The sequence below is a fragment of the Halorubrum rarum genome (genome assembly GCF_048380895.1).
Classification (GTDB): domain Archaea; phylum Halobacteriota; class Halobacteria; order Halobacteriales; family Haloferacaceae; genus Halorubrum.
This window is the reverse complement of the sequence record NZ_JBLWMN010000010.1, coordinates 1-56936: the sequence shown is the minus strand read 5'-3', so window position 1 is coordinate 56936 and position 56936 is coordinate 1. Positions and strand designations below refer to the sequence as shown.

The 56936-nt window shown below is 62.4% G+C and carries 52 protein-coding genes, 2 tRNA genes and 1 pseudogene (1 of these 55 running past the window's edge); 23 read left to right on the top strand and 32 right to left on the bottom strand.

The features are described from left to right. The 3 genes from ACNSN7_RS09585 to ACNSN7_RS09575 all read right to left on the bottom strand — a co-directional run. Window positions 1-1193, bottom strand: the 5' portion of a protein-coding gene (locus tag ACNSN7_RS09585) for a UvrD-helicase domain-containing protein (protein WP_418282055.1). The gene continues 2389 nt to the left of window position 1, outside the view; the window shows 1193 of its 3582 coding nt (coding positions 1-1193); it begins with the start codon at window positions 1191-1193; its stop codon lies off the left edge, out of view. Then, on the bottom strand, window positions 1186-1962 hold the full coding sequence (locus ACNSN7_RS09580; protein WP_418282054.1) for a hypothetical protein: 777 nt from the start codon (window positions 1960-1962) through the stop codon (window positions 1186-1188). The genes ACNSN7_RS09585 and ACNSN7_RS09580 overlap by 8 nt, the downstream gene beginning before the upstream one ends. Window positions 1963-2423: 461 nt before the next feature. Beyond that, window positions 2424-3242 carry a hypothetical protein gene (locus ACNSN7_RS09575; protein ID WP_418282053.1) on the bottom strand — a complete coding sequence of 273 codons (819 nt, stop codon included), beginning with the start codon at window positions 3240-3242 and terminating at the stop codon, window positions 2424-2426. A gap of 822 nt (window positions 3243-4064) precedes the next feature. Between ACNSN7_RS09575 and ACNSN7_RS09570 the strand changes: the two genes are divergently transcribed. The 6 genes from ACNSN7_RS09570 to ACNSN7_RS09545 all read left to right on the top strand — a co-directional run bounded on the left by ACNSN7_RS09570 (window position 4065) and on the right by ACNSN7_RS09545 (window position 12281). Continuing rightward, window positions 4065-4865, top strand: coding sequence for an enoyl-CoA hydratase/isomerase family protein (locus ACNSN7_RS09570; RefSeq protein ID WP_418282052.1), 801 nt, complete (start codon window positions 4065-4067; stop codon window positions 4863-4865). A gap of 2 nt (window positions 4866-4867) precedes the next feature. After that, window positions 4868-7048, top strand: coding sequence for an acetate--CoA ligase family protein (locus ACNSN7_RS09565; RefSeq protein ID WP_418282051.1), 2181 nt, complete (start codon window positions 4868-4870; stop codon window positions 7046-7048). 557 nt (window positions 7049-7605) lie between these two features. Then, on the top strand, window positions 7606-8103 hold the full coding sequence (locus tag ACNSN7_RS09560; protein WP_418282050.1) for an Lrp/AsnC family transcriptional regulator: 498 nt from the start codon (window positions 7606-7608) through the stop codon (window positions 8101-8103). 606 nt (window positions 8104-8709) lie between these two features. Further along, window positions 8710-10125 (top strand): aspartate aminotransferase family protein, encoded by a 1416-nt coding sequence (locus ACNSN7_RS09555; RefSeq protein WP_418282049.1) that lies wholly within the window; start codon window positions 8710-8712, stop codon window positions 10123-10125. Window positions 10126-10185: 60 nt separating this feature from the next. Beyond that, window positions 10186-10710: a winged helix-turn-helix domain-containing protein gene (locus ACNSN7_RS09550; RefSeq protein WP_418282048.1), complete on the top strand. Its 525-nt coding sequence runs from the start codon at window positions 10186-10188 to the stop codon at window positions 10708-10710. 197 nt (window positions 10711-10907) lie between these two features. Next, complete coding sequence (locus ACNSN7_RS09545) at window positions 10908-12281, top strand: M28 family peptidase (protein ID WP_418282047.1); 1374 nt, start codon at window positions 10908-10910, stop codon at window positions 12279-12281. A gap of 144 nt (window positions 12282-12425) precedes the next feature. Here the strand turns inward: ACNSN7_RS09545 and ACNSN7_RS09540 are convergent, their stop codons facing one another. The 5 genes from ACNSN7_RS09540 to ACNSN7_RS09520 form a co-directional block, all read right to left on the bottom strand. Continuing rightward, window positions 12426-13226, bottom strand: a complete 801-nt coding sequence (locus tag ACNSN7_RS09540; protein WP_418282046.1) for an ABC transporter permease — start codon at window positions 13224-13226, stop codon at window positions 12426-12428. After that, window positions 13223-14152 carry an ABC transporter permease gene (locus ACNSN7_RS09535; RefSeq protein ID WP_418282045.1) on the bottom strand — a complete coding sequence of 310 codons (930 nt, stop codon included), beginning with the start codon at window positions 14150-14152 and terminating at the stop codon, window positions 13223-13225. The genes ACNSN7_RS09540 and ACNSN7_RS09535 overlap by 4 nt, the downstream gene beginning before the upstream one ends. A gap of 54 nt (window positions 14153-14206) precedes the next feature. After that, entirely contained in the window at window positions 14207-15337 is a 1131-nt protein-coding gene (locus tag ACNSN7_RS09530; protein ID WP_418282044.1) for a M24 family metallopeptidase, read from the bottom strand. Between the two features lie 101 nt (window positions 15338-15438). After that, window positions 15439-16563, bottom strand: coding sequence for an ABC transporter ATP-binding protein (locus tag ACNSN7_RS09525; protein WP_418282043.1), 1125 nt, complete (start codon window positions 16561-16563; stop codon window positions 15439-15441). Window positions 16564-16614: 51 nt separating this feature from the next. Further along, complete coding sequence (locus ACNSN7_RS09520) at window positions 16615-17586, bottom strand: ABC transporter substrate-binding protein (protein WP_418282042.1); 972 nt, start codon at window positions 17584-17586, stop codon at window positions 16615-16617. Between the two features lie 453 nt (window positions 17587-18039). Here ACNSN7_RS09520 and ACNSN7_RS09515 point away from each other — a divergent pair, with 453 nt between their 5' ends. From ACNSN7_RS09515 to ACNSN7_RS09495, 5 genes are read left to right on the top strand one after another with little or no spacing between them, the layout of a single operon-like run. Next, entirely contained in the window at window positions 18040-19350 is a 1311-nt protein-coding gene (locus ACNSN7_RS09515; RefSeq protein ID WP_418282041.1) for an ArgE/DapE family deacylase, read from the top strand. After that, the gene (locus ACNSN7_RS09510) at window positions 19340-20248 is read left to right on the top strand and encodes a creatininase family protein (protein ID WP_418282040.1); all 909 of its coding nucleotides are present in this window, start codon (window positions 19340-19342) and stop codon (window positions 20246-20248) included. Before ACNSN7_RS09515 ends, ACNSN7_RS09510 begins: the two co-directional genes overlap by 11 nt. 16 nt (window positions 20249-20264) lie before the next feature. Beyond that, window positions 20265-21224, top strand: coding sequence for a CoA transferase subunit A (locus ACNSN7_RS09505; RefSeq protein WP_418282039.1), 960 nt, complete (start codon window positions 20265-20267; stop codon window positions 21222-21224). Further along, window positions 21221-22174 carry a CoA-transferase subunit beta gene (locus ACNSN7_RS09500; protein ID WP_418282038.1) on the top strand — a complete coding sequence of 318 codons (954 nt, stop codon included), beginning with the start codon at window positions 21221-21223 and terminating at the stop codon, window positions 22172-22174. The genes ACNSN7_RS09505 and ACNSN7_RS09500 overlap by 4 nt, the downstream gene beginning before the upstream one ends. A 45-nt stretch (window positions 22175-22219) precedes the next feature. After that, window positions 22220-23608: an aminotransferase family protein gene (locus ACNSN7_RS09495; RefSeq protein WP_418282037.1), complete on the top strand. Its 1389-nt coding sequence runs from the start codon at window positions 22220-22222 to the stop codon at window positions 23606-23608. Here ACNSN7_RS09495 and ACNSN7_RS09490 read toward each other — a convergent pair. From ACNSN7_RS09490 to ACNSN7_RS09475, 4 genes are all read right to left on the bottom strand, one after another. After that, window positions 23514-23861, bottom strand: a complete 348-nt coding sequence (locus ACNSN7_RS09490; RefSeq protein WP_418282036.1) for a sterol carrier protein domain-containing protein — start codon at window positions 23859-23861, stop codon at window positions 23514-23516. The genes ACNSN7_RS09495 and ACNSN7_RS09490 overlap by 95 nt on opposite strands. Window positions 23862-24184: 323 nt before the next feature. Further along, entirely contained in the window at window positions 24185-25756 is a 1572-nt protein-coding gene (locus ACNSN7_RS09485; RefSeq protein ID WP_418282035.1) for an AMP-binding protein, read from the bottom strand. Between the two features lie 334 nt (window positions 25757-26090). Further along, window positions 26091-26297, bottom strand: coding sequence for a site-specific integrase (locus tag ACNSN7_RS09480; protein WP_418282106.1), 207 nt, complete (start codon window positions 26295-26297; stop codon window positions 26091-26093). 376 nt (window positions 26298-26673) lie between these two features. Beyond that, window positions 26674-26748 (bottom strand) — tRNA-Glu (locus ACNSN7_RS09475). A 301-nt stretch (window positions 26749-27049) separates the two neighbouring features. On the opposite strand from ACNSN7_RS09475, the gene ACNSN7_RS09470 reads away from it, so the two are divergent. Beyond that, window positions 27050-27337 carry a hypothetical protein gene (locus tag ACNSN7_RS09470; RefSeq protein WP_418282034.1) on the top strand — a complete coding sequence of 96 codons (288 nt, stop codon included), beginning with the start codon at window positions 27050-27052 and terminating at the stop codon, window positions 27335-27337. A 78-nt stretch (window positions 27338-27415) separates the two neighbouring features. Beyond that, window positions 27416-28375 (top strand): zinc-dependent metalloprotease, encoded by a 960-nt coding sequence (locus ACNSN7_RS09465; RefSeq protein WP_418282033.1) that lies wholly within the window; start codon window positions 27416-27418, stop codon window positions 28373-28375. 24 nt (window positions 28376-28399) lie between these two features. Here the strand turns inward: ACNSN7_RS09465 and ACNSN7_RS09460 are convergent, their stop codons facing one another. The 8 genes from ACNSN7_RS09460 to ACNSN7_RS09425 form a co-directional block, all read right to left on the bottom strand. Beyond that, the gene (locus ACNSN7_RS09460) at window positions 28400-28894 is read right to left on the bottom strand and encodes a CBS domain-containing protein (protein ID WP_418282032.1); all 495 of its coding nucleotides are present in this window, start codon (window positions 28892-28894) and stop codon (window positions 28400-28402) included. A gap of 94 nt (window positions 28895-28988) precedes the next feature. Next, on the bottom strand, window positions 28989-30347 hold the full coding sequence (locus ACNSN7_RS09455) for an ABC transporter ATP-binding protein (RefSeq protein WP_418282031.1): 1359 nt from the start codon (window positions 30345-30347) through the stop codon (window positions 28989-28991). Then, window positions 30344-31594, bottom strand: coding sequence for an ABC transporter ATP-binding protein (locus ACNSN7_RS09450; protein ID WP_418282030.1), 1251 nt, complete (start codon window positions 31592-31594; stop codon window positions 30344-30346). The genes ACNSN7_RS09455 and ACNSN7_RS09450 overlap by 4 nt, the downstream gene beginning before the upstream one ends. Continuing rightward, the gene (locus ACNSN7_RS09445; protein WP_418282029.1) at window positions 31594-32607 is read right to left on the bottom strand and encodes an ABC transporter permease; all 1014 of its coding nucleotides are present in this window, start codon (window positions 32605-32607) and stop codon (window positions 31594-31596) included. Before ACNSN7_RS09445 ends, ACNSN7_RS09450 begins: the two co-directional genes overlap by 1 nt. Beyond that, window positions 32604-33593: an ABC transporter permease gene (locus ACNSN7_RS09440; protein ID WP_418282028.1), complete on the bottom strand. Its 990-nt coding sequence runs from the start codon at window positions 33591-33593 to the stop codon at window positions 32604-32606. The genes ACNSN7_RS09445 and ACNSN7_RS09440 overlap by 4 nt, the downstream gene beginning before the upstream one ends. Window positions 33594-33642: 49 nt before the next feature. After that, window positions 33643-35262 carry an ABC transporter substrate-binding protein gene (locus ACNSN7_RS09435; RefSeq protein ID WP_418282027.1) on the bottom strand — a complete coding sequence of 540 codons (1620 nt, stop codon included), beginning with the start codon at window positions 35260-35262 and terminating at the stop codon, window positions 33643-33645. A 156-nt stretch (window positions 35263-35418) separates the two neighbouring features. Further along, complete coding sequence (locus ACNSN7_RS09430; RefSeq protein ID WP_418282026.1) at window positions 35419-37671, bottom strand: NADP-dependent malic enzyme; 2253 nt, start codon at window positions 37669-37671, stop codon at window positions 35419-35421. Window positions 37672-37751: 80 nt separating this feature from the next. After that, entirely contained in the window at window positions 37752-38870 is a 1119-nt protein-coding gene (locus ACNSN7_RS09425; protein ID WP_418282025.1) for a DUF7544 domain-containing protein, read from the bottom strand. A gap of 135 nt (window positions 38871-39005) precedes the next feature. Between ACNSN7_RS09425 and ACNSN7_RS09420 the strand changes: the two genes are divergently transcribed. Then, a complete protein-coding gene (locus tag ACNSN7_RS09420) occupies window positions 39006-39803 on the top strand; it encodes a DUF7117 family protein (protein ID WP_418282024.1) in 798 nt (265 codons plus the stop codon). A 24-nt stretch (window positions 39804-39827) separates the two neighbouring features. After that, on the top strand, window positions 39828-40055 hold the full coding sequence (locus tag ACNSN7_RS09415; RefSeq protein ID WP_418282023.1) for a DUF7385 family protein: 228 nt from the start codon (window positions 39828-39830) through the stop codon (window positions 40053-40055). A 27-nt stretch (window positions 40056-40082) separates the two neighbouring features. Here ACNSN7_RS09415 and ACNSN7_RS09410 read toward each other — a convergent pair whose 3' ends face one another. The 5 genes from ACNSN7_RS09410 to ACNSN7_RS09390 are packed head-to-tail and all read right to left on the bottom strand — an operon-like array spanning window position 40083 to window position 43682. Beyond that, window positions 40083-40934, bottom strand: a complete 852-nt coding sequence (locus ACNSN7_RS09410; RefSeq protein ID WP_418282022.1) for an NAD(P)/FAD-dependent oxidoreductase — start codon at window positions 40932-40934, stop codon at window positions 40083-40085. A 43-nt stretch (window positions 40935-40977) separates the two neighbouring features. Further along, window positions 40978-41775, bottom strand: coding sequence for an archaeal proteasome endopeptidase complex subunit alpha (psmA, locus tag ACNSN7_RS09405; RefSeq protein ID WP_418282021.1), 798 nt, complete (start codon window positions 41773-41775; stop codon window positions 40978-40980). Window positions 41776-41779: 4 nt separating this feature from the next. Further along, window positions 41780-42259 (bottom strand): Rpp14/Pop5 family protein, encoded by a 480-nt coding sequence (locus ACNSN7_RS09400; RefSeq protein ID WP_418282020.1) that lies wholly within the window; start codon window positions 42257-42259, stop codon window positions 41780-41782. Between the two features lie 36 nt (window positions 42260-42295). Beyond that, on the bottom strand, window positions 42296-42934 hold the full coding sequence (locus ACNSN7_RS09395; protein WP_418282019.1) for a class I SAM-dependent methyltransferase: 639 nt from the start codon (window positions 42932-42934) through the stop codon (window positions 42296-42298). Continuing rightward, the gene (locus ACNSN7_RS09390; protein WP_418282018.1) at window positions 42915-43682 is read right to left on the bottom strand and encodes an RNase P subunit p30 family protein; all 768 of its coding nucleotides are present in this window, start codon (window positions 43680-43682) and stop codon (window positions 42915-42917) included. Before ACNSN7_RS09390 ends, ACNSN7_RS09395 begins: the two co-directional genes overlap by 20 nt. Window positions 43683-43833: 151 nt before the next feature. Between ACNSN7_RS09390 and hemC the strand changes: the two genes are divergently transcribed. The 3 genes and pseudogenes from hemC (at window position 43834) to ACNSN7_RS09375 (ending at window position 46619) form a co-directional block, all read left to right on the top strand. Continuing rightward, window positions 43834-45030, top strand: coding sequence for a hydroxymethylbilane synthase (gene hemC / locus ACNSN7_RS09385; protein ID WP_418282017.1), 1197 nt, complete (start codon window positions 43834-43836; stop codon window positions 45028-45030). Beyond that, window positions 45027-45845, top strand: a pseudogene (gene cobA / locus ACNSN7_RS09380) (uroporphyrinogen-III C-methyltransferase); the annotation flags it as partial. The gene hemC and the pseudogene cobA, both read left to right, overlap by 4 nt. Beyond that, window positions 45819-46619: a uroporphyrinogen-III synthase gene (locus tag ACNSN7_RS09375; protein WP_418282105.1), complete on the top strand. Its 801-nt coding sequence runs from the start codon at window positions 45819-45821 to the stop codon at window positions 46617-46619. The pseudogene cobA and the gene ACNSN7_RS09375, both read left to right, overlap by 27 nt. Before the next feature lie 21 nt (window positions 46620-46640). Here ACNSN7_RS09375 and ACNSN7_RS09370 read toward each other — a convergent pair whose 3' ends face one another. From ACNSN7_RS09370 to ACNSN7_RS09360, 3 genes are all read right to left on the bottom strand, one after another. Continuing rightward, a complete protein-coding gene (locus ACNSN7_RS09370) occupies window positions 46641-47321 on the bottom strand; it encodes a molybdenum cofactor guanylyltransferase (protein WP_418282016.1) in 681 nt (226 codons plus the stop codon). Window positions 47322-47530: 209 nt separating this feature from the next. Beyond that, window positions 47531-47615, bottom strand: a tRNA-Leu gene (locus tag ACNSN7_RS09365). 53 nt (window positions 47616-47668) lie between these two features. After that, window positions 47669-48010 carry a ferredoxin gene (locus ACNSN7_RS09360; protein WP_418282015.1) on the bottom strand — a complete coding sequence of 114 codons (342 nt, stop codon included), beginning with the start codon at window positions 48008-48010 and terminating at the stop codon, window positions 47669-47671. Between the two features lie 197 nt (window positions 48011-48207). On the opposite strand from ACNSN7_RS09360, the gene ACNSN7_RS09355 reads away from it, so the two are divergent. Beyond that, the gene (locus ACNSN7_RS09355; protein ID WP_418282014.1) at window positions 48208-49350 is read left to right on the top strand and encodes a thiolase family protein; all 1143 of its coding nucleotides are present in this window, start codon (window positions 48208-48210) and stop codon (window positions 49348-49350) included. A 102-nt stretch (window positions 49351-49452) separates the two neighbouring features. Continuing rightward, the gene (gene ddh, locus ACNSN7_RS09350; RefSeq protein ID WP_418282013.1) at window positions 49453-50400 is read left to right on the top strand and encodes a D-2-hydroxyacid dehydrogenase; all 948 of its coding nucleotides are present in this window, start codon (window positions 49453-49455) and stop codon (window positions 50398-50400) included. 36 nt (window positions 50401-50436) lie between these two features. On the opposite strand, the gene ACNSN7_RS09345 is transcribed toward ddh, so the two are convergent. The 4 genes from ACNSN7_RS09345 to ACNSN7_RS09330 form a co-directional block, all read right to left on the bottom strand. Then, window positions 50437-51405 carry a carbohydrate kinase family protein gene (locus ACNSN7_RS09345; RefSeq protein WP_418282012.1) on the bottom strand — a complete coding sequence of 323 codons (969 nt, stop codon included), beginning with the start codon at window positions 51403-51405 and terminating at the stop codon, window positions 50437-50439. A gap of 274 nt (window positions 51406-51679) precedes the next feature. After that, complete coding sequence (locus ACNSN7_RS09340; protein WP_418282011.1) at window positions 51680-52402, bottom strand: CPBP family glutamic-type intramembrane protease; 723 nt, start codon at window positions 52400-52402, stop codon at window positions 51680-51682. Window positions 52403-52767: 365 nt separating this feature from the next. Further along, the gene (locus tag ACNSN7_RS09335; protein WP_418282010.1) at window positions 52768-53697 is read right to left on the bottom strand and encodes a CPBP family intramembrane glutamic endopeptidase; all 930 of its coding nucleotides are present in this window, start codon (window positions 53695-53697) and stop codon (window positions 52768-52770) included. Between the two features lie 5 nt (window positions 53698-53702). Then, on the bottom strand, window positions 53703-54080 hold the full coding sequence (locus tag ACNSN7_RS09330; RefSeq protein ID WP_418282009.1) for a hypothetical protein: 378 nt from the start codon (window positions 54078-54080) through the stop codon (window positions 53703-53705). Between the two features lie 102 nt (window positions 54081-54182). Between ACNSN7_RS09330 and ACNSN7_RS09325 the strand changes: the two genes are divergently transcribed. The 3 genes from ACNSN7_RS09325 (at window position 54183) to ACNSN7_RS09315 (ending at window position 56599) form a co-directional block, all read left to right on the top strand. Beyond that, entirely contained in the window at window positions 54183-54527 is a 345-nt protein-coding gene (locus ACNSN7_RS09325) for a helix-turn-helix domain-containing protein (RefSeq protein ID WP_418282008.1), read from the top strand. Window position 54528: 1 nt separating this feature from the next. Further along, window positions 54529-54852: a DUF7521 family protein gene (locus tag ACNSN7_RS09320; RefSeq protein ID WP_418282007.1), complete on the top strand. Its 324-nt coding sequence runs from the start codon at window positions 54529-54531 to the stop codon at window positions 54850-54852. A gap of 487 nt (window positions 54853-55339) precedes the next feature. Next, the gene (locus ACNSN7_RS09315) at window positions 55340-56599 is read left to right on the top strand and encodes a magnesium transporter (protein WP_418282006.1); all 1260 of its coding nucleotides are present in this window, start codon (window positions 55340-55342) and stop codon (window positions 56597-56599) included. Window positions 56600-56936: the final 337 nt, after the last annotated feature.

Sequence of the window (56936 nt, the reverse complement as noted above, 5' to 3'; positions counted from 1 at the left end):
TGTCGCCACAGATAGATCCCCTGCCGAACGTCACCGCAGGCGAACACTCGTGAATCGCCCGTTACGACGTGTGCAAGCGCGGCGTGCTGAACGGCGGAGACGTCCTGTGCCTCGTCGATGATCAAACTACGAATCCGTGATTGATACGTCCGTAAGACGCGGTCCCGCTCCGTGTCATCGACCTCACAAAGCGGCTCTGGGACCCGAGATCGATCACCCGACTCATCGAAGTACGCATCGATGAGATACGCGACATCCGTGTGGGAGACGACGCCATATTCCCGGACCACGTCTTGGTAGACCGTTCGATAGGCCGATAAAACCGTACAGAAGTCGTCGATCCGATCGGACCACGCGTCGTACAGCTCGCGGTCGGCATCAAGTAGCCGCTCCCGATCGGAGTCGGTCACTCCATCTCTGATGCGGTCTCCGACACCGACGTCGCCGTCGTCCCGACTACCGTTGACGAATCGCTCGACGGACTGCGCGATATCCTCGAACGATGCGGGTTTGCCGTCGGGATACGTCGCCTCACGGGTCCGTTCCAGCTCCGAGCGAAACTCCGCAGTCGAGAGGCGCTGATCGCGGCAGAACGCGACCGCGGCTTCGAGCATCTCGGCGACACTATCCGCATACGTTCCACCCGGATACGCGGCTTCGAGATCGCGGAGTCGTCGTTCGTGGTCTGAATCACCTTGAAGAGCCTCGTAACAGTCTCGATGAACTCGGTACAACAGCGCGTCATTCCCAACCGAGGGCATCTCCGCAAAGCCCGTGTCGTGAGCGATCTCCCGTAGGATACCACGAAGGAGACTGTCGACGGTTCCAACGTAGGGAGCCTGACGTGTACGCTGCAAGAGATACTGCAGTTCTTCGTCGGTGATCTCGGACGCGACGGGGACGAGGTCGTGTTCGACGATGGTTCGCAGTCGATCACATACCTCCGGGACGATATCGGCGGCCTCGTCCCGGTTGAACGAGATCACCGCGACGTGTTGTTCCGGCGTCGGATCGCCGGCGACGTATCTGCGGAGGATGTCCTCGGCGGCGATATGATGCGCGACGACCGATTTCCCGGCACCCGGAACGCAGTTCAGCGTGAAGAGCCCGGTCTCGTAGTCGAAATATGCAGCCCTAATCGCCTGCTGTGCGCCCTTCAGAACGAGGGGGCCGTCGTCACCAACGTCACTCATCGTGGTCCTCCGAATCTTCGGTGAGGTACTCCCGGATTTCGGGGGGAAGTTCTCGGTCGGTTCCGACGAGCCGGTTTCTCCCCGGTTCGGAGACCTGCTCGGTGTCGAGGTAGTCAAGCAGCGGGGATTGCGGGATCTCTCCACCGTCAGTGGTCCGCGTGTGCCGCATCACGACCGCACACCGGCTTGCAGCACGGAGCGTGCCCACGAACTGGTCGCGGTCGCGACCGCCCGCCCACGCAGGCTGTGGCGCGAGAAGCCGTGACTGGCCGTCACCCCGGAGGATCGCTTCTCGAAACTCCGGTGGGAGGACGGACTCCGGTGGTCGCGGCCACCCATCGGCGGTCAGCCCCAGTGCGATTACGTACGGAACGTCGAGCGCCCAGACGTCGTTTGCTTCCAACACGTCCACCGCACGCGCGTTCGAGTGTTCTCTGCGACCCGGTCGCTGTGTGGCGATTACGCGGGCCAGATCGGCGACGTCATCCCACGACCGTTCGACCGTTCCCTCTTCGAGCCGATCCGCGTATTTATTTGGCAGCTGTTCAACGAGCGTCCGAACGCGCACGACTGCCCGAGCGTCAGTCTCCGTGTCGAGCAGTGCCGGCGAGTCTGCAGCCTTTGTCTCCGGAACTCCGTGCTCAGCATATCCCTCAATGACATCGCTGAGCAGTTCCCTCACGAGCTCTGGACCCGGGTCGGGAGCAGTATCTACCCAGTCCACATACTGGCAAATTCGGTCGTCCACGCCACCGGAAGCGTCGATCACGTCTCTCCACTCGGTGGTCGTCCGTGATTCTCGTGGAAGCCGCCTCACCGTTCGAGACACAGTCACAGGCTCAATCGGCCACGTCTCGGACACGTCCTCGTTCGGCGACCATCCCAGTTCGAGCGGGCGAAGCAGCGTATCGAGTGCGACGGGCGACTCAGAGAGCGTTTCACAGACGGCTTCAACGAGTGCGTATGGTCGCGTCCGAGTCACTCGGAGTTGCGTCCAAAAGACTGGCGTGAGTCCGTATTGGATGGCCGCTCGGAACAACGGTTCTTCGTAGGAGTCGAGGTCACGGACCACAACGACCACGTCACGGATCGTGACGTCGTGGTCACGCAACGCGGCCACGACTGCCATCGCGCTCCTCGCTTCCTCTCGCTTCGTCGATGACACGATCTCGACCGTCGGAACGTCAGGGGGGTCGATCGGTCGTGTGAGTGTGAACCGGTCCGAAGCAGTCATTCGAACACCTCCGTCCCGGGGTCGGTGACTGCAAGCAGATCACCTGCCCGATCTTCGAGGTACACCCCGCTTTCGGAGCGGAAATGGATGTGGACCTCGACCGTCGTCGTCGCAAGTATCCCATGGACGAGGTCGGTATGCGGTGCCGAAAGAGTGCTGAGTCCGAGCAGCGTGAGCCGTTCGATACGTGGATATGCACGTTCCCACACGGAACCGTCCGTCGCCATGAGCGATCGTGTTGCTCGCCGTACCAGTTCCGTCTCCGAGACCGCCTTCGAGGTCCGTTCTCGGAGGCCCCGTTCCAGGCCGAGCGCGGTGTCGAGAAGTTCCGTAGCAGTTGCGTCGATCGGACTGTCCAACTCATCAGCCGTATCCCGCCACGCCGCAACTCGCTCGGGGTGGAAATTTGTGACCGTCTCTACCTCCGTACGGATCTGTTCGACCTGTTGGGGTTCGCGCGACGTAAACCGGGGTGGAAACGGGATCTCTGATGACTCCTGAGACGTCGTCTCCGCAAGGATCGACCGGAGCAGAGTTAAGCGATCTATTCGGTCGATAGTCGTAGTCGGACGTTCGGTCGATTCTAAGAGCCGTATGCTCAGCTGAACGGGGTCCTCGAAGGAGAAGGCGTCTTTCGAGAGATTCTTCTCCCGAAGCCGCCGCTGAATGTTCCGTTGATGGAGTTCAACCGGAGACACGACGAGTTCCGTCGGCCGTGTAGATCGGCGCGCCCTCTCGAACAGCTCGTCCTCGTCGCCGACGTAGAGCGTCAGCCGTTCTTCGGCTCCGTCGGCCAGTGTCTGGTCGCCTTCCATTGGTTCCCGACGATAACTCGTCGTCTTCGCCTCTACAACGCCCTCCCGGGAAGGATTGTCGATTATTCGCATTCATCAGCGCGTCAGGATGTTCGCCATCACCGAAGGGGATCCGGAGCACACCAACTCGGTTGGTGATGTAGACCGTCGCTCGACTCGATCGAAGAGCAACGCAACGGTTGACCGAGCCACCCGGCGTCGAGAAGTCGTCGAAGGGGCCATCCCGGAGACCGCCCACTAGTTCTTTCTCGCTTGTGGACAACCGGGCACGTCTGTGCGTCCGACGTCGTCAGAATATTCCCATTCCGCAGTATCGAGGTCGTTTATCCTCTCTTCTTCTTTCGAACTGTTTCTCTGCTTGGTCACTGAACGAATTTGGAGAGGCGACTTCGTTATCGAAGAAATACCGCTCGAACGATCAAGAGCCCATGTCATCGTGAATGCCACACCCGCAGAAACGTCAGCACCCGCGACTGGGACAAACTGGAACAGAGTTCGCGCGATCAACCTAGCAACAAGACCAGTAACAGCAGTCCCGCCATTGTGCACATATATTCTGTTGCTGTGCCTGCATCAATATCTTGACATGAGGTCCTCCAAACTCAACCAAGAGAAACTGAAGTTCTAGCACTGATAACTGTCAGCATGTCATGTTAAATCCAGGTATATATTTTCGATACACTCATCTGTGCTATACACTCTCTATAGGAATCTATCTCAAAATAGAGATTTTAATTCGTAGAATTCCTAAAATTGGATATAGATATTTCCATCAGATAAGATTTATGTGGGTAAGTCACGAGGTGAAACCCAGCAACACATATGACCACAACTGATCAAGTGACGGATCCGCCGACTGTCTACGAGTTGCACGGTGATACGGCACGGATCCAACTGAACCGTCCAGACCGACTCAATGCAGTGACGGCTGATCTTTACGATGGGATTCAGCGCGACCTCACACGGGCCGCGGACGACGATGCGCGGGTCGTCGTTCTCGAGGGGAGAGGGCGTGCATTCTGTGTTGGTGCCGATATGCAAAACCACGTCGAACGGGATCGGTCCGCCAAAGAACGCCGCGACTACGTTTGGAACGCCCAAGAGACCTGCCAAGATATTCAGACACATTCGGCACCGATCGTCGCAAAAGTCCACGGCTACGCGATCGGTGCAGGAGCCGAACTTGCCATGAGTGCGGATTTCGTTTTAATGGCAAACGACGCCGAGCTTCGCTTCCCGGAAGTGAGTATCGGTACGTACGTCGGAGGGGGTGTGACGTACACGCTTGCACAGCGCGTCGGAGCCACGCGAGCGAAGGAGCTCGTTCTATCTGCGGCCACCCTCAGCGGCGAAAATGCGGCCGAGGAGGGTATCGTAACGCGGGCGACCGAGGAGTCCGAGTTGGACGACGCTGTCGCCAAACTGGCTGACGACTTGGCTGGGAACGCGCCGATACCGATGCAGTTCGCAAAAGAACAGTTCGGACGCGTCGGGGCCGCAACCCGTAACGACATGCTAACCGCCGAGGCAGAGGCCCTGCTGGCCTGTATGGCCACCGATGACTGGGAGGAAGGTGTTGATGCGTTCGCAGAGGATCGAGAGCCGACGTTCGTGGGTGAGTGATCGTGTCCGAGCCAACCATCATCGAACGGATCATGGACCCGAACTCGGTCGCAATCGTCGGTGCGTCGAAAGACGAAACGAAACGGGGATACCAAGCGATCGAGACGCTTCAGGGGAGTGGGTACGACGGCGATATCTACCCGGTCAACCCGAATTCGGACGAGATTCGTGGTCTCAAAGTGTATCCGGCGGTGTCTGAGATTCCAGAGCGGGTTGATATCGCTCTCATCGTCACACCCGCCCGTATCGTTCCAAGCGTGCTTAAGGACTGTGCGGGAACGGACCTTGCTGGGGCCGTCGTCATCGGGGTCGGGTTTGGCGAAGCCGGTGAGGGCGGCGAAGCGCTGGAACGCGAGATCGTCTCGTTGGCGAACGAACACGACATACGGCTCGTTGGCCCGAACACGTCGGGTATGATCAACGTCCACGCGGGGTTGAATCTCGTCGGCGCGGAAACAGTCCCTGAGGGCGGACTCGGTTTGCTGTGTCAAAGCGGGAATATGGCCATTTCCCTGTTCACTGAGGCGGCTACCAGAGACGGGGTTGGTTACAGCTACTACATCGGCGTCGGGAATGAGGCCGATCTACGATTCGACGAGTACCTGCCATATCTGAACCAGGATCCCGAGACGGTCGCCATCGTCCTCTACGTCGAAGGAATGAGAGAAGGGCGAGCGTTCCTACAGGCCGCACGAGATATCACCCCGGAGATGCCAATAGTCGCTCTCAAGAGCGGTCGATCGCCTGTCGGGAAGCAGTCCGCATCGTCACACACAGGCGCGCTTGCGGGGGACAGCGAAGTGGCTAAGGACGTTTTCAAGCAGGCTGGCGTCATTACTGTTGATCGGTCTGACGAGCTACTCGCCGTTGCGAACTCGCTGTCATCGCTTCCGGATGCGGACGGCTCGAACGTCGGCATCCTCGCTGACGGCGGCGGACACGCGACGCTGGCCGCGGACGCGCTATCGGAACACGACCTCTCTGTTCCGGAGTTGACCGTTGGAACTCAAGAGTGTCTCGACGAGGTACTTCCCGACGCGGCGAGTGTCGTTAATCCCGTCGACGTCGCTGGCGGGACTGATGATAACCAGCGTATCTTCTATGACTGTGCCGAAGCAATGATCGCGGATCCCAACGTCGATGCCCTGATGCTCGTCGGGCTTTTTGGCGGATATGGTATCAGGTTCTCCGAGGAGTACACCGCGGTCGAGTGTGAGGTCGCGGCCGATCTGGCGTCGCTGGTTGATGACAGCGATATCCCGATTGTCGTCCAAAGCGCCTACGCGGGGTTCGGAACCGAACCCCACGGGATTCTCCGGGAATCGGGAATACCGGTCGTCGAATCGATCGATGTTGCGACGGCCAGTCTCGAGGCACTAGTGACATACGGCCGTCACCTCGCTATCGGCGATCGAAAGGGCGATTTCCGACTTGGCAATAGTACCGACAATACCACACTCGTCCAAGATGCGCTCCGGGCAGGCGACACACAACTCTCTGAGTATCGGGCCAAATGGGCCCTCCACAATAGCGGATTACCTGTCGTTCCGTTCGAGTTGGCCGAGTCACGGGAAGAAGCGATCACAGCGGCTGATCGTATCAACGGTACGGTAGTGATGAAGGTCATCTCTCCGGATATCGTCCACAAATCCGAGGCCGGTGCGGTAGCCCTCGAAATCGAACACGATGATGTCGGGGATACGTACGAGGCACTGCTTGCAGCTGCCCGAGAGTACATGCCACGTGCGACGATCGAGGGGATCCTTGTATCGCCGATGCGGACCGATACCACGGAGTTGATAATCGGCGTTGTCAACGACGAGCAGTTCGGTAAAGTATTGATGCTCGGCATCGGCGGCATATTCGTCGAGGTTCTCGAGGATGTCACCTTCCGAGCTCTTCCAGTCTCGGACACCGACGCCCGGGAGATGCTCGAAGGAATCGATGCTCAGGAGATACTCGACGGGACACGCGGTGGGCCAACTGTCGACCGGCAAGCGATTATCGATCTACTGTTGGATGTCTCGGCGTTCGTACGATCCAACCCGGCGATCGATGAGTTAGATCTGAACCCGGTGTTTGCCACCGATGATGGTGTGGAAATTGCCGATGCCGCCGTTACGCTTCACAATGAAACACAGATGCCTGAAACCACGACAATACCGGAGGTAGACGGTGATTAAAACCGACACGCCGCTTGAGATCGAACGTCCTCGGGAAGGCGTTCGCCGCCGCGATCTGCGCCCAGCGGATCTGCGCGCAGACGCGCGACCACGAGGAAGCCGTTTCCGCCTTTAGGGAGGATCGAGATCCGAAGTTCGAAGGCCGATGAGACCGTTCGAGTGTTCCGTCATCCAGTTCGAGGCTCCGCTGCGGAATCGATCGAAGAGACCGTCACTAGGATGTTAACGGTAATCGAGGAGGCGAACTCGCTGAGCCTGTTCCAGGGCCAATGACGGGACAATCAGCTCCGCCGCTGAAGCCTCTGAGACAGCAGTACTTTTCGGAATGCCGGTCGTCGAATCGGGGACGTTCCACAACGCCGCTGTCTGGACCGACCCCGATGGTACCGTTTGTAGACGCTACGACGAACGCCACCTGTGGGGCAATGAGCGCGATGTCTTCGATCCGAGATAGCTATCTTATCTAAACTCCCCATGAACGGATTGATTACCGGCCACCCCGGTACAACGGTCGGCTACGACAAATTATTACCAAGCACGGAGATACATGTAACACAATGTCTGAGGTGACGCTCGATCAGGTTGATTTCGAAATACTTCAACGCCTCGATGAGGACGGTGAGGTGAGTGTCGAAGAGCTCAGTGACGAACTTGACGTTAGTACGTCGACCATCTACTACCGGATCAACGGCTATCGGGAGAAAGGGATCCTCAAAGGCAAGATATCGAAACTTGACCCGAAAAAGATCGGGGTCGGATTAATAGCAATCACTGAGATACACGCCAACTACGACGGTCCGGGATACGAGGAGATCGCCTCTGAACTCTCTTCGCTGTCTGGCGTTCAACGCGTCTTCTTTATGCTCGGGGAGATGTCGTTCTACATCATCTCTCGTGTCCGTGATCAAGAGCATCTCCAACGTCTCATGGAAGCGATTATCCAGATAGACGGGATCGAAAACTCCAACACGAATATCGTGCTTCGTACGTTCAAAGACGAGGACCGGTTGCTAGTGAACTACGACGACCGTGACCTCGAACGTCTGTGGGGGTAGCGTCACGGAGTATCGGTTGTTTCGGCTAGAAGAGGGACTTATTGACGATTTTTATCCCATACACACAGATGTGATCTCGTTTCGAACTGGTCGTCTTACGTTAAGCATGATTCCGCGGTAGACGTAGTCTAGCAACGCGGATTCCCACGGCACCGTACCGTTGAGTTGGGATGGGTACAGTTTTGTAGCCACATTGTTGGACGGCTCTTGGCTGTGCCAACCAGCTGTTACTCCGCTCCCAGCATTCGGAGATACTTTTGCTAACTGCACCCCGATTCCGACACAGAAGAAGGTCTCTTCTACTTGGTAGCGGGGATTCGACATTGTCCGATTACCAAGTCGGGAGACCGCCTCGGTCAATAGATATTACGAGAACGAGTGTTTGAAACCATCCATTCTCCTTGATTCTCCGTAAAAACTGTATTCGGAAGTGATAGTTTTACGAGTTGGTGACGAGTCACTGCGGTTGGATATCGTTCGCTTGTCACCCGTCTGAGCGTGAATCGAGTTACCGAACTCCCAGTCGGCTCGGGACGGGTTTGAATTTCATGTCCTTACATAGTTCCGTAATAAATATTTATATATTACCAATGTATCTCTATGGGCATGGTTGCCGGACCACCGATTCACAAACTACACCTCACAGAAGCGCCCGATGTCGGTCGCGTTCCCGGACCGAACTCCGAACGACTGTTGGAGCGTCAACGGTCGATCGAGAGCAACGCCGTCGCCTACCCTCGGACGATCCCAATCGCCCTCGAAGAGGCGAAAGGAGCGACAGTACGAGATGTCGACGGGAATATGTATCTAGATTTCTTCGCGGGTATCGGCGTGTTGAACGTTGGCCACGCGAACCCCTTCGTCATGGAAGCGGTCCACGACCAGCTCGATCGGTTCACCCACACAGTAGATTTTCCAACCGAGGTACGGATGGATTTCATCGATGCCCTCGACAAAATCGCCCCCAAGGGGCTGCGTGGAGCCAACAAAATCGTCTTCGGCGGCCCTACCGGAAGCGACGCGATCGAGGGATCGATCAAACTCGCAAAGCACAACACGGGCCGACACGGGCTATTAGCGTTCGAGGGAGCGTATCACGGCACGACGGCGGGTGCGCTCAGCCTCACGGCGGGAAAGAAGTACAAGAAGGGGTACGGCCCGCTGTTGGCCGATGCGGTCCACGTTCCGTTCCCGAACCCGATGGAACCACATCTGGAAGGCGATGTCGAAACGTTCTGTCCGGCTAAAGAGTGCTGTGGGTCGGGGTGTTGTGCCCGCTCGCTTGACGCGGTACAGCGGAAGTTCGAAGCGCCCTACGGAGGTCACGAGTCACCGGCGGCTATCTGGGTCGAGCCAATCCAGGGGGAAGGTGGTGTCGTCGTCCCACCAGAGGGTTTCCTGTCGGGATTGCGAGATATAGCCGACGACAATGACGCGTTGTTGATCTTCGACGAGATCCAGACCGGGTTTGGGCGGACCGGCGAGTGGTTCGCCTCTGAACACTGGGACGTCACGCCCGACGCGATGACGATGGCGAAGGCGATCGGCGGGTCAGGGTTGCCTCTCGGCGCGATGATGTATCACGAAGAGTTCGACACGTGGGAGCCAGGCGGGCACGTAGGAACGTTCCGTGGCAACGTGCCGGCCATGGTCGGTGGGATCCGGGCGATCGAATACATACAGGAGCACGATCTGTTGGCACACGCCAGCACGGTCGGCAACTACATTCGATCGCGATTCAACGAGCTACATGAGGAGATTAACGAACTCGTTGACGTTCGGGGGAAAGGGCTGTTCACGGGTGTACAGTTCCGTTCGTCCGATGGGACCGGCGACGCGCTCGTTTCAAAGATCCAGACTAATTGCTACGAGAACGGTGTGCTCGTCTGGTCGGCCGGGAGGAACGGAGACGTGCTTAGGTTGCTCCCGCCGTTGGTCCTTACCGACGAACAGGCTGCGGTCGGCATGGACGTGATTTGTGAGGCTGTTCGGGATGCGGTTTCGGAGGGCAGTTCACAGTGAGATCAAAGATGTACAGTGTACCCGGAACGTTCATACCGATTTCACCGGGAATATGATGGCATGAATAAGCGAACGGAGGCGGCACACGTCGACTGGGAGTTCAAACAGCGGGATTTCAAGATCCTCCGCGAACTGGCGAGCGATCCACAGATCTCGAGCCGGGAACTCGCGACGATACTCGAAGAGAAGTACGACATCGATGTCTCGCACGTGACGGTCAGCGAGACGATCAGACAGATGCGACAGGAGAACGTCTTTCGGGAGGCGATCCTCCCGAACGAGAACTACTACAACTTCGCGTTGTTCGAGTTCAAGTTCTGCCCTAAGAACTTCGACGATCACTGGGAAGAGGCGATGGAGTATATCATGGACGACAAACACACTCTGATGTACTTCATCTCGAACGGGGAGTACCAATGGAAGACAATCATGATGTTCAGGACGCGGCAGGCCGAATCAAAGTGGATCCACGAGTTCTACAAAAAACACGGACAGGTCGTCTCAAACGTTCGAAATTCGGTTGTGCATAACCTGCTGAAGTTCAGAACCGATCCGGAGATCTTCGAACTGCTCGACGAGACATAACTAATTTGATAACGGGAATCTGTCGGTTTTAAACGCCACAGCGATCGATTACCGGGATTGGATGGACGATTCCTACCACAATCGGATTACCGAATACGAGGTTGAATCCGTATTGATTAACATTTCATTAGATTATACTGCTATCTGTTACCATATCTTTATACTTGCCCCATACAACTCTAATATTGGTATAAATGATGGACATAGAATACGCCCAGTTGGCCGGAGAAGCGTACACAGGAACGCTCTCGTGGGATATCTTAGAGGAGCTCGTCGAGGTCGAAGGAGGGAACCGAATGGCCGGACAGCGTGGTGAGAAGGCGGCCACGGAGTTGATGCGATCGACGTTTGAGGAACTTGGATTGCAGGACATCGAGGTTGAGCCGTTCGAAATCGGCGGCTGGTGGCGCGAATCGTCGTCACTCACTCTTTCTGCACCCCGCGATCGGACGTTTATCGGTCGACACGAGATCATCGCATTACCCGCGACGCCGTCGGGGATAGTCGAGGCGGAGTTGGTGGATCTGGGTGTCGGGACACCGGGAGACTTCGAGGACGCAGACATCGATGGAAAGATCGTCGTCGTCGGCGCGTCCGATGATGTCCCAAAGGGGTACGAACGGCGGTTCCACCGGACAGAGAAGTATTACCGTGCAATTGCAGGCGGCGCGGCTGGCTTCCTATACTGGGCCCCCTTGGAAGGTTGTCTTCCGTCAACTGGATGGATCTCCTTCGAGTTCACCGGCGTTGGAGAGATCCCCGCGTGCGGAATCAGCAAGGAAGTCGCGAGTCGGCTGCGGCGATACTGCAGCAAGAGAACGGTTAAGGGTGAACTGCAGATTCAGTGTGAGAATGCGCCGACGACCTCCCAGAACGTCGAAGCCGTGGTCGGGCCCGATACCAACTCGGAGGTGCTCGTCACCGCCCACGTCGATGCCCACGACATGGGCGAGGGGGCGATCGACAATGGCGTTGGCTGTGCGCTGGTCGCAGAGATCGGACGGTTGCTGGTGAAGTTCGAATCCGACCTGGAGACTCGGGTTCGCCTTATCGCCTTCGGGGCCGAGGAGGCCGGCTCGCTCGGGGCGAAACACTGGGTCGCCGATCGCGGCGGCGATCACGTCAAGAGCGTCGTCAACCTCGACGGGCTCGGTCACGAACGAACGCTTGACGTTGCGACCTGCGGATTCGAACCGTTCGCAGACGTGTTCGAGTCGATCGGTGAGGAGCTTTCGATCCCGATCGAGATCGACCCGGACCTTGCGCTGTTCGCCGATCAGTGGCCGTTCGTCGAACAGGGAATTCCCGGTCTGGAGGCGAAATCAATCCGTGACGACGACGATCGACGATGGGGGTTGGGTCGGCTGTGGTCACACACCGACGGGGACACGCTAGACAAACTCGACGTCCGCGACCTGCGCGAATTGGTTGTGCCGATTACGGCCGCGGTCCTGAAACTTGCAGAAACCGATCGAGACGTCCCACACAAGACGCAAGCAGAGGTTATCGCGGGGATCGACCCTGGAACCGAGGAGGCGCTTCGAACGACCGATCGGTGGAAGTGGGACTGAAGCGCTCGAAGCGCTCGATCGAATTAACGGAGAGTTCTCGTATCGATCAACGGTGCGGTTTTGCCGGAAGACTGACTAACTATCGAGAAACAGTCGAGTCGATCAGAGCCGGACAACAATGGATCGAATCGACCGTTCGACGGCTTACGCGTCCGTATTCTGGACGCTGAGCCGCCGTTGAACGACCAACGCGACCAGCGGGATGACGATCGTCACCACGAGCACGAGCGTCGCGAGGACGTTTACCTCCGGGGTAATGAGCGTTCGAGCCATTGAGTAGATGACGATAGGCACCGTCGTCGTCTCCCGTGCGACCCAAAACTGTGTAGCGGTGAACTCCCCGAAAGAGATCACGAACGCGAGTACCATTGCGGTGAGGATCGCCGGCGCGATGATGGGAAAAGTCACCTCGCGGAACGTCGTGATCCGATCGGCGCCCAACGTCATTGCAGCGTCCTCAAGCGTCGTGTTGAACAGGAACAGGCGACTCCGAACGATCAAGAACGCGTACGGGAGTGCAATCAGGGTGTGCATCACGATGATCCACCAGATGCTTCGCGACCAGCCGATCTCGACGAAGAACACCGTCGCGGCGACGCCGATAATGACTGGCGGGACGAGCATCGGAGTCAGTAACACGATGACGAGTCCTTTTTTCAATGGAAATTGTTTTCGAACGAAACCCATTGCCGTCACCGTCGCGATCGCCCCGCACAGCAGTGCCGAGACGATTCCGACCTTGACGCTCACGACGACCGCGCTGATGAACATGTCGTTATCGAAAAATCTCGCGTACCACACGAGGCTCAGCCCCTCCGGGGGGAACCCAGCGATGCGCTGTGGGTTAAAGGAGTTGATAACGATGACCGCAAGCGGGATCAGCATGCTCAGGTAGATCAGGAGCGAGACGCCCTTGATCGCCTGCCAGTTCCACTCGCGTTTCATAGCGACGCTCCCTCCAAGGCCTCCTCGAGATCGGCCTTCTTAGTGAACAGGTACAGCACGACACCGAGAAGCAGCACGTAGACTATCGACAGCGCGGCGGCGAACGGCCAGTTGAAGTCCTGCATGAACACAGTCGCGATCACCGGTGCGATGAGCCGATCGGAGCTACCGCCCAACAGCTCGGGTGCGATAAACGCTCCAGCCGAGAGAATGAACGTAAAGAGGATCCCCGAGACAACTCCCGGCCACGTAAGCGGCAACGTAACCTCTACGAAGGCGCGGAGGTCGCTCGCGCCCATCGTCTTGGCCGCCTGTATGATCTCCTCGTCGATCGTCGACACCGACGCGTACACCGGCAACACCATGAACGGCAGAATGCTTACGATGAGTCCCAGCAACATTCCGTGGGTGGTGTACAACAGCTGGACGGGCTCGGAGACGACGCCGATCCAGATGAGGAATTTATTCACGACGCCCTGACGACCGAGGATCGTGATCCACGCGTACGTCCGGATAACGAGTGGAACCCAAAACTGGACGACGACGAGACCGAGCAGGATCGGCGTCCAGCTGCTTTTCGATCGGCCGATGAAGTACCCGAGCGTGTATCCGAGCGGAAGCACGACTATCGTGGTGACCAGTCCGACGAGGACCGAGCGACCGATGATCCGTTGATACACCGTCCCATCGACGAACCGTTGGTAATTCTCGAACGTCACCTCGTAGATGATCGTGCTCCCCTCGCCGGATCGGAAAAAGCTGAACGCGACGATTATTAAAAGGGGGAGAACCAGGAACACGAACGTCCATAGCAGGCCCGATCCCGGCGACAAGAGGAACCGTACCCGGCGGTTCTCCATCAACTGCGTCTTCACCGCGTCCACCGGCTTTCGAACCCGATCGAGAGTCGGGATTGCCAAATTCATCGAACACCCCGCCGGAACCCGTCAACGACTGAATACGTGCAGTTCGTGTGCATCTTAGATGAATTTCTCTTGCTCGGGATGTGGGGTCCGAGAGAGGACCTCGCTGCCGTGCTTCGTCACCAGTACCATATCCTCGAACCGGATTCCGGCCACGTTGTGACGGAAGAGTCCCGGTTCGATCATCACGATCATGTTCTCCTCGAGCGTGACTTGTTCGGTCGGGCCGATGTATGGCGGCTCGTGGGCGACGACGCCGATCCCGTGGCCGATGTTGCCGGCGGTCAGCCACTCGCCGTAGCCGAACTCCTCGAACACCTCACGCGAGGCGTCGTACACCTCACGGCCCGTCGCCCCGGGTTCGATTGAGTCGATCGCCGCTTGGTGCGCCTGAAACGTCGCCTGGTACATCGATCGCTGCTCCTCCGTGGGCGTGCCGACGACCATCATCCGCGCAAGCTCGCTGTAGTACCCCTTCCACATCGGTCCCTCATCCAACTGGACGAACTCGCCGCGGCGGATGCGCTTTCGCGACGGGTACTCCTGGCATCGCGACCACCGGACGCCCGAGCTGACGATCGCGGGCAACGCGTAGGCCCCTTCGGCCCCCGCAGACAGCATCGCATCCATGATTGCCCCCGAGACCTCACATTCGCGGACGCCGACGTCGACCGCTTCGATGCCGGCTTCGATACCGAGTTCGGCGATCGATAACCCTTCCTCGATGATGGCTATTTCGGCCGCCGATTTCACCGCACGCGCTCGAAAGAGGATGTCCCCTGCGTCGCGGAGTTTCGCGCTCGAAAGTGCGGCCTCGAGCTTTCTGACGAAGCGATACTCGAGGTGCGGATCGATTGCAATCACGCCGTCCAGAAGTCCCATCCCCTCCAGCACCTGGACAAACGACTCGGCGGCCTCGCCATCGGTTGCCGAAAACGACACTACATCGTCGAGCCAATGACGCTGCTGGAGATCCGCTGCGAGTCGTGGGGCAGCCACGATAGTGGGATTTCCCTCTTGAGGGACGATCGCCCCGTGTTCGGCAGACAGCGAGAAGCTGTCGTAGGGGCCATAACCGGCTAGATACCGGAGGTTGTCCGATCTGTTGACAAGGAGGGCATCAACATCTTCCTCCTTCATAAAACGCTGTACCTTCCGGAGGTTTTCGGCGACGACTGGTTCGAGCACTCGGAACATCTCCTGGCGCTCGTAATCCCATTGGTTCGTTTCCCCGAAATGTTGATCGAAGGTCTGTCGTTCGTCGCTCGCGTCGTCGTTGCTGGCATTCATTAAATTTCGACCTCCAGGTGTTGCTGGGCCGCACCTCGGTCAGTGTCGCCGTTCGATCTGTCCGGTGCGGTATAAATCGCGTCTTCCGGCCGCACACTCAACCATACGGTTTCGCCGGTATCGAAGACCGTCCCGCGCCCGTCACCGCTGATCTGGACAATGGTGTCGAGCTCGTGGACTGTAACGTAGTAGATGACGTCACGCCCCTGATAGTCAACCTCGTTGATCGTCCCAGAAAACGTATTTTCGACATCCGGCTGGGTCGCCGACACGGAGACGAGTTCGTTGCGAAGGAAGACGGCGACCGGATCGCCGTCGTCGAACCCCTCGCGCCGTTTGATGGAGAGTTGTGCGTCGTTATCGAACCTGACGAAGGGCTCGTCCCCCAAGTGGAGCGTCCCGTCCAGCCGCGAGGACTGCCCAAGGAAGTTCGCGACGAACGCAGAGGCCGGCTGTTCGTAGACGGTTTGGGGGTCGCCGAACTGTTCGAGGTTACCCCCGTTCATAACGGCGATCTTATCACCCATCGAGAGTGCCTCCGTCTGGTTGTGGGTAACGTACACCGTCGTCACTCCGGTTTCCCGCTGGATCCGTTTGAGTTCGGTTCGCAACGACTGTCTGAGCTTCTTGTCGAGGTTCGACAGCGGTTCGTCCATCAACACGAGGTCGGGATCGAACGCCAGCGCTCTGGCGACGGCGACCCGCTGTTGCTCGCCGCCGCTGCACTGGTGGGGATACATGTCATTGTAGCCTTCGAGGTCGATCATCGAGAGCATCTCCGCGACGGTTTCCTCGCGTGTTTCCTGACTCTCCCCACGCATCTTCAGCCCGAAGGCAATGTTCTCTCCGACGGTCTTGTGTGGGAAGAGGGCGTAATCCTGAAAGACGACACCGATGTCTCGTTTGTATGCGGGGAGGTCAGTCAAATCGCGGTCCTTCAGTACGATCGACCCGCTGGTTGGTGTCTGCAGCCCCGCGATATTCAGCAGTGTTGTCGTCTTCCCACAGCCGCTGGGGCCGACGACAGTAATGAAGTCGCCCTTCTCGACGGTCAAAGACACGTCGTTTACGGCGACGGTGGATCCGAAAACCTTTCTAAGCGATTGTATCTCAAGAAATGACATTTTGTAGGTTCACAATGTGGTGGTGAGAATCGAGGGTATCCGTGATCGTGGTTAGTTGGACTGGACTTCTTCCCAGGACTGAGACCACTCGTCAGTGTGTTCGTCGTGGTACTCCGGATCGAGGAATATTAGTCGTTCGCCTCCGGAGGGATCGTAGTCATAGAGGTTCTCGATCGCCGAGGACGTCGCGGAGGTCGCGGGGGGGTACCCGAGCGTCTCAGTCAACGGAACGATAATGTCGTCGCGCAACAGGAAGTCCATATACGTGAGCACTGTACGACGCCGTTCGTCGCTAAGACCCTTCACCATCACCCAGTTGTCCGACCAGCCGTAGGCACCCTCCCGTGGGACGACGTAGTCGAGGTGATCGTGGCCGTCGTTGACGGCACCGAAGATCCGCCCACCCCACGCCTCGCCAACGCCGGCTTCCCCCTGTGCGTACATTCGGACGTGTTCGTCGCCGCTCGACCAGTAGCGGTTGATAAGTTCGGACTGCTCACGTACCGAATCCCAGATGCGCTCGATACCGTCCTCGTAGGAGCCATCGACCTGAATGTCGTTCGGGTCCATATCGAGGTATAGCGCCGTCGTGAACACGCGCAGGAAGTCAGTCCCCTGCATGGTGATTCGACCATCGTTCGCCTCGTCCCAACAGGCCTCCCACGAATCGAGTTCGCCGAACTCGTCCCGGTTGTACGCCATGCCGACGGTTCCGTAGACGGTCGGGATACCATGGATCTCCTCGCCTGGGTCGTAGATCGGATTCTTGAACGTCTCAAGCAGGTTATCGTAGTTCTCGAGATCGCCAGTGTCGATCGTGTCCCAGACACCCTCAGAAGCGCCCATGTGTAACGTGTTCGCCGAGGGGAGCGTCGTGTCGGCGTCCGACTGGCCCGATTGGATCCGTGAGTAGCCGTCGAACTGGTCGGAAACCAACGCGATGTCGATGTCGATACCGTACTCCTCCTCAAACGGCTCGAAGACGTGCTCCTCGTAGGATTCGAGGTAGTGTCCGCCCGTCATCTGGATCGTCAGCGTGTCCGCAAGATCCCCGTCCGAGGTATCGCCATTGCCGTTTCCGTCTCCGTTCCCGCTTCCGTCTCCGTTCCCGCTTCCGTCTCCGTTCCCGCTTCCGTCTCCGTCGCCACTGAGGCATCCGGCGAGTCCGATCGTACCAATAACCCCGGTACTTCCCACAGTACGCAACATCCCTCGGCGGCTCCTCATACTCGTCTGTCGGTTCTGCGTACTCGTCCTCTGCTGCCCGTTCGTGCCGCCGTCCGTGTCGGTTTCGGTCTCGCGTTTTCTCATTGGTCATAGATAGCAAGGAACTCCCTCATAATAAAACTTGCTAGATATTAATGCAAAAACTAAACCGAAAAAAACTAATTCTTGCATAATACTTAACACTGTTAAACGACAACTGGGGAATGATGGTACGATATTACACACCACGTCGATCGACGGAGGGAGCGGATGTCGAACACTAACGGGTCGATGGACGCAGAGATGTTGGAACGCGTCGACGCTGCAGTCTCAGCTCTCTCCACGGACCTCGCCTGTTTTGCGAGCGATCTCGTTGCGGTACCCAGCGTGCCGGGCAACGAGGGACCTGCACAGGATATCGTTCGGAGAAAACTCGAGTCGCTCGGTCTGTCTGTCGAAACGATTGACGCCGAGTCGGTTGCGGGGCTCAGAGACCATCCCGAGTACGTCGAACCCGACTCGTCTTACGACGATCGGCCGAACCTCGTAGCGACACGCGAGGGGAACGGCAACGGGCGATCATTGCTGTTCAATGGGCACGTAGATGTCGTTCCCGAGGGCGATCGTGACGCGTGGTCATTCGATCCGTTCTGTGGGACCATCGAGGACGGGAACCTCCTGGGTCGAGGCGCTTCCGACATGAAAGGCGGAGTCGCGGCGATGATCTTCGCTCTGGAAGCGCTAGAGAATGCCGGAATACACCTTTTGGGGGATCTCTCTATTAATACCGTCATCGAGGAAGAGTACGGCGGTTCGGGGGGCACGCTCGCCAGTGTCCTCGCGGGGGTGGACGCCGACGCTGTCGTTATCCCGGAACCGACCGACTTCGACCAGTGGATCGCCAACGACGGGGTATCATACTTCCGCGTCACCACCGAGGGAAAAAGCGCCCACGCTGCCGAAACCGATTCCGGGGTGAACGCGGTGTCGAAGTTATTACCGATCTATCACGCTCTCGAGGAGTTACACGACAAGCGCAAGACGACTGTCCACGACGACCTCTTCGAGGAGTGGCACGAACACACCGTCTCGCTCAACCTCGGGACGATCCGCGGCGGCGAGTGGATTTCCAGCGTCCCGGACGAGGCGACCTTGCAGGCGCGCATTTCACACGCGCCCGCCGAAACCCGCGAGGAGATCCACGACGCGGTCGAGGCGGCCGTGGAGTCAGCCACCGTTGGGGACCCGTGGTACGACGACCACCCACCCGAAGTCGAATGGTTCGGCTGGCGGGGCAGTTCCGCGAATATCGATCCCGGAGAGCCGATCGTCCAGACCGTCCGATCGGTCACCTCAAGCGTGCTCTGCCGCGATAGCCACCCACAGGGGTTCCCCGGCGGGATCGACTCGCGATTTTTCATCAATGAGAACGGAACGCCGGCGACCTGCTTCGGTCCCGGCGCATACAACATCCACGGCACCGACGAGTACCTCCCGGTCGACGAACTCGAGGAGATCACGCTCGCGCTCGCGGTCATCGCCATGGAGTGGTGTGGGTACGAGGTGAGAGATGCCGAGTGAGGCTTCGACGATAGCCACTCCGTCCGACGCCACCGATCGCCCCTCCCGGTACGACGAACTACGATGGCCGGAGATCGATGCCGCGGCGGAGGCGGGGACAACCGTCCTCGTCCCGGTGGGTGCGACCGAGGATCACGGACCGCACCTCCCCGTGGACGTCGATCGTCGGATCGTCGAGGCGATCTGCGAGCCGACCGCAGCCGGGCGGGACGACACGCTGTTGTTCCCCACGATCGACCACGGCTACCTGCCACACCACATGGACTTCCCGGGCGGGATCACTATCGGCTGGCGGATATTCGTCGAGTACGTGATCGACGTCTGCGCGTCGCTGGCCCATCACGGCTTCGAGAAGATTCTCCTCGTGAACGGACACGGATCGAACCATCACCTGCTTGAGTTGGCGACGCGGCAGGTGATCTTGCAGTATCCGGACGTCCACTGCGCGATGCTCTCGTGGTGGCAACTCGCGGAGGTCCGTGACGTCGCCGCGGCGGTAAGAACGGCGGGTGCACAGGGGTCCGCACACGCAGGAGAGATGGAGACGTCGATCTACCTGCATCTTTTCCCAGACCGCGTCGACATGGATGCGGCCGTCCGCGACGTCAGCTATCCCGAAAGCAGTCATTTTAACAACCTCGATCTCGCGGGCGAGACGAGACCGGACGACTCCACGCCCGTTACGATGATGGAGTGGTGGTCGACGATATCCGAGACCGGCGTCATGGGCGATGCGACCGCCGCATCGGCCGAACATGGCGAACTGTTCCTAGAGGGGGCTATCGAAGGGCTCGATTCGGTTCTCGAGGAATTCGCCGACCATCCGATCCGATCGATCGACGACCATCATTCGCGCACCGTCGCAGACCGCGAATACGACGTTTTCAGGCCGAGATAAATCGATGGACGCACGCATGAAAGACCGAACGGAGAACACGGGGGAACAGCAAGGAACCAGGACAGCACAGCGGGACAAAACGACTGATCTGACCGACGCGATCGACGAGTACGTCCACGACGGGGCGAGCGTCGCCTTCGGCGGCATGGGCGGACGCGATCCGGAAGCGGCCGCCCGGGAAATCGTCCGGCAGGGAAAACGTGAGTTGACAGTCCTCGATGACGCTCGAACGACACTTCTAGACATCATGGTCGGGGCTGGCGTAGTCGACGAATACGTGGGTTCGTGGGTTGGTACGAGCCTCATCTCGCAGGGACACAACATTCGGAACGCGGTCGAAAACGGCGTTCCACACCACCTGCAAATGCGGGACCTGTCGAACTTCGGCTCCTCGCTCATGTTCCTTGCTGGCGCGATGGACGTTCCGTTCGTCCCAACACGATCGATGGTCAACTCGGACATTCCGACTTACAACGATGACCTCGAAATCATCGACGATCCCATGGGATCCGGCGATCGGCTCACGCTGGTCCCGCCGGCGAACCCGGACGTGGCGATCATCCACGTCCAGCGGTGCGATCGGATGGGTAACGCCCAGATCTACGGAAACGTGGTCAACGATCACTTGAAAGCACGCGCCGCATCGCACACGATACTCACCTGCGAGGAACTCGTTTCGACTGCGGAGATACGCGATCGCCCGGAACTCACTCGAATTCCGTTCTACACGGTCGACGCGGTCGTCGAGGTCCCGTTCGGCTCGCACCCGTGGCACTGCTACGGCTACTACTACGCCGACCTCCCGTTTTATCGCGAGTACGGACTCCGATCAATGGAGCGGGCTGACTTCCTCGAGTGGATCGACGAGTGGATCGTCCCGCACGAGGAGTACCTCGAGCGGATCGGTACAAAGCGGCTCGCGACGCTCGAACGGATGGAAGCCGAAATCAACGATCTGACGGAGGTCGACCGATGACCGAGGAGGGACACCTGACTGATTCGGATCAGTCCCAATCCGGCATTGATTCGACGACAACCAATCCGCTCGGTGTGGACCGACCGCACGAGACGGCCGCGGAGTACACTCGCACCGAACTGCTTGCCGTCACGGCGGCACGACAGATCCACGACGGCGAGACCGCCTTCATCGGGGTCGGCATGTCGTTAATGTCCGGGGTGCTCGCAAAGTACACCCATGCGCCGAATTGCCACCTCGTCACGGAGTCTGGGTACGTCGGCTCAGTCCCTCCCGGAGTCGTCCAGTCGATCTCCGACACGGTGTTGGGTGTCGACGCGCTGGTCGCGACCGACCAGTTTGAGATCTTCGTCGACAACCAGCGCGGCGCGTTCGACGTGGGGATCATCGGCGCAGGCCAGATCGACAGCCGTGGGAACACGAACTCAACGGCGGTGATCGGTGATCGGACCTACGATCGTCCGAAAGTCCGTCTCCCCGGCTCAGGCGGCAGTAACGACATTATGACCTCTTGCGGCCGAACGGTTGTCATGATGCGCCAGAAGCGCCGAGCCTTCGCCGAGGAGATCGACTATCGGACGGCGCCGGGACACCTCGACGCCTCCGGCGAGCGGTCGGCCTCGGGGTTCAAGGGCGAGGGTCCCTGTGCTGTGATCACAGATATGGCCGTCTTCGGCTTCGACGACGGTGAAATGATACTGAAATCGACCCATCCGGATGTCTCCGTCGATAACGTCCGGTCAGAGGTTCAGTGGGACCTCCGGGTCGCAGACGACGTGTTTACGACCCGGGAACCGACGAACGCGGAGGTTGCGATGTTGCGGACGATCGATCCTGCCGACGTCGTTCTCCGTGGCACCGACTACGTCTACGAGGTCGGCTTCGAGGAGTGGAGCGACACCGTCCTCGATCACTGGCGGCAACTGCGATCGATCCACGACGAGGAATAGAGAAATAAACGATTCAACAATCAATATGGACGACACATACGCACGATGACCGACACCAACGATTCGGACAGCGCCAGAACCACGACGAGCGGTACCGACCTCGGCGGGATGTTTCCGCGGGTCTTCGACAAGGAGTACGTTACGATCACTCAAGGGGAGGGGCCTTGGGTATGGGATGCCGACGGCAACAAGTACTTCGACGCAATCTCGGGCAACCAGAACGCGAACGTCGGCCACGGACTCGCTGAAATCGCCGAAGCAGCCAGGGAACAGATCGAACGACTCGAGTACACCTCGAGTATGCTGTTCGCAAACGAACCCGCACAAGAGTACACCGAGAAGATTGCGGCGTTCACCCCCGACGGGTTCGAACACACGTGGCTGGTCTCCAGCGGGTCGGAGGCCAACGAGAGTGCAGTCAAAATGGCCCGTCAGTACCACTACGAGCGGGGAAACGAGGGCAAATACAAGATCATATCGAGGCGGCGCAGCTACCACGGCAACACGGGAATTGCCATGGCACTGTCGGGGTTTCCCTCGCGTAAGGACAAGATGGAGCCGCTCTTTTCGAACTTCCCAAAGGCACCCACTGGGGCTCCCTACCGGTGTGAACGGTGCGACGGGGACGGTGGCCACCGATGCGGCGTCGCCTGTGCGGACGATGTCGAACGACTCATCCAGGACGAGGGTGCTGACAGCGTTGCCGCGTTCATTGCAGAACCGGTCACCGGTGCGGCTAACGCGGGAGCGTATCCACACGAGGGGTACTTCCAGCGAATTCGAGAGATCTGTGACGAGCACGACGTGTTGTTCATTGTCGACGAGGTCATGTCTGGATTCGGTCGGACGGGCGAGAACTTCGCGATCGAACACTTCGACGTCACGCCTGACATCATCACTGGCGCGAAGGGGATGAGCGGCGGCTACTCCCCGATCGGCGGCACGATGCCCCACGAGCGCGTGGTCGACACCTTCGTCGGCCTGGAGGACGGGTTCCAGCACGGCCATACGTACTGTTTTAACCCAACGTCGGCAGCGATCGGACTGGCGGTACTCGAGTACGTCAAGGAACATGACCTAGTCGCGAACGCCCGCGACGTCGGCGCGTACCTCCGAAAGCGTTGTCAGGAGTTCTACGAGTACGAGTTCGTCGGCGACGTTCGGGGGAAAGGCCTCATGATCGGCGTGGAGTTCGTCGGCGATCGCGAAACGAAAGCGCCGTTGGAATCGACGGGGAAGACGTTCCAGTCGCTGTTGTTCGAGACGGGTCTCGACAACGGGATCCTCACTTACCCCAGCGGCGGGCACGTCGACGGCCGGTTCGGGGATCACACGCTCATCACGCCGCCGTTGACGATCGACGAGGCGGACGCCGACCTCGTCGTCGATCGGATGCATGCGACGCTGTCGACGGTCGAGTCCGAACTCGACTAGTCGTTTCGTCTACCGGTGACGATCGGAGCACTGTTTCGCCGTTTCTCTCGACATTGCAAAACGGAAGAACGGGTGCCGACTCACTCGACCCGACGTACAGTTGCGAAAGAGTCGACATGTCGAGACGAACATCCGGATCAGCGTCGGTTCGTTCGCACCGCGCCGTCCCGGTTCGCCACTCGATCGCGAACCTCGCGTCGTTCCAGGGAGCGATCGGATCGTCGACGAGATCCAGGAGTTCGACGCCGAACAACCCACGGTGATCCCCCCGAGGGCGTGGCGATCCCCCCGGATCCGCGTCGAAAGCGTGTACTGCCGACAGACACAGCGGAGTGCGTCCTCGTCGAAGACGGCCCGTCGATCGCCTAGGTCGGGATACAGGTGAGCGTCGAGGTCGTCAGCCGTCCCTAGCGGCCCCTCACCGAGCCAAAACGCGTAGTTGACGACGTCTCGGTACTCCGCCGCCCGATCGGATGGCACCGGGCCGTATTCGACCATAGGTAGTAACTCCGGAGAACTCCCAAAAGAGGTTCTTCCCTCACGATCCGCCGATCGCCGTCCCACTACCGATCGCGATTACCCGATCCGACGATCGCCGTCCCAGTGCAGATCACGAAGCGCTTCCTTGTCGGGTTTCCCAAGCGGCGTCATCGGGAGTCGATCGACGAACTCGTAGGATTTCGGCAATTTGTATCCCGCGAGCCGATCGTCAACGTGTCGCCGAAGCGAGTCCTCTCCGATGTCTTCGGCAGAGACGACGACAGCGTGGACTGCCTCGCCCCAGTCGTCGTGTGGGACGCCGATCACGGCGATAGACTCGACAGCTGGATGCTCGCCCAGCACTCTTTCGACTTCTCGGGTGTAGACGTTCATCCCGCCACTGACGACGACGTCACCCTCCCGATCGACCAGAAAGAGATAACCCTTATCGTCGATCCGACCGATGTCGCCGGTGTGGACCCATCCGTCCCGGAGAGTCTGATCGGTCACTTTGGGTCGTTCGAAGTACTTGGCGAAGGTGTACGGTGACGACACAACGATCTCGCCGTGGTCGCCCGGGAGGACGTCTCGTCCGGTATCCGGATCGACGATTCGGAGATCAACGAGTCGACACGGTTTGCCCGCCGCACGCAAGAGGTCGTTGTGGCCGTCCCGAATTGCGAGTGCATGATCGCGACGATCCAGCGTGGAAATGAGGTTCGGGACCTCTGTCTGGCCGTAAAACTGCACGAATATCGGTCCGAACCGATCGATCGCCTCTCGCAGGCGATCGGGCTGGATCGGCGCAGCTCCGTAGATGATGCGGTCGATGGACTCAAGGTCCGTCCGAGACGTGCCCTCATCCAGTAGACGATACAACATCGTAGGGACGAGAAACGTCCACGTCACATCGTGCGCATCGATCGCCTCGATAGTCCGACCGATGTCGAACGACCGCTGGATGACAACTGTCCCCCCGGCGAGTAACCCCGAAAGCAAGAACGTCCCGCCCGAGTGCGAAAGCGGGGTCGAGACGAGCCCGATGTCGCTTTCTTCGAACCCGAGTTCGAGCAGGTGTGCGAGGAAATTTGCCGTCAAACACGCATGGGTGTAACAGACTCCTTTCGGGTCGCCGGTCGTACCACCGGTGTAGAAGTGTCCAGCGATCGACTCGGGCGTCACCGACACCGACGGCGGGCAGTCGTTGTCGTGATAGGATTCGAACTGCTCGATCGATCGCCACCCCGATGGTGGCTCCGACTCCGTCGTGATACACACCTCAGGGGGGACGGTAGATCGGATCGCGTCGACGATCGGTCGAGTGTCGTCGTCACAGACCACTGCGGTCGCGTGCGAGTCCGAAAGGACGTATTCGATCTCCGATCTCGATAGCGCCGGATTGATCGGGAGGCGCGCTCCGCCGGCTTTGAACGTGGCGATGTCGACAATGGGGGTCTCGATCCGATTCGAGAGTAAGACTGCGATCCGATCTTCGGGCTGGATGCCCGACGCGACGAACCCGTTCGCGATCGCGTTCGATTGTCGGTTGAGTTCCCGATATGTCAGCTCCGCACTGCGGAACCGAATCGCGGGTAACTCGGGGTGTCGATTGAGAGCAGAAGTGAATATCCTCGGTAACGTCCGGGGGAACGCGTGCGTCGAGTCCATTAATAACGTTTTGTCGGTCTTACAGATATAAATCTATGACGTCGGTCCCGGGTAGTGTTCAGAGACGCTGATTCCATGCGAAAGCGAACGATCGCAGCCACTCATCAAACAGTAATTAACCAGCCAGCTGTACACATTGCATATGAATGATAACGACCCGAAACCGGATACACCTCCTTCGCCGTATTATTCGTCAAAAGTGCCTGATATTCCGGGTAATGGTCGTACGTGGTTTGCTGTTCTTCTAACCCTTATAAAATGGGCTCTGGTGAATCGCCAGACGGCGTTTGATTTCACTGGTTCACGGTTTGCTTGATGTTGTAGACCGCACACATCAGAACGATCTCACGGAATTTGCGGTACCACGCTCGTGACGGAGCCACTTGTAGAGCATCTTCACCGACTTCTGGCAGTTGACTTTGTGTACCGCGCTCACGTCTCGGTGGGCGAGGTGGTCCATCCACGCGTCGGCATGGTCGTGCGTGAGGTTTGCGGTGTATCCCTCCTCTTGCTCCCAGACGAAGCGGTAGAACTGATCCATGCGACACGCTCGGGGTTCGATCGTCCCTTTCGCGTATCCTTTTGCTTTGTCCGGGTCTTTTCCGTACGCGAGAAGCCAGCGCAAGCACTCTTCACGCTCGGCACGGTAATCAAGGAGCTAACGTTGGTTCAGGTACGATTCCGATACCTCGGTGACGATGGGGGTACTCGTCAAGGTTTATCGTCACATCGTCTCCGAGGCTTCGTTCGCTGTGATGTCCCCGTCTGAATCCTTCGAGTCTAATTGGTCCGGTAAACCCGGAAATCGAAAGAAGGCGTCGGGGTGTGTGAATACTTCGAATTTGTTTGGTCTGCGGATTGAGTCATTCGACCTCGTTCACACAAGCCAAAATCGCAAGACGGCGGAAGGAAAGAAGTGCTCCGGCTGGGATTCGAACCCAGGTCATTGCCGTGAGAGGGCAATATGATTGGCCGGACTACACCACCAGAGCGTGTGTCCGCGTTCGTCTGAACGCACTCGAGGATATGAAAGACCGAAGTAAAACAGTTCCGCTTTCACCCCGCCGTGGGGCGCTTTGTCGTGGGATCAGTGGTCGGGGTCGTCGCTCGACCCGTCCGTCGATCGGACGTCGACGGCGAACTCGTCGACGTACTCGAGCCAGACGCGGTGCCCCTCGGTCGCGAACCCCGAGGGACTCGTCGGTTGATTAATAAGAGATCCGTCGGTTCGATCAACGGGGACTACCGCCGGTCGCCAGCACGGTTAAGCGGGTGGCGAGAGAACGACTGATCATGTCGGACCGATCGCTGACGCTACTCGAGATCCACCTCGGCGACGCGCGGATACAGTTAGGATCGAAGACGCTCGACGTATCGTCTGACGACGAGGCGGCGGAACCGCCCGACTCGGACGTCGACGAGGACGAAAGCGAGCACGCCGGCTCGAGCCGTTCGGGACGTACCATCGGCGCGGGGTTACTCGTCGTGCTCGTCGTCGTGGCGCTCGCAGCTATCGCGTGGAAGGTACTCGGAGAGACGGATCTCGACGCGGCCGATGAGCTGGACGCGCTCGACGACTGAGTCCGCTCCAGGAACGGTAACGACGTGTCGTCCGCTGAGGGACACAACTGATTTGAATCCGGCACTCCTCGATAGGGTATGAACGTGCTTCGAGGGCTCCGTGCGGTCTCCGAGGCGTCCGGAGCGGGCGTCGTGGATTGGGAGAACGCGGCGGAGGCCGCGAAAGCGAGCACGGACCCCGGCTCGCTCGCGCTCTCTCCCGCCGAGCGGGAGGGATACGCTGCGGACGTACGGGACGCCCGGTCACGCCTTCGATCGGTCGCCGGGATCGAGTTCGAAGTTCCCGAAACCGTCGAGATACAGAACCGACATCACTGGATAGACGCCAGTCTGTCGACGTTCGAGAACGTGATGCGACCGATCGAGGCGGTCGCCACTCCGGTGCTACCCGACCTCTCCCGCGTCGTCAACACCGGATCGATGGCGGTGACGCTCGGGTTCCTCGCCCGAAACGTGCTCGGCCAGTACGATCCCCTCCTGTTGGCGAACGAGCCCGACGCCGATCACGGGCTCTACTTCGTCCACCCGAACATCGTCGCGGTCGCCGCGGAGCTGGACGCCGACTATCCCCGATTCCGGCGCTGGATCGCGTTCCACGAGGTGGCTCACGCCGCGGAGTTCGGGGTCGCCCCGTGGCTGCCGACGTACCTCGAGTCGCGCGTCGAGGAGGGCGTCGAGACGCTCACGGCAGGCAGATTCGACCGGGAGGCGTTCGTCGAGCTGCAGCTCGCGATGACAGCGGTCGAGGGCTACGCGGAGCTGTTGATGGATCGAGCGTTCGACGACGAATACGCGGACCTCCGTCGAAAGGTCGATGCCCGTCGCGACGGCGGTGGTCCGTTCCAGCGGGTCATGCGTCGGTTCCTCGGTCTCGATCTCAAACGACGGCAGTACGAGCGCGGTGCGGCGTTCTTCGAGGCCGTCGCCGACGCGCGAGGGCTCGACGGGGCGAGCGTCGTCTGGGAACGTCCCGAGTACCTCCCGACCAGCACGGAGCTCGACCGACCCGAGACGTGGCTGGCACGGGTGGACCCGTGAGCGCGAACGACGTCTGGGAGCTCGCTACTCGATCCGTCGATCCCGGAACGCCTTGATCACGTCCTGCCGAGCGATGATCCCGACGAGACGACCGTCCTCGTCGACGACGGGGACACGGTTGATGTTCGGGTCGTCGGACCCGAGCAGCGCGAGGACATCGTCGACGTCGGCGTCGGGAGTCACGGTCGCGACGTCGGTGCTCATCACCTCCGAGATCGGTTTGTCGGCGTTGCGAACGAGGTCGACGCCGAGATCCAGATCCGCCCACGGCGGCTTCACTTGGTAGGTGAGCGTGTCGACGAACGGGGGGAGCCCGATCGGTATCCAGAGGGTCTCGTCGTCGGGCTCGAACAGGTCGACGAGATCGGACTCCGTGACGACCCCGACCACCGACCCGTCGTCGTCAACGACCGGAAATCCGCTGAACGGGTATCGCGCGAATCGCTTGAACACCGCGGACACGTCGTCGTCCGGGGCGACCGTCTTCACGTCCGTCTCCATCAGATCACGAGCCTGCATGCGGTCGACGTCGTCGGCCGATGCCGTAGGCGTTTCGGCCGGTGTGGACGACCGATCCGACAGTCGGTCCGGTGGTCAGCCGTCGTTCTCCGCATCACTCCGCATCGACGATGCCGTTCTCGCTCCGCTCGGCCACCGGATCGACGCGCCCGTCGCGTCCCCACTCGTCTACCGCGTCGCGGACCGGTTTCGGTTGGTCGTCCCGGAGGCACGCGGACGGGTGCGGATCGTCGGTCAGCTTCGGATCGACGACCTCACACACCGACTCATACCGGTCGCGGAGCACCGCTTCGGCGGTCTCGACGTCCACGTCGGCGAGCGCCTCGAACGACTCCCGAACGACCGTTTCGTCCCGTCCGTCGAGCTCGTGCGAGAACAGCTCCTCGAACAGCCCGTCCACGAACGCCTCGGTGTCCGTTCGGTCCGGGTCACCGAGCTGTTCCCACCGCTTCTCCGGATCGAGTCGACCGTTCTCGAGTAACGTCCGGTACTCGACGATCTCGCGGTACGTTTCGCGGCTCACGTCGACGTCTGACGGCCGTATCACGACCGGGCAGCGCGTCCGGAACGAACAGCCCGACGGCGGGTTTCGCGGCGAGGGGACGTCCCCGGAGATGGTCTCTCGGTCGCGGTCCTGCTCGTCGGTGGTCGCCCGCGGGACCGACGACAGGAGCGCCTCCGTGTACGGATGTTTCGGGTCGTCGAAGATATCCTCGGCCGGACCGATCTCGACCAGTTCCCCGAGATACATCACCGCCACCCGGTCACAGACGTGATTGATCACGGAGAGGTCGTGGCTGATGAGCAGGTACGTGAGATCGAACTCCGCTTGGAGATCGTCCAACAGGTTCAGTACCTGCGCCTGCACGGAGACGTCGAGCGCGCTCGTCGGCTCGTCCAACAGGATGAACTCCGGTTCGAGCGCGAGCGCGCGAGCGATACCGATCCGCTGGCGCTGCCCGCCGGAGAACTCGTGTGGGTATCGGTCGAGCTGGTCTGCGGAGAGTCCGACGTGTTCGAGCAGTTCGGCCACTCGGTCCGTGCGGTCCGCTGCGGTCCCGATATCGTGGATATCCAGCGGTTGGCGCACGATCTCGCCGACCGTCATCCGTGGGTCCAAACTGGAGAAGGGGTCCTGAAAGACGACCTGCGCATCGCGACGGAACGCCTGGAGGTCGGCCCCGTCGAGGTCGTACACGTTCTCTCCCTCGAACTCGACGGAACCGCCCGTCGGCTCCTGAAGCCGGAGTACCGTCTCTCCCGTCGTCGACTTCCCGCAGCCGGACTCGCCGACGAGGCCGAGCGTCTCTCCGCGCCGGATGTCGAAGTTGACCCCGTCGACCGCCTTGATCGCGGTCGTGCCGTCGCCGAACAGCCTGTCGAGAAGCGAGTCGTTCTCCCAGAAGTACTTCTCCAGTCCGCGAACGCGGACCAGCGGCTCGTCGGCGCTCATCGACGCTCACCCCCGTCACCGACGATCTCGGGACCGCCCATCGATTCCGATCCGTCGCTTCGATCGGCGGAACCGTCCTCGAAGTAGCCGCTCGGAAGCGCGGTCGACTCGTCGTACGGCTCCCTCGCGAGGTAACACTTCGCGGCGTGGTCGGCCGTCCCGTCGTCGACCGCGAACTCCGGAGGTTTCTCCAGACACGCCTCCATCGCCTTCGGGCAGCGATCCGCGAAGTAACACCGGTCGGGCATCTCGTGGGCGAGGAGGCTCGGGACGTTGCCCGCGATCGGCTGGAGCCGGCCGCCGGCATCGTCGAGGTTCGGGACGCTTCCCAACAACCCCTTCGTGTACGGGTGAGTCGGCGCGTCGAACACGTCTGCGAGCGTGCCGCGCTCGACTATCTCTCCGGCGTACATCACGCCGACGCGATCACACATCCGAGCGACGACTCCGAGATCGTGTGTGATGAGCGCGATCGTCATCCCCGTCTCAGCCTGGATGTCGTCGAGCAGATCGAGCACCTGCGCCTGGATGGTGACGTCGAGCGCGGTCGTCGGCTCGTCGGCGATCAGCACGTTCGGCTCGCCAGCCAGCGCCTGCGCGACCATCGCACGCTGTAACATCCCGCCGGAGTACTCGTGTGGATACTCGTCGGCACGCAACACCGGGTCGGGGATGCCGACCAGCTCGAGCAGTTCGACCGCGCGATCGCGGCTCTCCTCGGTCACGTACTCCCGCGAGGAGGAGACGAAGCTCATGAGGTACTGCCCGAGCCCGTATCCCTGCGTCCGGGAGGCGACCGAGCGCGGGTTCGACCGGGCCCGCTGTTGGGCCTCGACCGCCTCCGCGATCTGCTCGCCGACCGTCAGACTCGGGTTGAAGCTGCTCATCGGGTCCTGAAAGACCATACTGAAGTGCGTTCCCCGAAGCGTTCGCCGGATCCGGTCGGGAAGCGCGAGCAGGTTCACCTCGTCGCCGTCGACCGCCTCGGGCGTCTCGTCCGCGACCGACTCGGCGAGCTCGGCGCTTCGGTACCAGATCGCTCCCCCCGTCACGCGTCCGGGCGACTCGATCATGCCCATGAGCGAGAGGGCCGTCACGCTCTTTCCGGAGCCCGACTCGCCGACGACGCCGAACACCTCGCCGTCGGCCACCTCCAAGTCGACGCCCTCGACCGCGTTCACTTGTCCCTCCTCGGTGAAGAATCGGGTCTCGAGACCGTCCACGCGGAGGATCGGTGCCTCGGACATCACATCCCACCTCCGTGTTCGCCCTCGAGTCCGGGATCGAGCGCGTCCCGGAGCCAGTCACCGAGCAGGTTGATCCCGACGACCGCGAGGACGATCGCGAGACCCGGCATGCTGGAGATCCACCACGACGTACCGAGATAGTCACGCCCCTGCGCGATGTCGAAGCCCCACGACAGCGTCGTTCCGGAGAAGCCCAGGAAGGACAGCGAGCTCTCGAGTAAGATGATCGCGGCCACCTGGATCGTCGCGAGCACGATGATCGGCGTGAGGCTGTTCGGCAACACGTGTCGCGTGAGGATGGTCCAGTCGCCCGCGCCGAGACTCCGTGCGGCCTTGACGTACTCCTGTTGGCGTATCGATAGCGCCTCCCCGCGTGCGACACGCGCGAACCACACCCAGTTGACGATGCCGACGACGAGCGTCAGCGTGACCGGAAACACGAACGACTCCGGCATCCCGTCGACCAACCCGAGCTGCACGAACGGGTCGGGTATGCGTATCGTTAGCGGGCCTAACAGCCCGACTAGTGCGATCGCCAGCACGAGCGCCGGGAACGCGAGCATGACGTCCGCGAACCGCATCAACACGTCGTCGGTCCGTCCGCCGTAGTACCCCGCGGTGAGGCCGACGCTCACGCCGGTTCCGACGGCAAAGAGGGTCCCGAACAGCCCGACCATCAGGGAGGTTCGTGCCCCGAACAACACCCGTGAGAACAGATCACGTCCCAGCGAGTCGGTCCCCAGCGGGTGTTCGAGCGTTCCCCGCTCCTCGACGGTGACTATCTGTCGCTCGCCGTCCACCATCTGGAACTGCTCGCTCGTCTGGGTGACGCCTGCCGGGGGCAGGTTCGAGTCGTCCAACCCTTGCTGTGTGGGATCGTGCGGTGCCAGAAACGGTGCGAACGTCGCCATCGCCACCATGAGAAACACGAGGAACAGCCCGACTTTCGCCATCAGGCTTCGGGAGAACTCCGATCTGAGGCTTCGGCGGACGCGGTCCGAGATGAGGCTCATTCGAGCGTCACCCGCGGGTTGAGCCGCGCGTACAGCGCGTCGACCGCGATGTTTATCACGACGAACCCGACGCCGATGACGATGAGTGCGCCCTGAATGATGGGCCAGTCACGGACGGTGATCGCGTCGATGATCAGCGTCCCGAGCCCGGGCCAGTTGAACACGAACTCCGTGATCACCGCCCCGCCGATGAGCGTCCCGAGCTGGAGTCCCAACACGGTGATGATCGGGATCATCGTGTTACGGAGGGCGTGTTTGTAGGTGACGAGCGTCTCGGGAAGCCCCTTCGCGCGTGCGGCTTCCACGTACGGCTGTCCGAGTTCGTCGAGCATTCCGCTGCGGGTGAGTCTGACGATCATTGCGGTGAAGTAGGTTCCGAGCGTGATCGCAGGGAGGATCATATGGGTGATCCATGCACGTATTCCGAGGGTGTCGAGTTGGAACACGAGCATTTCGAGGGCGGCCACGAGCCCGATCGGACGTTGGCTCGTCGGGAGCAGGCCGAGTCCGACCGAGACGATCATGATGAGCATGATGCCGAGCCAGAAGTTCGGCGTGCTGATCCCGACCAGCGAGAAGCCCGTCGCCGCGTAGTCGGCCGGCTGGTGACGCCGCGTCGCCGAGAGCACGCCGAGCGGGATCGAGAACGCGATCGCGACGACGGTCGCGGCGACCGCGAGCTCGATCGTCGCCGGGATCCGCAACGCGATGATCTCGCTTGCGGGCCGGCCCCGAATGTAGGAGTATCCCATATCTCCCTGCAGGATACCGGCGAGGTACTGTCCGTACTGCGTGTATATCGGCTGATCGAGTCCGAGGTTGCGAGCGATCCGTGCTCGAAGCTCCGGTCCCGCATCGATCGGTGCGATGAAATCGACCGGGCTCCCGGGCGTCATGAATCGGAGGAGAAACACCACCGTGATGACTCCCCAGACGACGAGGAGGCCCTGGAGACCGCGGCGAATGAGGAACTGATACTGTGACATGTGAGAGCGTCGTGAGCGAACTGAAAACGGTCGGACGGCGGTACGCGAGTTACCGGAGCGACATCTCGTACGCCCGCGAGTACTCGTCGGGCGTCGGCTCCCATTCGACCCGCTGATTCAGGCCGTAGACGAGGTACTCGCGGTTCAGGAAGACGAACACTCCGAGATCGTGTGCCCGCTGGCATGCGTCCATCAGGAGCTGTTCACGGGTGTCGACGTCGGTCTCGCTTTGCGCCTGTTCGATCAGGTCGCCGAGCTCCTCGTCGACGAACGTGTACTGTGAGGTCCCCTCGGTGAGCCACGGGAGGAGGTTCTGTTCGGCGTCGAACGTCGTGTTCCCCCAGCCGATGAGGAAGAAGGGCGGCGACGACGTGATGTCGCCGTCGAGCAGCTGTCCGGCCAGTTCGCCGAAGTCGCGCATGTTGATCTCACAGCTGACGTTGTCGAGGTCGTCGATGAAGTTGACGCAGGCCTGTGCGATCTCGTCACTGCGGAGGTACCGACCCGCCGGCACGTCGAGTTCGATCTCCACGCCCGCGTGGCCGCTCTCCTCGACGAGCTGTTCGGCCATCTCGGGATCGTACGGATACGGATCGATGTCGGGGTTGTATCCGAAGTAGCCTTCGAGCGTCGGCTGGCCCGTCGGATCGCCGAAGCCGGAGAGCACGTTGTCGATGATCGAGTCGAGGTCGATCGCATAGTTCATCGCCTGCCGGAACGCCTGGCTGTCGAACGGTTCGACGTCGTACCGCATCGGAAGCATGAGGATCCGCGTGCTGGGTCCGTCCGCGATGTACGTGTCGTCGTCGCCCTCTATCCCGCCGGCGTCCGCCGGCGACACCGCGGTCGCGACGTCGATCTCGCCCGCACGGAGGCTGTTGACTCGCGTGCTCGTCTCGGGTGAGGCGTCGATACGAACGCTTCCGATCTCGGCTTCGCCGTCCCAGTAGTCCGGGAAGCTGGTGAAGTCGGTGTACTCCCCGTCGACGAACTCCTCGAGCTGGTACGGCCCGGTTCCGTTCATCTCCTGAGCGACGTCCGCGGGATCGCGGTCCATCACCCACGACTCCTGCATGATCGGACAGTACGACCCGAGATTCGAGAACGTCGTCGGCGTCGGTCCGTCCGTGTGCGCGACGATCGCGCGCTTGCCGTCGACGACCTCGGCGTCCTCGATGCCGGCCAACTGGTCCGTCTGCGGGCTCGAGAGGTTCCCGGCGTCGTCGATGACGACACGCCGAATGCTGAACGCGCAGTCGCTCGGCTCGAGAGCGTCCCCGTTGTGGAACTGCACCCCGTCACGGATCTCCAGTTGGTAGCGGTCGTCGTCGACGATCTCCCAGTCCGTCGCGATCGCGTCGACGAGGTTGCCGTCGAGGTCCCGACCGAGAAGGAACTCGTACGCCTGGAGGATCACGTTGTCGGTCGTCGTCTCCCGATGGTCGTGCGGATCGAGCGTCGTCGGGTCCTGCGTCTGGGAGATGTGGATGTGGTCGTCGGCGTCGTCCCCGCCGGTGTCACCGGTATCGTCGCCGTTACCGTCGTCGTCACCGTTCTCGAGATCGTCGACGTCCTCGCCGGTACACCCCGCGATCGCGGCCGCACCCGCGGCGCCGGCGAACTGGAGGTAGTTTCGTCGACTAATTCGCTCACTGGTACCTTCTGGCATACAGGGCTGAAAGTGACCGCACTATAAATAGCCAGCGCTCGAAGTGAACGGACATTTCCACGCAGCTACGACCGAACCGACCGGGTATTGCGGGGGTGAGACCACACGGCTCGACCGTCTGTGACCCCGAGAGTCACTCGTCTGTGACCCCGAGAGTCACTCTTGTGCGTCGACGACTGCGACGCCGCCGAGGTTGACGATGTCTTTCACCTCGTCGCCGCGCTGGAGCACGTGGACCGGCTCGTCCATCCCGACCAGCATGGGACCGATGGCTTCCGCACCGCCGAGCCGCTGGAGCAGCTTGTAGCCGATGTTCCCGGATTCGAGGTTCGGGAAGATGAGCACGTTCGCGGCCTCGTCGAGTTCGGCGAAGTCGTACGTCCCTTCGAGGATCTCCTCGACGACGGCGGTGTCGGCCTGCATCTCACCGTCGACCGGGAAGTCGATCTCGGGGTCGTCGTGGAGGATCTCGACGGCGTCCCGCGACTGGCGGGTGCTTTCGTTGTCGACGCTCCCGAAGTTGGAGTACGACAGCATCGCCGCGCGCGGCTCGACGTTGAACCGTCGAGCGAGCTCGGCGGTGTGTCGGGTGATCTCGGCGAGCGTCTCCTCGTCCGGATCCTGATTGACCGTCGTGTCGGCACAGAACACGACGCGATTCTTGAACGTCAGCATGTAGACGCCGGCGACGGTGTCCGTGTCCTCGGCGGAGCCGATCACCTCGAGGGGCGGGCGAAGCGCGGACGGGTAGTGGTGGGTCAACCCCGTCAACATCGCGTCGGCGTCACCCGCTCGAACCATCACGCTTCCGAGGTAGTTCGTGTCCCGCTCGACCAGTTCATTGGCCTCTCGACGCGTGACTCCCTTCCGTTTCCGCAGCTCGTGGAGCTGTTCGCCGTACACGGAGACGTCGCGCTCGGACGGGTCGACGATCTCCGGCGAGAAGGAGAGCCCGAGCCGTTCCGCGGTGCGCCGGATCGACGTCTCGTCACCGAGCAACACCGGCTCCGCGATGCCCTGCTCGGAGAGCTGGTAGGCGGCCCGAATCATCTTCTCGTCGGTGCCCTCCGCCAGTGCGATGCGTTTCGGGTCACTTTTCGCCTTGTTCAACACGACTCGCATCATCTCGCGGGACTTGCCGAGACGGGCTTCGAGCCGCTCGCGGTACCGTTCGACCTCGATGTCCGTTCTGGCACAGCCGGAGTCCATCGCTGCCTGTGCGACCTTCGGAGCGATCTCGAAGAGCACGCGGGGGTCGAGCGGTTTCGGGATCACGTAGTCGGGGCCGTACTGGAGCGGATCGTCGCCGTACGCCTTCACCACGGCGTCGGGGACGTCCTTGCGGGCGAGTTCCGCGAGCGCCTCCGCAGCAGCGGCTTTCATCTCCTCGTTGATCTCGGTCGCTCGAACGTCGAGCGCGCCGCGGAAGAGGAACGGGAACCCCAACACGTTGTTCACCATGTTCGGGTAGTCGGAGCGCCCCGTCGCCATGATCACGGTGTCGTCGCGGGCGTCCTTGGCGTCCTCGTAGGTGATCTCCGGGTCGGGGTTCGCCATCGCGAAGATGATCGGGTTATCAGCCATCGAGCGAACCATGTCTTGGGAGACGATGCCACCGACCGAGAGGCCGACGAACACGTCCGCACCCGCCATCGCGTCCGCGAGGTCACCGCCATCGACGTCGCGGGCGAACTCGCGTTTGTACTCGTTGACCTCGCCGGCGTCCGCACGCGCCTCGGTGATGATCCCCGAGGAGTCACACATCGTGATGTTCTCGCGTTTCGCACCGAGTTCGACGTAAAACCGCGCGCTCGCTAGCGCGGACGCGCCGGCTCCGGAGAACACGATCTCCAGTTCCGAGAGGTCCTTGTCGGTGATGTCGGCCGCGTTGATCAGCGCCGCGCCGGAGATGATCGCGGTGCCGTGCTGGTCGTCGTGGAAGACGGGGATGTCCATCTCCTCACGGAGTCGCTCCTCGATCTTGAAACACTCCGGTGCCTTGATGTCCTCCAGATTGATCCCGCCGAACGTCGGCTCCATCGCGGATACCGTCTCACAGAACGGCTCGACGTCATCGATGTCGAGTTCGATGTCGAACACGTCGATGTCGGCGAAGCGTTTGAACAGGACGCCTTTCCCCTCCATGACCGGCTTCGACGCCTGCGCACCGATGTCGCCGAGGCCGAGCACCGCGGTGCCGTTGGAGACGACCGCGACGAGGTTCCCTTTAGCGGTGTACTCGAACGCCGCTTCCGGGTCCGCGGCGATGTCCAGGCACGGGGCTGCGACGCCCGGCGAGTACGCAAGCGAGAGGTCTCGCTGGGTGTTCGTCGGCTTCGTCGTCGATATCTCGATTTTCCCCGGCGGTTCCTGCCGGTGATACTCCCGCGCGTCGTCGTCTAGTCCCATGTGTTACGCCTTTCACGAACAGGGTAAAAAGCTATTCGTCCCGTCGATCCTTTGTTTCGACGAACGTCGAATTGCGTGGTTCACTCCGTCGATCCGTCTCCGTCGTCCGAGTGCGTCGTCTCCTCCGAAGTCTCCGGCGTCGTCTCCACCGGCGTCTCCGGCGTCGTCTCCCCCGAGGTCTGCGACGGCGGGTTGCCCGGCGTCTCCGACCGCGGATCGATCTCGGCGGCGAGCAGCGCCAGATCGGGGTCTATCCCCCCGAGCGTCGACACCTCATAGGCGATCAGGTACGTCCGGGTGAGCAGGCGGACCGGCAACAGCACAGCGACGATCGCCACGAACGCGAGGAGCGCGACGACGGCCACCGCGACGAGGCCCGTGGTCGTGCCGGTAAGCGCGGCGAGCCCGCCGAGGACGCCGGCGACCACGAGCAGTGCGAGCGCGGCGAGCACGAGGCCGATGCCGCCGACGAACAGCAGAACCACCCCCTCGGCGATGGAGACGGCGAGGGCGACGAAAAAGTGGATCACGAGGTAGACGACGAACTCCGTCCACGACTCTCGAAGCGGGGTCAGGAACCGCTGCCACGCGGCGACGGGTCCCGCATCACGGAGCACCATCACGGGGACGACGAACTCGAAGGTGAGTCGGGCGACGAGGAGGCCGACGACGACGAGACACACCCCAGCCACGACCGCGGCCACCAACACGCCGGTGGAGAGCGCGTCGAACGCGACGAGGCCGCGCTCGCTCGCCAGCGCAGCGAGCGCGAACGGGCCGCCGAGCAGGAGTCCGAGGAGGACCGAGAAGACGAACAGGCCGACGGCCTGCCTGAACCGACGCGTAAACGGTCGCCACAGTCGGACCTCGTTCGTCCGGAGCGCGTCATAGAAGACGAGGCGGAGTCCGAGCGAGAGGATCGCCAGCAGGATCGACGCCACCGTGATCGCGACGCCGATCGCGGTCAACGAGTCCGATCCGATCCCGACCTCCGCCGCGAGCGCGACGAGGTCGCTCCAGCCGAGGGTCGTCGCTTCGACGCCCGGGACCGGCGGCACCGAGACGTTCGTGCTGACCCCGACTCCCATACACAGCACGAGGAGGGCGAGTTTCGTCCAGCGGACGAGACCAAAGGGAAACAGGAACCGACGGGTCGCGTCGACCGCGTCGTCGACCGCGTCGACGGCGTGCCAGGTCATACCTCCGATTCTTCGGGATGGCTTAAATATCATCACGTCGTGCGGAACTGTCCCACCGTCCGAATCTCGTGAGCTCGGAGCCATCGTGAGCTCGGAGCCACAGCGTTTTAGCGCGGACGCGACGAACGCGTCCGCATGAAGGTCCGTGGCGAGCGCGAGTGTCGGGAGTGCGGGACGCGCTGGTCGTACTACGAGACGGGCAGCGTCGCGTGCCCGTCGTGTGAGAGCCTCCGAAGCGTCGGTGTCGACGAGCGGACGGCACACACCGACGCCCCCGCGACGCTCGACGTGAGCCGGTATCGGTCCCGGTTCGGCGAGGCGCGAGGAACGCTTCCGGAGGAGGGCGTCGACGACCTGAAAGGCGAGCTTCGGGGGTTCCTCCGTACGCGCGGATTCATCCGGGGCGGCGAGCTCCTCCCGTTGGACCGGACGTACCTCGCCGCACGGGAGCTGTTGGAGGTCGTCGACGCGTACGACCGGCTCGTCGAGCCGACGGACGACGACCGCGAGTACCTGCTCGCGCTGCTCGCCGGCGTCGAGGACGGGGACCGTCCCGGGGTCGCGGCGGTCCCCGACTCGCTCCGGGACGCCCGCGGGGCGGCCGCGGCCCGCGCAGTCGGGGAATACCGCGACGACCTGCTCGCGTTCCTCGACGAACTCGACGGCTTCGAGCACACCGACGGCGACGGTGCCGAGGCTCCGACAGTCACGGTCGAGGGTCCGGATCCGGCCGGACGCGTCGCGCCCGCACGAGAGACGCTCGAACGACTCCGCGACCGGACCAAACGCGTCGAGGCGCTCCAGGGCGATGTCGACCCCGCGGTCGCGGACGCGCTCGTCGCCGCCGTCTCGGCCGTCGGCGAGTACGTCCGAACCGGCGAGACGGAAGCGCTCGCCACGGCGCGAGCCCGAATCGGCGACGCGGAGTTATAAACCGAGCCGACGGGAAGCACGCGTATGACCGGCTTCGACGTTCACGATCACCGTCACGCGCTGAAACAGCTCCGGGACACGGGCGAGACGAGCCTCTGGGAGAACCGGAAGGGAGTCCCGTGTCCCGCCTGCGAGGAGCCGTTCGAGCGACTGTTCACGACGCGGAAGGCGACAACGCGGTTCCCCGCCAACGACGGTGCGCCGTTCTGTCTGGTCCGTGACGGCGAGGCGGTTCACCTGTTCCGGCACTGAAGACCGCGTCAGTCGTTTGTATGCGGGTTACTCGTCGTCGGGGAGCCGCCCGAGATCGTCGTCGACGAGGCTCGGGTGGGTGCGCTGGCGCTCGTCGTGCGGCTCCGCGAAGTACTCGCGCATGGCGGCCATCGACTCCCGTTCTCTCGCGCGACGTTCCGTCTCCGAGATCTCCTCACAGCCGGGGGGCACGTCGCGGTCGCGGTCGGTGAAGTAGCCCTCGGGCGCGACCCAGTCGTGGTAGAAGGGGACCTCCGAATCGTGGATCAGCGTCGTCGCGACCTCCGCGCCGTTGCCGGCGGCGATCACCGTCTGGTGGTACCGTTCGGCGAGCCGCCCCGCGACGTACACCCCGTCGACGTTCGTCCGACCGAGGCCGTCGTCGTCGACGTAGCGTTTCGACCCCGCATCGCGGATCTCGACGTCCAACGCGTCGAGATAGTCCGGGTCCGCCCACGACGCCGCGATCACGCGTTCGGCAGCGACGCGGTATCCATCGGCGTCGCCATCGTCCGACTCGTCGGCGGCGGAGCCGCCCTCGCGCTCGACGGTCGCGACGAACCGCGCGCCGCCCTCGACCGACTCCGCCGCGTCCGTCGTCCCCTCCGCACGGTCGAGCCGCGTGACCCGTCCGTCACGCAGATCGACGCCGCTCCGGGTCGCCTGCGACCGCAGCATGTCGAGGAACAGCCGCGGGTTGACGCCCGCCGGGAACCCGGGGACGTTCTCCAGATGTGCGTTCCGCTTCACGATCGGTTCGCCCGCGTTCACGACGAGCGTGTCGAGACTTGCCCGTCCCGTGTACACGCCCGCGGTGAGCCCGGCTACGCCGCCGCCGATGATCAGTACCTCGTAGGTGTCGACCGACTGGTCGCTCATGGGTTCGTTCCCGTGGACCTGATATATAAAGAGCCGCGATCGGCTACTCGGCGGTGCCGTCGTCGTCTGCGTCGCCCTCATCGCCCTCGTCGCCCTCGTCGTCGTCCTCGCTCGCGAGCAGGTCGCGATCGTCGAGGATCGCTTCGAGCTCCTCGTTCGAGGGCTCCGTGAACGTCTCGTCGTCGACGGTGATCGTCGCGACGCCGACGCCCTCGGGCGTCAGCTCCTCGTCGTTCGTCTGTCCGAGCGCGTCGAGCGCGAGTCCTACCGCCTCCTCCGTCGAGAGCCCCGCGTCGTACTCCTCCTCAAGGTAGTCACGGAGATCGCTCCGGTCGGAGCCGATCGACAGCGCCTTCCACTCGTACGGGGTTCCGGACGGGTCCGTCTCGAACAGGCGCGGCTGGCCGTTCTCGATGCCGCCGACGATGAGCGCGACGCCGAACGGACGCGCGCCGCCGACCTGGGTGTACTGCTGGATGTGGTCGGTGATGTTCTTCGTCAGCGTCTCGATTCCGATCGCCTCGCCGTAGCGCAGGCGGTTCACCTGCGCCTGTCGGCGCGCGAAATCGATGAGCTGTCGCGCGTCCGCGACGTGGCCCGCGCTCGCGACGCCGACGTGGTCGTCGGCCTTGTGCAGTTTCTCGACGCTCTCCGGCTCCATCAGTGGGGAACGGGCGCGCTTGTCGGCCGCGAGGACGACGCCGTCGGCGGCACGGACCCCGACGCTCGCCGTCCCGCGTTTCACTGCCTCCCGCGCGTACTCGACCTGATACAGTCGACCGTCGGGAGAGAAGATGGTGATGCCGCGGTCGTACGCCTGTTGTTGGGATTGGCCCTGCATGATATCACTCGATGTCGAACGCCGCCGCGCCGACGAGCCCCGCCTCGGTCCGCACGTCGTACGCGTCTCCGCGCACGACGGCGGTCGACTCGGCGTCACCGAACGCGACGTCTCGCTGTTCGTAATTTCCGCCCGCACGACCCATATATCTTTCCTCACAGGCACGCACCGTCCCGGATATTCCACGAACGTGGATCCCGACTGGGTCGCCGTCGACCCCGCTCACACAGGCGATCGCCGCACGCGCCTCGTCGACGTGGCCGTGTCGCACCCGAACGACGGCCTCGCCCTCGCCGTCGGCGAATCGGAACGTGAGCAGCTTCAGGTCCGCGTCCGCGCTTCCCGTGTCGCCGATCAGGTTCCCGGCGGCGTACCAGACCGCTCGCTGAAACCCGCGGCGAGTGAGGTCGGCGTCGGGCCACGCCTCGATCCCGACCGCGAGGTAGCGCCACCGCGGCCGGAGGTGTTTCGGGAGGTGTTTCATGTCGCCCGCTCCCGACCGTGGCGGCTCATCGGTCGATCACTCCGCCCCCGGAACCTCGTCGCCCGATCCGATCCGCTCGGCGACGAGCACGGCCACCTGGTCGTGAACGCGCTCGGCGACGACGACCGCGAAGCCGACGTCGGTGAACGCCTCGACGAGGGTTCCGACGGTCGCCGGGTCGTCGACGTCGGGATCGTAGAACGGCTCCGACGGGTCGGGCTCCTCGAAGAACGCGACGTCACCCAACACGATCCGCCGTGCGCCCGTCTCGGCCATGGCGCGGATCGCCGCTCGCTTCTCGTCGTCCGCGAGGTGATGGAGCGCGAAGTTCGAGACGACGACGTCGATCCTCGTCCCCGGACCGACGTTCGGCTCACGGAACTCCCCGTACGCGAACTCGACGTTCTCGATCCCCCGCTCGGTCGCCTTCCGGCGGGCCTCGTCCATCATCCCCTCGCTGATGTCGCGACCGATGACGCGGGCGGCGTCGGGCGCGAGCGCCAGCGCGATCGCACCGGTTCCGGTCCCGAGATCGAGCACGACGTCGTCGGACTCGGGGGCGGCGTACTCGATCACGAGGTCCGCGCAGGCGCGGTATTCGTCGCTCTTGGCGTCGTCGTACTCGGCCGCTTTCGCGGAGAACCGCTCGGCGTGTTCATCGACGGGTCTCTTCATACCTCCCACGTCGAACCCCCGGCTCTATGAAGGCCTCGGAGCGTCGGTCCCGGTTTCGAGCGGCGATCTCACCCCACGCCGCGAGGCCCTCCCGGATCCAGTCGGCGTCGAAGCCGGCGGTCTCGGCGACGGCGACGACCTCGCGCGGCGCTCGGAGCTCGAGATGCGACGCCGCGTTCGCGCTCACGACGTGTGGCGCGTCGTAGTACGTCACGATCTCCCGGAGCTTCCGAAGGCCGGCGAGCGCCCGAACGCGCTGCCCACCGGTCGACCGGAGGACGGGACCGAAGTCGAACTCGACGTGGACGTCGTTGTCGCGGGCCGCCTTCGCGAGCACGTGGTTGAAGCCCCCTCGCGCGCCGGCGGGACGGACGAGTACGTCGACGCGCGGCTCCTCGACCGCGTACCTGTTCAGGCGATCGTCGCCGCCGCCGACACAGACGATCGTGTGGTCCGATCGGTGGGTACCGACCGCGCCGCCCGCGCGTCCGGGATCGTCCGCGTCGATCTCCACCGCGTCGACGACGTCGATCCCGTATTCCTCGCGGAGCGCACCGATCGACCCGCCGCTCGGTGCGGCCGCCCCGTCGCGATCGTCGACCGCCTCACTCGAACCGGCTGCATCGCTCACGTCGAGCGCTTCTCGCGTCCGCACAACGATCCCGTCGTAGCCGTGGCGGGCCGCCGTCCGGGCGTGGCGAGCGACCGTGGCGTCGCCGTCGGGATACGCGTGAACCGCCTCGTACATGGTCGACCGTTGCGCGCGCAGGGGTTTCGTCGTTGCGCTTTTAGGCGGTGTCGGATCGTCCGGCTCCGGACGCCCCTCCCACCCCATCGCGTCCGGACAGCGTGACGACGGAACTGGTGTCCTTTTGAAGGCGGGGAGCCTGCGTTCACGCATGACCCAGACGCTCACGCTCGCGACCCGCGGGTCGGACCTAGCGATCCGACAGGCCGGGACCGTCCGCGACGCGTTAACGACCCGTCGACGCGACGTCGACATCCGGCGCGTCGAGACCCGCGGCGACCAGATCTCCGACGAACTGATCCACCGGCTCGGACGAACCGGCGCGTTCGTCCGCGCGCTCGACGAGGAGATCCTCTCGGGCGACGCCGACCTCGCGGTCCACTCGCTGAAGGACGTCCCGACGGAGGGGATGGACGACCTCGTCGTCGCCGGGATCCCGGAACGCGCCCCGTCGGGCGACGTGCTCGTCCACCCGAACGGGCTCGGAGTCGCGGACCTCCCGCCGGGGTCGATCGTCGGGACCGGATCGCTCCGTCGGACCGCCCAGATCAAAGCAGCCCGACCCGATCTCGCCGTCGAGCCGATCCGCGGCAACGTCGACACCCGAATCGAGAAGCTCCTCGCGCCGGGGCTGCAGGCGGAACACGAGCGTCGCCTGATCGCCTCCGGCGAGGTCGACGAACTCGGCGAGAGCACCGATATCGACGAGGACGCCGAGGCCGACGAGGAGTTCGACCGCACCGTCGAGGAGTGGTTCGACGACCTCTCGGACCTCGAACGCTCGGCGATGGAACGGCGCGTCGACGTCGAGTACGACGCCCTTGTGCTCGCGGAGGCCGGGCTTCGCCGGTCGGGACTGTACTACGAGGTCCCGACGACTCGGCTCCCGCGCGACGAGTTCGTCCCCGCCGCGGGACAGGGAGCGATCGCGGTGACGGCCGCGGATCCGGACGTCGTCGAGACGGTCCGATCGGCGATCGACCACTCGCGGACCCGGGTCGCGACGACCGTGGAACGGACGGTGTTGGCCGAGCTCAACGGCGGCTGTATCGCGCCGATCGGCGTCTCCGCGCTCGTTCAGGGCGGATACGTCCACACCCGCGTCCGCGTCCTCTCGACGGACGGGACGGAGGAGGTCGCCGACACCCGAGACCTCCCGATCGGGTCGTACGCGACCGCGGCCGAAGAGTTCGCGTCGGACCTGGCAGAGCGCGGTGCGGCGGAGCTGATCGATCGGGCCCGCGAGGAAGCGGGGTCCGACGGGGAAGCGACGGGGGACGAAGCGGGGTCCGACGGGGAAGCGACGGGGGACGAAGCGACCGACGGGGAAGCGACGGGGGACGAATGACTGACGACGCATCCGGAGCGACCGAGGCACCCCCGACGAGAACCCGCGACGGCGACGTCGGGACGGTGTACCTCGTCGGCTCCGGTCCGGGCGATCCGGACCTGCTGACGGTCAAAGCCGCACGCCTGCTCGAAACCGCCGACGTCGTCCTCCACGACAAGCTCCCCGGTCCGGAGATCCTCGGCGAGATCCCGGAGGCGAAACGCGAGGACGTCGGCAAGCGGGCCGGCGGGGACTGGACGCCCCAGGAGTACACCAACCGGCGGCTGGTCGAACTCGCGAGCGAGGGCAAAACCGTCGTCCGGCTCAAGGGCGGCGATCCGTTCGTCTTCGGCCGGGGCGGCGAGGAGGCCGAGCACCTCGCGGAGGCCGGGATCCCGTTCGAGGTCGTCCCCGGCGTCACCTCCGCGATCGCGGGCCCGGCGGTCGCCGGAATCCCCGTCACCCACCGCGACCACGCCTCGTCCGTCTCGTTCGTCACCGGTCACGAGGACCCGACGAAGGCGGAGTCCGCGGTGGAGTGGGAGGCGCTCGCGGCGACGGGCGGCACCATCGTCGTCCTGATGGGCGTCGGCAAGCTGCCGGAGTACACCGCCGAGCTCCGCCGGTCGGGCATGGACCCGGAGACACCGGTGGCGCTCGTCGAGCGCGCGACGTGGCCCGACATGCGCGTCGCGACGGGGACGCTCTCGACGATCGTTGACGTCCGCGACGACGAGGGGATCGAGCCGCCGGCGATCACCGTCATCGGTGACGTGGCGGGCACCCGTGACCGCGTCGTCGCGTTTCTGGAGAACGCGGGGTCGGCTCCCGTCGCCCCGAGACACGGCTCCGCGAACGACGCCCCCCGAGTCGCCGTCTTTCGACCCGACGACGAGCGGATCGACGACGCCGTCGATCTCCTCTCGGCGCTCGGAGCGGACCCGGTCCCCGATCCGATGCTCGCCGTCGACCCGACCGATGCGACTCCCGAGGGCGCGGAGTACGTCGTCCTCACGAGCAAGACCGGCGTCGAACTCGCCGCGGCAGCCGGCTGGGAGCCGAGCGCGTCGACGCTCGTCGCGATCGGGCCGGCGACCGCCGCCGCCGCCCGCGAAGCCGGGTGGCCCGTCGATATCGTTCCGGACGAGTACACCTCGACGGGGCTCGTGGAGCGGTTACGGGAGGAGGTCGACGGCGTTCGCGTCGAGGTTGCCCGGTCGGACCACGGCAGCGACGTCCTCCTCGACGGGCTCCGTGACGCGGGAGCGGAGGTCGTCGAGACGGTCCTGTACCGCCTGACACGACCGGACGGGGCCGGGGAGTCCGCGGAACTGGCCGCAGCCGGCGATCTGGCTGCGGCGGCGTTCACCTCCTCGCTGACCGTCGAGCACTTCCTCGACGCGGCCGAGGAGCGCGGACTCCGGGCGGAGGCGATCGCCGGCTTGAACGACGCGGTCGTCGGCGCGATCGGTGCGCCGACCGCGGCGACCGCCGCGGCACACGGGATCGACGTCGACGTCGTCCCGGACGACGCCGAGTTCGAGGCGCTCGCGAGGGCGGTCGTCGAGGCGCTCGACACCGTCGACGCCGGGTCGAACGAGGTGTAGCCCTGGAAGACGCGACGCGAATCACGTCGGCGAGAGCGCGCTCCGGATGAACGCCTCCGTGTCATCCAGTTCCTCGCGTGTGTTGACGTTCGCGAAGGTTCGCTCTGTCGTGCGTTCGCGGATGGCGTCGTCGCCGACGACGGCGTACTCGAGCTCGGAGAGCGGATCGAGGATCTTGCGGTCGCCTCGAGCGAGCGCCCGATCGCAGGCGTCCCCCATCGCGTCCGCGTTATAAACCGCTTGCGTCGTCTGGTACCAGCGATCCGCCAGTTGCGGGACGGCGGCGTCGTGACCCGTGGCCTCGGCGAACAGGTGGGACACGAACGCCGGATCGACGAACGGCATGTCGCAGGCGACGACGAACGCGTACTCGCCTCGAGCGGCGCGACAGGCGTTTCGGATCCCCGCCATCGGACCCTGATCCGTCTCGTCGTCGAGCGACCACCGGATCGGGAGCCTGGCGTCGTCGAGCGCGGTCGCGATCGCCGCTCGCTGGTCGGGCCGACAGTTGACGACCAGTTCGTCGACGACCGGATCGCCGCCGGACGCACGGTCGGCACCCGGCGGGATCGGGTCGTCGTCGCCCGCCAGCCGGTTCGCGACTCGACGTACCATCGGAACCCCTGCCAGCGGTGCGACGGATTTGTCGGTGTCGCCGAACCGCGTCGAACGCCCCCCCGCGACGATGGCTCCGGTCCTCATACGTCGATCGTGGTTCCCCGGGGACTTCGCGTTTGCCCTCCGCTCGCTTCCGGGATCGACACCGTCCGATCCGCGGCGCTCACGTTATGTGAGCGCCGCGATATGCGGGGGAAGGGATTCGAACCACGGTCACTCCGCACGACACCGTTCCCTGATTCGAATCCCTACGGTCCGATCCGCGCCGCTCACGTCGTGTGAGCGCCGCGGAATGCGGGGGAAGGGATTCGAACCCTCGAACCTCTACAGGAGCGGATCTTAAGTCCGCCGCTTTTGGCCAGGCTCAGCCACCCCCGCGCACCTCCCGCTTTTCGGGGCGCGGTCAAACCCCTTTCGGATATCCGTCCGGACTACCAGTCGACAGAGAGGGTGCCGTCGCCGTGCGGGTCCGGCGCGATCTCCTCGTCAGTTCGCCGATCGACGACGTGGATGATCCCCCGGTCCTTCTTCGCCGGACACGCCTCGGCGGCGCGGACGTTCTCGGCGAGCCGCTCTTCCCCGATGTAGTACGTGTTCGGCTTCGCCATCCCCGTCGTGATGTCCATCTCCCACGTGTCGGCGACCTCCGCGCACTTTCCCGCCCCGAAGCACTTGTTGGCCTCGAACACTATCTTATACGGCTTCTCCTCGATCGGTGGCCCCTCGCCGCCGACGTCGCTCGGAGACACGACGCCGTCCTCCTCGGTACTCATGCGCGCAGGTTCGTGTCGGTCGACCTTTCGTCTGTCGGTCGATGACCAACCCGGACCCCAGAGCGACGACCGCTCCATCGCCCCGACTGACGACCTCCTAGCGGAGCATCTTCGTCGGAGCTGATAAACTATAAATCTATAATAGATTTACTTTGGTTCCACTCCCCTTTAAGGGTGTGACGTGACTGTACTCGGGTATGACCGAGGAGACGACGCCCGTGATCGCGGCCGCGTATCGAACCCCACAGGGACGAGACGGGGGCGTCTACGAGAACGTGCGCAGCGAGGACCTCTCGACGCGCCTCATCGACCACACGCTCGCGGAGACGGGACTGACCAGCGACCACGTCGACGACCTCATGTGGGGCGTCGCCCAGCAGCGCAACGAGCAGGACAACAACGTCGCCCGCGTGATCGCGCTCCTCTCGGAGCTCGGCGAGTCGACGCCGGCGACGACGATCAACCGCTGGTGTGCCTCCTCGATGCAGGCGGTGATCTCCGCGGCCGACGCCATCGCCGCGGGCAACCGCGACTGCATCCTCGCGGGGGGCGTCGAGAGCATGACTCGCGTCCCGATGGACGGCGACTCCTACCAGCACCTCCACCCCGAGCTCTCCGAGCGGTACAACGTCTTTCAGCTCCAGATGGGGATGACCGCGGAGAAGGTCGCCGAGGAGTACGGTGTGAGCCGCGAGGCCCAAGACGAGTACGCGGCCCGGAGCCACCAGCGCGCCGCGGAGGCGACCGACTCCGGCCGGTTCGACGACGAAATCGTTCCCGTGGAGACGGACGGCGGGCTCGTCGAGACCGACGAGGGGATCCGCCCCGACACGACCGTCGAGAAGCTCGCGGAGCTCTCCCCGGCGTTCACCGGGGACGGGACGGTCACTCCCGGCAACGCCTCGCAGATCTCCGACGGGGCCGCGATCACGCTCGTGACGAGCCGGGCGTTCGCCGAGGACCACGGGCTCGACGTGCTCGCGGAGGTGGGAACGAACGCGGTCGCCGGCGTCGACCCGACCGTGATGGGGATCGGCCCGGTCCCCGCGACTCGCGGGCTACTCGACCGTGCCGGCACGTCGATCGACGACTACGATCTGGTCGAGCTCAACGAGGCGTTCGCCTCCCAGTGTGAGTACGCCCGCCGCGAGCTGGGCGTCGACGAGGACGTCTACAACGTCAACGGCGGCGCGATCGCGATCGGCCACCCGCTCGGCGCGTCCGGCGCTCGCCTGCCGGTCACCCTCCTCCACGAGATGGAGAAGCGCGATGTCGATCGCGGGCTTGCGACGCTCTGTGTCGGCTTCGGCCAGGGCGCGGCCGTCGAGTTCATTCGATAGCTCCGGCGCGACCGCCGTTCGGGGGAGCCACGGCGATCCGCTCTCACGGCAGGACGGACCGCGTCGGTTTCTCTTAAGTACGGTCGACACTCATCCCCGTGTATGTCTCTCACACTCGGCGTTCACGAGTCGGTCGAAGCCGTGTTTCCCCCGGACGCGTTCGTCGACGCCATCGCGGGCGACGCGACCGAGACCGGAACGACGGTGCGCGTCGTTCCCGACGACGACGCGGCGGCGCTCCAGGGCGTCGACGCGATCGTGACGTTCGCGTACGACGAGGCGTTTCTCGACGCCGGTATCGACTGGATCCACTCGATCCAGACCGGCGTCGATCGCTTCCCGTTCGACGACCTCGAGTCGGCCGGCGTCGCGCTCACGAACTCCACGGGGATCCACGGCGACGCGATCGGCGACACGATCGCGGGATACATGCTGTCGTTCGCCCGTCGGCTCCACGTGTACCGTGACCAGCAGCGCGACCGCGAGTGGCGGTGGCCCTCCTTCGACGAACCGTTCTCGCTACGCGGCGAGCGACTCTGTATCGTCGGTCTCGGCGTGCTCGGTCGAGGGATCGCCGCCCGCGCCGACGGGCTGGGGATGGACGTCGTCGGCGTCAGACGCACCCCGACCCCGGTCGCGAACGTGAACGAGGTGTATGGCCGCGAGGCCCTCGTCGACGCCATCGCAGACGCTCGGTTCGTCGCACTTGCGCTCCCCCTTACGCCCGAGACCAAGGGACTGATCGGCGCTGCGGAGCTGGAGTCGATGCGCTCGGACGCCTATCTGCTGAACGTCGCCCGCGGCGCGATCGTCGATGAGACCGCACTCACCGAGGCGGTGGCGTCTGGAACGATCGCGGGTGCCGCGGTCGACACCTTCGAGACGGAGCCGCTCCCGGAGTCGTCGCCGCTGTGGGGTCACGAGGAGGTCATCGTCACGCCGCACGCCGCGGCCGCTCACCACGAGTACGCCGACCGTGTCGCGGATATCGTCGCGGAGAGCCTCCGTCGGCAGTCGCGGGGCGAAGGACACGCGAACCGCGTCGTGTGATCTGCCGGGGGGCCGTCGGACGTCGGCGAGGCCCGTTCACTCCCGAAGTGCAGTCGCCTCGGATCGAGTCGGGAGCGCCGTCATCGCGCCCTTTGCCGTCGTCGCCAGCGCCGCCACGGCGTTCGAGAACGCCAGCGCGTCGGCGAGACTCTCTCCGGCGGACAGCGCGGCGATCGCTCCTGCGGTGAACGCGTCCCCCGCGCCGGTGGTGTCGACGTGGTCGACGGCGTACCCGCCGTGTTCGACCACGATCGGTTCATCGGTCGGGTTCCAGGGCGCGCTCGGCTCCGCTCGTGCGAGCGACCCGTCCGCACCTCGCGTGACGAGAGCGGTGTGGGGCCCTGCCGCACAGACGGTCCGAGCCAACGTCGGGGCGTCCTCGTCGTCTGCGTCCTCGTCGACCATGTCCGCGGCGATCAGGTCCTCGGCGGTCGCTTTCACGACGTCCGCGGCCGCGAACGCCCGCAGACAGGAGTCCCCGAAGTCGAACTCGTCGAACAGTTCCGGACGGGCGTTCGGATCGAACGAGACGACGGCGTCGTCGCTCGCCCGTGCCATCAGATCGAACGTCGCCTCCCGGCTCGGCTCGTCCGCGAGCGTGACGCCGCCGGTGTGTACCCAGCCGACCGCCGAGAGCGATTCGTCGGATATCGATCCGGGCTGCAACCGGGTGTCCGCGGTGCCGTCCCGATGGAAACTGAACGACCGTTCGGCGTCGGGATCGAGGCTCACGAACACCAGGCTCGTCGTCGCGTCGGGGTCGCGCTCGAGGAGGTCGGCAGCGATTCCCTCGTCGGTGAGCGTCTCGACCAGGTGGTCGCCGAACGGGTCGTCGCCGACGCGCGTCCAGAACAGCGGCAGCACGTCGAGTCTCGCGAGTCCGACGGCGACGTTGGCCGGGGCACCGCCGGCACGACGGTGAAACGTCTCGACGGCGTGTAGCGGACCACGTTCGTCCGGGATGAAATCGATCAGCGTTTCCCCCGCAACCAGGATCCGTGCCATGGACGACACTCGCGGCCATCCGGTAAGTCGATTCGGGTTCTCCTTCCCCAGATCTCGTTCTCCAGGTTCGACCCCGACCAGTTCGCAGTGATGACGGGAATCGGTGGATCGGCGGGGTCGACGGGATCGGCGGGGAGTAGCGCCGATCGGTCGGGGCCGACGCCACGTGCCGAAACGAATCCGAAGTCACGGCGACCGTACTACCGAGATCCACCGATTGCGAGTTTCACCACGTCCGTTGTGCAAGATGGCAACTGGCGGCTCTGAATGACGTTCACATCGCCGGTCGTCCGGGAATCGTCGGATCAGGTCGATCCGCAGCGAGATACGTTCGCCCGTAATAGAGCAGAATACCAAGCGGAACGCCGATCAGGGCGATGAGCTGACTCAATCCACCCGCGACGGGTTCAGCGGCTTCGAATATCGGCATCGCGTTAATCGTCGCGTGAAAGAGCATCACGAACAGTACCCCGCCGCGAGTACTGTTGTAGACCCATGCCATCACTATCGAAAACAGTGGGAGGAATACGAAGAACCCGACCCATTCACTGCCCTGATATCCGGCACCGCCGCCGATCACTAATGGAACGTGCCACAGCGCCCAGATGATCCCAATTGCGAGCGCCGCGGTGAGTGCTGACCATCGTTCCTGCAGACGTGGTTGCATGAATCCTCGCCAGCCTGGTTCTTCAAGCGCACCCGCAAGAAACAGGACGAATAGGAAATCAATGACGACCGCCGGCGGGTCGATGAGCGACACCTCCACGCCGAACATCCAGGCGATCACTTCCGGAGTCTGGATGAGGACAAACGGAGCGGCGAACGCAACACCGTACCAGTGGAGTCCGACGCCGCGCTTCGGAACGATCTGCCGGATCCACCCACTGACGGCGTAGCCAGCGGCACTCGTAACGACTGCTCCAGCGATGAGCGGGCCCCACGCCACAGGGGCGAGAAGCCACCGTGAGTCGCCGTATCCGAGCGTATCACCGATCAACCAGACACTCCACGACCACGCGAACGTACCGATGAGAAACGCGGGGATCTGGTGACGTCGGATGAAAGATCGGTCCATTGTGTTCGCTCCTTACATATACGCCATCAGTGCTCGTTCACAACCTTCTTACACTGTTCTCCTCTGGCACTCCCGTTATCTCGGCGGCAGAATAATTCTTTCTACATATTGAACCGTTTTCGGCAATGGGACTCTCCCACGTGAGGAACCATCGGTTCTGGGAGCATCGACCCTCTCAGCATCTACACCGAGAGAACACCTCACATTTAAAAATCCAAACGGATGTAGAGATCCTGACGAATTGCTTTCCCAGAAACTGCCATTCCCCTGATCTTGAGACCGCGTTGTCAGTGTTCGGTGTCCGACTGCGTGTCGGTCGGCGAGTTGGGAACTGATAACTGAAGATCTTGTGTGCCCGTTGTGGTGGTGGCGAAGTCGCGGGTTAGACGAGGCGTTCCTGTGATTGCGATCCCCAGTGCGATGAGCGTGAGCACGGAGATCCCGATGATCCCGCCTTCGCTGGCGACCAATTGCCTGAGTACTGGATTGTCCGTGCTAGCATACCCGACGAGACCGACTGCGTTGAACACGCCGTGGAAGATCGCCGCTGGAAGCACGGACTGGGATCGGACAACGAGATAGGTGAACAATGGTGCCATGGCGATACAGGTGATCGTAAACGCGAAGACGCCACTAACAGGAAACGACGGATAGTTGTGCCCGGCGATGATGAGCGGGGCGTGCCAAATTCCCCACACGGTTCCGATTACGAGGGACGCTTTCCAAAAGCCCAGTGGGGCGAGTTCCCACAGCAAATATCCTCGCCAGCCGAACTCTTCACCAAACGCAAGGATACCGTTGACTGTTGCCCCGACACCAACCATACCGCCCAACGCGACGAGCGTCCAGAACGGTCCAGATGGGAGGCCAAAGTGTGCTGGAAGGTCGAGCGAGGTGTCGAACGTCACGCCTGGAACGCCGAGTGAAAGCGCAGTAATTGCCCCAACGACTGGGAGTGGCAAGACTGCAGCGAGCACGAGCCATCGCTGGCGACCGATGCGGAGGCCGACACTCGTAAGCGAGAGTCCGTTGTGTAGACACACGATCAACCCGGCAATCGCGGGCGTAAACATATAGAGCGGCCCGGCAGCGACGATGTGTCTGTCTGCGAGATGCGTGAAACTACTGAACCCCAGAACAAGCGTGGTCAGTATGACCAGAAACTCTGTGAGGTTGCGCGTGTCGATCGGCTCGGATGCTGAGGTAGCTCGACCCATTGGGATCACAGGTTGAGGACGACGATGACGAGTTGGCTCGTTACGACCAGTCCAAGAGTCAACAGCACGACGATGTCGTAGACGGTTCGGAACTCGTCGAAGCGTTCGATTTCATTACTTCGTCGGACGTACTCCAGGACCCATTGAGCGCAGACGTACAGGACCGCTACGAGTACTGGGAACGCGACAAGCACGGGGAGCGTCGAGATATACTCCGGCCCGTAGTGTTGGTAGGTGCCGAACGTCCATCGAACTCGAACGGTACTGCCGAGCGGTCCATACGACGTAACGCTCAACGCGATGCTTCCAATAACGAGTGCAGCTCCTCCGAGTGATGACGGACGTAGCCGGCCCGTCTCGGCGTGAGGGGTGTTTGTAGCCATGATTGGAGTAATGGGAGGACGTTGTATAACCGGTCAAGCACGACTTCAATTCCTGTAGCGGTGGTAATCTCTTTAAAAGTGTAGGAGTGAAACTACAGTATCGTGAGTGAGGGTGACGATATCGAACGTATTGCAGCCGTGCTGGAGGACCCGACAGCACGCAATATCCTCACTGAGACCAGTACTGAACCCATGTCAGCAACTACCTTGAGCGAGCGCTGTGACGTCTCTGAACCGACGATCTATCGGCGGTTAGAAAACCTTCGAGAGTGCGATTTACTTGTCGAGCAGACGCAACTGGATCCGGAACACGGTCATCATCGAACCATGTACGCGACGAATCTCGAACGGCTCACAGTAGAGCTACAGGACGGACGGTTGGAGCTGCAAGTGGATCGTCGCGAAGATCCCGCCGACCGGTTCACCAGGTTAATCGAGGGGATGTGAGATGGATCTTCCGATCTTACAACTCTGGGAACCGGCGATGCCACCGGACTGGGTGATCGTGTTCCAACAAGCAACCCAGATCCTGAGCGTGATTATCGGCGTGTTCATCGCGTACCAGGCCTACCGCGGCTTTCAACGGAACAACAGTCGGCCGATGTTTTTCATCGCCCTCGGATTCGTGCTCGTGCTTGCCGTTCCGTTCTGTATATTTCTCCTGTATTGGATCTTTCCGACTATCCCCATTACAGCCGTCATCATGACCTCTCAACTGAGTCAAGTGTCTGGGCTGGTCGCAATACTGTATGCCTTGTGGATGCCAACATGAACGTAGGAGTGACAGATCGTTCGTTCTCTTGAGAGTGCCTGAACGGTAGTTAAATGCGTTCGTATGCGACAGATCCGATCATCACATTCGGACACTAGTCGAACCTCAGCAGTCATCAAAACCGAACGTGAGTCTCCTACAAGGGATCGCTACTATCGATATCGTGTTCGAAGTTGCGTATACAGCACCGTATACTGCGGACACGAAAGGGGACCACACTGCTGAACAGCGAATCGCCGAGATACCGGTCGGATCCCTCCCGTTAATGACTGTCGCTTTCGGCTCAGTTACGACCGTAGCATTTCCTGTTTTGATGCACCAGACACGTTCTCGGCTCCGTTGATACGACCCTCGAGATGGTACTCATCACGTCGAAGCTATTAGCGTTGGCTCCGTTTTCAGCGTCGTTGGAGCAGCGACTGCCGATAGCGTCTTTTCACGATAAGCAACCGGTCCTCATTTAGTGCTTCACGGATATGCCCCGTGTATGACTCAGCAATCGACGGACATTCAGGAGACGATTGCGATGTCTTCTGTGCCGTCTGATCCCTTTACTGCGCTGCCACGAACGAAGTGGCGGGACGTATTCTTCGGACTACCGGAAGACGTACAGGAGCACCTCGTTGCGGACATGAGCCGATCAGAACTGGAGACGTTTATTGACCGCCTTGATCCGGACGAAGTGACCGAGGTTCTCAGATACACTGACGAAGGGACACGTGACGCCCTTCTCACTACGCTCGATAGTGAACGCCGCGAGAAGATCGACTTTCTGCTTTCGTTTGACCCTGAAAGCGCAGCTGGGTTGATGAGTCTCGATTACGTCACCATCGAGGAAACGCGACGGTTCTCCGACGTGACCGAACGCGTTCGTCGCTTCGAAGAGCGAACGGGGCATGTCCCGACGATCTTCGTCACGGATGATGGTGAGTTACAGGGTGAACTTCCCGGTGCGATACTATCGATAGCCGACGACGCAACCGAGACGATCAGCGACTACGTACAGGAGACGCCGCACATCCGGTACGACCGCGATGACGAAGAGGTGATCGAGGTTTTCAAACGGAACCGTGAGCGTGCCGTCGCCGTGCTCGACGAGGACGATGACGTTCTCGGGGTGATTCACGCCGGGGACTTGTTGCAGTTGCTCGAAGAGGCGCGGGGCGAAACGCTCTACGAGTTCACTGGTGTCGCTGCAGAGGAGAGCGTCCTCGACGGCCCGGGATCGAAGATACGAAGGCGGTATAAGTGGTTGATTCTCAACCTCGGAACCGCGTTTATGGCGGCGGCGGTCGTTGGACTGTTCGAATCAACCATTGCCGCTGTCGCCATTTTGGCGGCGTACATGCCGGTCGTTGCCGGAATGGGTGGAAACGCTGGGACGCAGGCGATGGCGGTTACCGTTCGCGGGATTTCACTCGGTGAGGTGTCCCTCAACACCGGCAAGCGTGTGATCTTCAACGAGGTCGTTGCGGGTGCCGCCAACGGGTTCATAACCGGTGTGCTCGTCGCCGTGATCGCTATCGCCTTCTCATTCGGCGAGTTCGGTCTCTTGCTGGGTGCGGTTATTGGCATCTCGATGGTGGCAAATCTCGTCATTGCAGGGTTTTTCGGTGCCATAACCCCGCTGATACTCGACCGGATCGGATTCGATCCGGCCACGTCCGCGACGATCTTCATCACCACGGCAACCGACGTGCTGGGCTTTTTCGTGTTTCTCGGGTTGGCTCAAGCAGTCCTGTTGTAAGTGCCACCAGTACGTTCTGCCAGCGCCATAAGCGGCGTACTGCCGTCTCGCGAATACAAAACGTGTGCGGGAAAAGTGGGCCGGCGCAGATTACGAACCAGAGCAAGACGGTCGCTCACTTCGTTCGCGCTGCGTCTTGCAGGGTTCGAATCTGCTCGCCATCTCACACCCACTACGGACTCCTCGCTGGCGCTCGTCGTTGCGAAGTGGGGTGAAAATGGGCCGGCGCAGCGCGGAATTACGTCTTTGTGCGACCGACTCAGGGGTCTCTATCTGGCGATACATCTCACTGGACGTCGTTTTGGGTATCATTGGTAAAACCGAGCTTCTCAAGGTG

What these genes read in the sequence shown, in the direction of transcription:
- ACNSN7_RS09505 (WP_418282039.1), top strand. Translation starts at nt 20,265, where the DNA reads ATGAAAGACCGAACGGAGAACACGGGGGAACAGCAAGGAACCAGGACA.
- ACNSN7_RS09510 (WP_418282040.1), top strand. Translation starts at nt 19,340, where the DNA reads ATGCCGAGTGAGGCTTCGACGATAGCCACTCCGTCCGACGCCACCGAT.
- ACNSN7_RS09430 (WP_418282026.1), bottom strand. Translation starts at nt 37,671, where the DNA reads ATGGGACTAGACGACGACGCGCGGGAGTATCACCGGCAGGAACCGCCG.
- ACNSN7_RS09555 (WP_418282049.1), top strand. Translation starts at nt 8,710, where the DNA reads ATGGTTGCCGGACCACCGATTCACAAACTACACCTCACAGAAGCGCCC.
- ACNSN7_RS09445 (WP_418282029.1), bottom strand. Translation starts at nt 32,607, where the DNA reads ATGAGCCTCATCTCGGACCGCGTCCGCCGAAGCCTCAGATCGGAGTTC.
- ACNSN7_RS09415 (WP_418282023.1), top strand. Translation starts at nt 39,828, where the DNA reads ATGACCGGCTTCGACGTTCACGATCACCGTCACGCGCTGAAACAGCTC.
- ACNSN7_RS09335 (WP_418282010.1), bottom strand. Translation starts at nt 53,697, where the DNA reads ATGGGTCGAGCTACCTCAGCATCCGAGCCGATCGACACGCGCAACCTC.
- ACNSN7_RS09390 (WP_418282018.1), bottom strand. Translation starts at nt 43,682, where the DNA reads ATGTACGAGGCGGTTCACGCGTATCCCGACGGCGACGCCACGGTCGCT.
- psmA (WP_418282021.1), bottom strand. Translation starts at nt 41,775, where the DNA reads ATGCAGGGCCAATCCCAACAACAGGCGTACGACCGCGGCATCACCATC.
- ACNSN7_RS09440 (WP_418282028.1), bottom strand. Translation starts at nt 33,593, where the DNA reads ATGTCACAGTATCAGTTCCTCATTCGCCGCGGTCTCCAGGGCCTCCTC.
- ACNSN7_RS09410 (WP_418282022.1), bottom strand. Translation starts at nt 40,934, where the DNA reads ATGAGCGACCAGTCGGTCGACACCTACGAGGTACTGATCATCGGCGGC.
- ACNSN7_RS09330 (WP_418282009.1), bottom strand. Translation starts at nt 54,080, where the DNA reads ATGGCTACAAACACCCCTCACGCCGAGACGGGCCGGCTACGTCCGTCA.
- ACNSN7_RS09500 (WP_418282038.1), top strand. Translation starts at nt 21,221, where the DNA reads ATGACCGAGGAGGGACACCTGACTGATTCGGATCAGTCCCAATCCGGC.
- ACNSN7_RS09515 (WP_418282041.1), top strand. Translation starts at nt 18,040, where the DNA reads ATGTCGAACACTAACGGGTCGATGGACGCAGAGATGTTGGAACGCGTC.
- ACNSN7_RS09460 (WP_418282032.1), bottom strand. Translation starts at nt 28,894, where the DNA reads ATGCAGGCTCGTGATCTGATGGAGACGGACGTGAAGACGGTCGCCCCG.
- ACNSN7_RS09570 (WP_418282052.1), top strand. Translation starts at nt 4,065, where the DNA reads ATGACCACAACTGATCAAGTGACGGATCCGCCGACTGTCTACGAGTTG.
- ACNSN7_RS09435 (WP_418282027.1), bottom strand. Translation starts at nt 35,262, where the DNA reads ATGCCAGAAGGTACCAGTGAGCGAATTAGTCGACGAAACTACCTCCAG.
- ACNSN7_RS09360 (WP_418282015.1), bottom strand. Translation starts at nt 48,010, where the DNA reads ATGAGTACCGAGGAGGACGGCGTCGTGTCTCCGAGCGACGTCGGCGGC.
- hemC (WP_418282017.1), top strand. Translation starts at nt 43,834, where the DNA reads ATGACCCAGACGCTCACGCTCGCGACCCGCGGGTCGGACCTAGCGATC.
- ACNSN7_RS09535 (WP_418282045.1), bottom strand. Translation starts at nt 14,152, where the DNA reads ATGAATTTGGCAATCCCGACTCTCGATCGGGTTCGAAAGCCGGTGGAC.
- ACNSN7_RS09495 (WP_418282037.1), top strand. Translation starts at nt 22,220, where the DNA reads ATGACCGACACCAACGATTCGGACAGCGCCAGAACCACGACGAGCGGT.
- ACNSN7_RS09545 (WP_418282047.1), top strand. Translation starts at nt 10,908, where the DNA reads ATGGACATAGAATACGCCCAGTTGGCCGGAGAAGCGTACACAGGAACG.
- ACNSN7_RS09395 (WP_418282019.1), bottom strand. Translation starts at nt 42,934, where the DNA reads ATGAAGAGACCCGTCGATGAACACGCCGAGCGGTTCTCCGCGAAAGCG.
- ACNSN7_RS09320 (WP_418282007.1), top strand. Translation starts at nt 54,529, where the DNA reads ATGGATCTTCCGATCTTACAACTCTGGGAACCGGCGATGCCACCGGAC.
- ACNSN7_RS09465 (WP_418282033.1), top strand. Translation starts at nt 27,416, where the DNA reads ATGAACGTGCTTCGAGGGCTCCGTGCGGTCTCCGAGGCGTCCGGAGCG.
- ACNSN7_RS09425 (WP_418282025.1), bottom strand. Translation starts at nt 38,870, where the DNA reads ATGACCTGGCACGCCGTCGACGCGGTCGACGACGCGGTCGACGCGACC.
- ACNSN7_RS09540 (WP_418282046.1), bottom strand. Translation starts at nt 13,226, where the DNA reads ATGAAACGCGAGTGGAACTGGCAGGCGATCAAGGGCGTCTCGCTCCTG.
- ACNSN7_RS09420 (WP_418282024.1), top strand. Translation starts at nt 39,006, where the DNA reads ATGAAGGTCCGTGGCGAGCGCGAGTGTCGGGAGTGCGGGACGCGCTGG.
- ddh (WP_418282013.1), top strand. Translation starts at nt 49,453, where the DNA reads ATGTCTCTCACACTCGGCGTTCACGAGTCGGTCGAAGCCGTGTTTCCC.
- ACNSN7_RS09485 (WP_418282035.1), bottom strand. Translation starts at nt 25,756, where the DNA reads ATGGACTCGACGCACGCGTTCCCCCGGACGTTACCGAGGATATTCACT.
- ACNSN7_RS09525 (WP_418282043.1), bottom strand. Translation starts at nt 16,563, where the DNA reads ATGTCATTTCTTGAGATACAATCGCTTAGAAAGGTTTTCGGATCCACC.
- ACNSN7_RS09450 (WP_418282030.1), bottom strand. Translation starts at nt 31,594, where the DNA reads ATGTCCGAGGCACCGATCCTCCGCGTGGACGGTCTCGAGACCCGATTC.
- ACNSN7_RS09355 (WP_418282014.1), top strand. Translation starts at nt 48,208, where the DNA reads ATGACCGAGGAGACGACGCCCGTGATCGCGGCCGCGTATCGAACCCCA.
- ACNSN7_RS09345 (WP_418282012.1), bottom strand. Translation starts at nt 51,405, where the DNA reads ATGGCACGGATCCTGGTTGCGGGGGAAACGCTGATCGATTTCATCCCG.
- ACNSN7_RS09470 (WP_418282034.1), top strand. Translation starts at nt 27,050, where the DNA reads ATGTCGGACCGATCGCTGACGCTACTCGAGATCCACCTCGGCGACGCG.
- ACNSN7_RS09560 (WP_418282050.1), top strand. Translation starts at nt 7,606, where the DNA reads ATGTCTGAGGTGACGCTCGATCAGGTTGATTTCGAAATACTTCAACGC.
- ACNSN7_RS09550 (WP_418282048.1), top strand. Translation starts at nt 10,186, where the DNA reads ATGAATAAGCGAACGGAGGCGGCACACGTCGACTGGGAGTTCAAACAG.
- ACNSN7_RS09480 (WP_418282106.1), bottom strand. Translation starts at nt 26,297, where the DNA reads ATGGATCAGTTCTACCGCTTCGTCTGGGAGCAAGAGGAGGGATACACC.
- ACNSN7_RS09455 (WP_418282031.1), bottom strand. Translation starts at nt 30,347, where the DNA reads ATGAGCGCCGACGAGCCGCTGGTCCGCGTTCGCGGACTGGAGAAGTAC.
- ACNSN7_RS09315 (WP_418282006.1), top strand. Translation starts at nt 55,340, where the DNA reads ATGACTCAGCAATCGACGGACATTCAGGAGACGATTGCGATGTCTTCT.
- ACNSN7_RS09520 (WP_418282042.1), bottom strand. Translation starts at nt 17,586, where the DNA reads ATGACGGGCGGACACTACCTCGAATCCTACGAGGAGCACGTCTTCGAG.
- ACNSN7_RS09370 (WP_418282016.1), bottom strand. Translation starts at nt 47,321, where the DNA reads ATGAGGACCGGAGCCATCGTCGCGGGGGGGCGTTCGACGCGGTTCGGC.
- ACNSN7_RS09400 (WP_418282020.1), bottom strand. Translation starts at nt 42,259, where the DNA reads ATGAAACACCTCCCGAAACACCTCCGGCCGCGGTGGCGCTACCTCGCG.
- ACNSN7_RS09575 (WP_418282053.1), bottom strand. Translation starts at nt 3,242, where the DNA reads ATGGAAGGCGACCAGACACTGGCCGACGGAGCCGAAGAACGGCTGACG.